Source organism: Roseateles sp., from assembly GCF_049240545.1.
Lineage (GTDB): Bacteria > Pseudomonadota > Gammaproteobacteria > Burkholderiales > Burkholderiaceae_C > Paucibacter_A.
The window spans coordinates 1-50,495 of the sequence record NZ_JBMLSK010000074.1; the positions used below are offsets into that span (position 1 = coordinate 1).

General features: G+C 62.8%; 46 protein-coding genes and 1 tRNA gene. 22 read left to right on the forward strand and 25 right to left on the reverse strand.

Translation table 11 applies throughout. The features are described 5' to 3' along the window. A partial coding sequence (locus ACOVRJ_RS04045) for a hypothetical protein (RefSeq protein WP_422042613.1) occupies positions 1-769 on the forward strand: 769 nt, incomplete at its 5' end. Between the two features lie 568 nt (positions 770-1,337). On the opposite strand, the gene ACOVRJ_RS04050 is transcribed toward ACOVRJ_RS04045, so the two are convergent. The 3 genes from ACOVRJ_RS04050 to ACOVRJ_RS04060 form a co-directional block, all read right to left on the reverse strand. Further along, positions 1,338-1,414, reverse strand: a tRNA-Val gene (locus ACOVRJ_RS04050). A 61-nt stretch (positions 1,415-1,475) separates the two neighbouring features. Then, positions 1,476-3,833 (reverse strand): RelA/SpoT family protein, encoded by a 2,358-nt coding sequence (locus tag ACOVRJ_RS04055; protein ID WP_422042614.1) that lies wholly within the window; start codon positions 3,831-3,833, stop codon positions 1,476-1,478. Then, positions 3,830-4,732, reverse strand: coding sequence for an alpha/beta fold hydrolase (locus ACOVRJ_RS04060; protein WP_422042615.1), 903 nt, complete (start codon positions 4,730-4,732; stop codon positions 3,830-3,832). Before ACOVRJ_RS04060 ends, ACOVRJ_RS04055 begins: the two co-directional genes overlap by 4 nt. Before the next feature lie 57 nt (positions 4,733-4,789). Between ACOVRJ_RS04060 and ACOVRJ_RS04065 the strand changes: the two genes are divergently transcribed. After that, entirely contained in the window at positions 4,790-5,560 is a 771-nt protein-coding gene (locus tag ACOVRJ_RS04065) for a 3-hydroxybutyrate dehydrogenase (protein WP_422042616.1), read from the forward strand. A 41-nt stretch (positions 5,561-5,601) separates the two neighbouring features. Here ACOVRJ_RS04065 and ACOVRJ_RS04070 read toward each other — a convergent pair whose 3' ends face one another. Next, complete coding sequence (locus ACOVRJ_RS04070) at positions 5,602-6,306, reverse strand: SIMPL domain-containing protein (protein WP_422042617.1); 705 nt, start codon at positions 6,304-6,306, stop codon at positions 5,602-5,604. A gap of 204 nt (positions 6,307-6,510) precedes the next feature. Between ACOVRJ_RS04070 and ompR the strand changes: the two genes are divergently transcribed. Continuing rightward, positions 6,511-7,251: a two-component system response regulator OmpR gene (gene ompR / locus ACOVRJ_RS04075; protein ID WP_422042618.1), complete on the forward strand. Its 741-nt coding sequence runs from the start codon at positions 6,511-6,513 to the stop codon at positions 7,249-7,251. Between the two features lie 36 nt (positions 7,252-7,287). Next, positions 7,288-8,610: an ATP-binding protein gene (locus tag ACOVRJ_RS04080; protein WP_422042619.1), complete on the forward strand. Its 1,323-nt coding sequence runs from the start codon at positions 7,288-7,290 to the stop codon at positions 8,608-8,610. Between the two features lie 87 nt (positions 8,611-8,697). Here ACOVRJ_RS04080 and ispF read toward each other — a convergent pair whose 3' ends face one another. Beyond that, complete coding sequence (gene ispF / locus ACOVRJ_RS04085; RefSeq protein WP_422042620.1) at positions 8,698-9,216, reverse strand: 2-C-methyl-D-erythritol 2,4-cyclodiphosphate synthase; 519 nt, start codon at positions 9,214-9,216, stop codon at positions 8,698-8,700. Positions 9,217-9,373: 157 nt separating this feature from the next. On the opposite strand from ispF, the gene ACOVRJ_RS04090 reads away from it, so the two are divergent. Beyond that, positions 9,374-11,608 (forward strand): patatin-like phospholipase family protein, encoded by a 2,235-nt coding sequence (locus ACOVRJ_RS04090; protein WP_422042621.1) that lies wholly within the window; start codon positions 9,374-9,376, stop codon positions 11,606-11,608. 7 nt (positions 11,609-11,615) lie between these two features. Here ACOVRJ_RS04090 and ACOVRJ_RS04095 read toward each other — a convergent pair whose 3' ends face one another. Then, positions 11,616-12,356 (reverse strand): helix-turn-helix domain-containing protein, encoded by a 741-nt coding sequence (locus tag ACOVRJ_RS04095; RefSeq protein WP_422042622.1) that lies wholly within the window; start codon positions 12,354-12,356, stop codon positions 11,616-11,618. A 191-nt stretch (positions 12,357-12,547) separates the two neighbouring features. On the opposite strand from ACOVRJ_RS04095, the gene ACOVRJ_RS04100 reads away from it, so the two are divergent. After that, entirely contained in the window at positions 12,548-13,135 is a 588-nt protein-coding gene (locus ACOVRJ_RS04100) for an outer membrane protein (RefSeq protein ID WP_422042623.1), read from the forward strand. A 356-nt stretch (positions 13,136-13,491) separates the two neighbouring features. Here the strand turns inward: ACOVRJ_RS04100 and ispD are convergent, their stop codons facing one another. Beyond that, positions 13,492-14,211: a 2-C-methyl-D-erythritol 4-phosphate cytidylyltransferase gene (gene ispD, locus ACOVRJ_RS04105; protein WP_422042624.1), complete on the reverse strand. Its 720-nt coding sequence runs from the start codon at positions 14,209-14,211 to the stop codon at positions 13,492-13,494. Between the two features lie 36 nt (positions 14,212-14,247). Here ispD and ACOVRJ_RS04110 point away from each other — a divergent pair, with 36 nt between their 5' ends. Continuing rightward, positions 14,248-15,309: an RNA methyltransferase gene (locus ACOVRJ_RS04110; protein WP_422042625.1), complete on the forward strand. Its 1,062-nt coding sequence runs from the start codon at positions 14,248-14,250 to the stop codon at positions 15,307-15,309. A 53-nt stretch (positions 15,310-15,362) separates the two neighbouring features. On the opposite strand, the gene ACOVRJ_RS04115 is transcribed toward ACOVRJ_RS04110, so the two are convergent. Next, complete coding sequence (locus ACOVRJ_RS04115) at positions 15,363-15,662, reverse strand: hypothetical protein (RefSeq protein ID WP_422042626.1); 300 nt, start codon at positions 15,660-15,662, stop codon at positions 15,363-15,365. A gap of 250 nt (positions 15,663-15,912) precedes the next feature. On the opposite strand from ACOVRJ_RS04115, the gene mfd reads away from it, so the two are divergent. Together mfd and serB are read left to right on the forward strand one after the other, a co-directional pair. Beyond that, positions 15,913-19,389: a transcription-repair coupling factor gene (mfd, locus tag ACOVRJ_RS04120; RefSeq protein WP_422042627.1), complete on the forward strand. Its 3,477-nt coding sequence runs from the start codon at positions 15,913-15,915 to the stop codon at positions 19,387-19,389. Position 19,390: 1 nt separating this feature from the next. Then, on the forward strand, positions 19,391-20,083 hold the full coding sequence (gene serB / locus ACOVRJ_RS04125; protein WP_422042628.1) for a phosphoserine phosphatase SerB: 693 nt from the start codon (positions 19,391-19,393) through the stop codon (positions 20,081-20,083). Positions 20,084-20,110: 27 nt separating this feature from the next. On the opposite strand, the gene ACOVRJ_RS04130 is transcribed toward serB, so the two are convergent. The 5 genes from ACOVRJ_RS04130 to ACOVRJ_RS04150 all read right to left on the reverse strand — a co-directional run bounded on the left by ACOVRJ_RS04130 (position 20,111) and on the right by ACOVRJ_RS04150 (position 23,125). Further along, positions 20,111-20,329 (reverse strand): hypothetical protein, encoded by a 219-nt coding sequence (locus ACOVRJ_RS04130; RefSeq protein ID WP_422042629.1) that lies wholly within the window; start codon positions 20,327-20,329, stop codon positions 20,111-20,113. Positions 20,330-20,371: 42 nt separating this feature from the next. After that, positions 20,372-20,833, reverse strand: coding sequence for a substrate-binding periplasmic protein (locus ACOVRJ_RS04135; RefSeq protein WP_422042630.1), 462 nt, complete (start codon positions 20,831-20,833; stop codon positions 20,372-20,374). A gap of 214 nt (positions 20,834-21,047) precedes the next feature. Beyond that, a complete protein-coding gene (gene rraA / locus ACOVRJ_RS04140; protein WP_422042631.1) occupies positions 21,048-21,554 on the reverse strand; it encodes a ribonuclease E activity regulator RraA in 507 nt (168 codons plus the stop codon). Between the two features lie 7 nt (positions 21,555-21,561). Further along, positions 21,562-21,804: an RNA-binding S4 domain-containing protein gene (locus ACOVRJ_RS04145; RefSeq protein ID WP_422042632.1), complete on the reverse strand. Its 243-nt coding sequence runs from the start codon at positions 21,802-21,804 to the stop codon at positions 21,562-21,564. Between the two features lie 55 nt (positions 21,805-21,859). After that, positions 21,860-23,125, reverse strand: a complete 1,266-nt coding sequence (locus ACOVRJ_RS04150; RefSeq protein ID WP_422042633.1) for an MFS transporter — start codon at positions 23,123-23,125, stop codon at positions 21,860-21,862. 69 nt (positions 23,126-23,194) lie between these two features. Between ACOVRJ_RS04150 and ACOVRJ_RS04155 the strand changes: the two genes are divergently transcribed. The 3 genes from ACOVRJ_RS04155 (at position 23,195) to ACOVRJ_RS04165 (ending at position 25,587) form a co-directional block, all read left to right on the forward strand. Further along, complete coding sequence (locus ACOVRJ_RS04155) at positions 23,195-24,079, forward strand: AraC family transcriptional regulator (protein WP_422042634.1); 885 nt, start codon at positions 23,195-23,197, stop codon at positions 24,077-24,079. Between the two features lie 63 nt (positions 24,080-24,142). After that, positions 24,143-25,240, forward strand: coding sequence for a quinolinate synthase NadA (nadA, locus tag ACOVRJ_RS04160; protein WP_422042635.1), 1,098 nt, complete (start codon positions 24,143-24,145; stop codon positions 25,238-25,240). Positions 25,241-25,338: 98 nt separating this feature from the next. Beyond that, complete coding sequence (locus tag ACOVRJ_RS04165) at positions 25,339-25,587, forward strand: late competence development ComFB family protein (RefSeq protein ID WP_422042636.1); 249 nt, start codon at positions 25,339-25,341, stop codon at positions 25,585-25,587. A gap of 96 nt (positions 25,588-25,683) precedes the next feature. Here the strand turns inward: ACOVRJ_RS04165 and nadB are convergent, their stop codons facing one another. Then, positions 25,684-27,333, reverse strand: coding sequence for an L-aspartate oxidase (gene nadB, locus ACOVRJ_RS04170; RefSeq protein WP_422042637.1), 1,650 nt, complete (start codon positions 27,331-27,333; stop codon positions 25,684-25,686). 215 nt (positions 27,334-27,548) lie between these two features. On the opposite strand from nadB, the gene ACOVRJ_RS04175 reads away from it, so the two are divergent. Then, positions 27,549-28,583: a DUF2804 domain-containing protein gene (locus tag ACOVRJ_RS04175; protein ID WP_422042638.1), complete on the forward strand. Its 1,035-nt coding sequence runs from the start codon at positions 27,549-27,551 to the stop codon at positions 28,581-28,583. 46 nt (positions 28,584-28,629) lie between these two features. Here ACOVRJ_RS04175 and clpB read toward each other — a convergent pair whose 3' ends face one another. After that, a complete protein-coding gene (gene clpB, locus ACOVRJ_RS04180; RefSeq protein ID WP_422042639.1) occupies positions 28,630-31,236 on the reverse strand; it encodes an ATP-dependent chaperone ClpB in 2,607 nt (868 codons plus the stop codon). 326 nt (positions 31,237-31,562) lie between these two features. Here clpB and ACOVRJ_RS04185 point away from each other — a divergent pair, with 326 nt between their 5' ends. Together ACOVRJ_RS04185 and ACOVRJ_RS04190 are read left to right on the forward strand one after the other, a co-directional pair. Beyond that, positions 31,563-34,151, forward strand: coding sequence for a collagenase (locus ACOVRJ_RS04185; RefSeq protein ID WP_422042640.1), 2,589 nt, complete (start codon positions 31,563-31,565; stop codon positions 34,149-34,151). Between the two features lie 84 nt (positions 34,152-34,235). Then, positions 34,236-34,910: a hypothetical protein gene (locus ACOVRJ_RS04190; RefSeq protein WP_422042641.1), complete on the forward strand. Its 675-nt coding sequence runs from the start codon at positions 34,236-34,238 to the stop codon at positions 34,908-34,910. Positions 34,911-34,915: 5 nt separating this feature from the next. Here ACOVRJ_RS04190 and crcB read toward each other — a convergent pair whose 3' ends face one another. Together crcB and ACOVRJ_RS04200 are read right to left on the reverse strand one after the other, a co-directional pair. After that, a complete protein-coding gene (gene crcB, locus ACOVRJ_RS04195; protein ID WP_422042642.1) occupies positions 34,916-35,308 on the reverse strand; it encodes a fluoride efflux transporter CrcB in 393 nt (130 codons plus the stop codon). Next, complete coding sequence (locus ACOVRJ_RS04200; protein ID WP_422042643.1) at positions 35,305-35,814, reverse strand: molybdenum cofactor biosynthesis protein MoaE; 510 nt, start codon at positions 35,812-35,814, stop codon at positions 35,305-35,307. The genes crcB and ACOVRJ_RS04200 overlap by 4 nt, the downstream gene beginning before the upstream one ends. Positions 35,815-35,970: 156 nt before the next feature. Between ACOVRJ_RS04200 and ACOVRJ_RS04205 the strand changes: the two genes are divergently transcribed. Genes ACOVRJ_RS04205 through ACOVRJ_RS04215 form a run of 3 tightly spaced genes read left to right on the forward strand, consistent with a single transcriptional unit; the run spans position 35,971 to position 38,941 of the window. Next, the gene (locus tag ACOVRJ_RS04205; RefSeq protein WP_422042644.1) at positions 35,971-37,032 is read left to right on the forward strand and encodes an SPFH domain-containing protein; all 1,062 of its coding nucleotides are present in this window, start codon (positions 35,971-35,973) and stop codon (positions 37,030-37,032) included. A gap of 15 nt (positions 37,033-37,047) precedes the next feature. Next, complete coding sequence (locus ACOVRJ_RS04210) at positions 37,048-38,670, forward strand: DUF4178 domain-containing protein (protein WP_422042645.1); 1,623 nt, start codon at positions 37,048-37,050, stop codon at positions 38,668-38,670. Between the two features lie 46 nt (positions 38,671-38,716). After that, on the forward strand, positions 38,717-38,941 hold the full coding sequence (locus ACOVRJ_RS04215; protein WP_422042646.1) for a DUF350 domain-containing protein: 225 nt from the start codon (positions 38,717-38,719) through the stop codon (positions 38,939-38,941). Between the two features lie 11 nt (positions 38,942-38,952). Here ACOVRJ_RS04215 and ACOVRJ_RS04220 read toward each other — a convergent pair whose 3' ends face one another. Further along, the gene (locus tag ACOVRJ_RS04220) at positions 38,953-39,459 is read right to left on the reverse strand and encodes a YkgJ family cysteine cluster protein (protein ID WP_422042647.1); all 507 of its coding nucleotides are present in this window, start codon (positions 39,457-39,459) and stop codon (positions 38,953-38,955) included. Here ACOVRJ_RS04220 and ACOVRJ_RS04225 point away from each other — a divergent pair. The 3 genes from ACOVRJ_RS04225 to ACOVRJ_RS04235 all read left to right on the forward strand — a co-directional run bounded on the left by ACOVRJ_RS04225 (position 39,448) and on the right by ACOVRJ_RS04235 (position 43,276). Next, the gene (locus ACOVRJ_RS04225; protein WP_422042648.1) at positions 39,448-41,031 is read left to right on the forward strand and encodes a polyamine aminopropyltransferase; all 1,584 of its coding nucleotides are present in this window, start codon (positions 39,448-39,450) and stop codon (positions 41,029-41,031) included. The genes ACOVRJ_RS04220 and ACOVRJ_RS04225 overlap by 12 nt on opposite strands. After that, positions 41,032-42,639: a flavin monoamine oxidase family protein gene (locus ACOVRJ_RS04230; protein WP_422042649.1), complete on the forward strand. Its 1,608-nt coding sequence runs from the start codon at positions 41,032-41,034 to the stop codon at positions 42,637-42,639. A gap of 106 nt (positions 42,640-42,745) precedes the next feature. Then, positions 42,746-43,276, forward strand: coding sequence for a porin family protein (locus ACOVRJ_RS04235; RefSeq protein WP_422042650.1), 531 nt, complete (start codon positions 42,746-42,748; stop codon positions 43,274-43,276). Between the two features lie 94 nt (positions 43,277-43,370). On the opposite strand, the gene ACOVRJ_RS04240 is transcribed toward ACOVRJ_RS04235, so the two are convergent. After that, on the reverse strand, positions 43,371-44,453 hold the full coding sequence (locus tag ACOVRJ_RS04240; RefSeq protein WP_422042651.1) for a questin oxidase family protein: 1,083 nt from the start codon (positions 44,451-44,453) through the stop codon (positions 43,371-43,373). Between the two features lie 79 nt (positions 44,454-44,532). Between ACOVRJ_RS04240 and soxR the strand changes: the two genes are divergently transcribed. Beyond that, complete coding sequence (soxR, locus tag ACOVRJ_RS04245; RefSeq protein ID WP_422042652.1) at positions 44,533-45,099, forward strand: redox-sensitive transcriptional activator SoxR; 567 nt, start codon at positions 44,533-44,535, stop codon at positions 45,097-45,099. Here the strand turns inward: soxR and ACOVRJ_RS04250 are convergent. The 6 genes from ACOVRJ_RS04250 to ACOVRJ_RS04275 form a co-directional block, all read right to left on the reverse strand. Beyond that, a complete protein-coding gene (locus ACOVRJ_RS04250) occupies positions 45,041-45,430 on the reverse strand; it encodes an S-adenosylmethionine decarboxylase family protein (RefSeq protein WP_422042653.1) in 390 nt (129 codons plus the stop codon). The two genes, soxR and ACOVRJ_RS04250, sit on opposite strands and share 59 nt — an antisense overlap. Positions 45,431-45,436: 6 nt before the next feature. Beyond that, on the reverse strand, positions 45,437-45,688 hold the full coding sequence (gene moaD / locus ACOVRJ_RS04255; RefSeq protein ID WP_422042658.1) for a molybdopterin converting factor subunit 1: 252 nt from the start codon (positions 45,686-45,688) through the stop codon (positions 45,437-45,439). A gap of 14 nt (positions 45,689-45,702) precedes the next feature. Continuing rightward, positions 45,703-46,950: a gephyrin-like molybdotransferase Glp gene (glp, locus tag ACOVRJ_RS04260; RefSeq protein ID WP_422042654.1), complete on the reverse strand. Its 1,248-nt coding sequence runs from the start codon at positions 46,948-46,950 to the stop codon at positions 45,703-45,705. Then, positions 46,943-48,349 carry a threonine synthase gene (thrC, locus tag ACOVRJ_RS04265; RefSeq protein ID WP_422042655.1) on the reverse strand — a complete coding sequence of 469 codons (1,407 nt, stop codon included), beginning with the start codon at positions 48,347-48,349 and terminating at the stop codon, positions 46,943-46,945. Before thrC ends, glp begins: the two co-directional genes overlap by 8 nt. Then, the gene (locus ACOVRJ_RS04270; RefSeq protein WP_422042656.1) at positions 48,346-49,656 is read right to left on the reverse strand and encodes a homoserine dehydrogenase; all 1,311 of its coding nucleotides are present in this window, start codon (positions 49,654-49,656) and stop codon (positions 48,346-48,348) included. Before ACOVRJ_RS04270 ends, thrC begins: the two co-directional genes overlap by 4 nt. 57 nt (positions 49,657-49,713) lie before the next feature. Beyond that, on the reverse strand, positions 49,714-50,495 hold a 782-nt coding region (locus tag ACOVRJ_RS04275; protein ID WP_422042657.1), incomplete at its 5' end, for an aminotransferase class I/II-fold pyridoxal phosphate-dependent enzyme.

Sequence of the window (50,495 nt, forward strand, 5' to 3'; positions counted from 1 at the left end):
CAATCGGCAATCAAACAACCTATCGCTGTGTCCGAAAAAACTTGACCAGCACACAGCAATCGCGGCCAAGAAGGCACTTGCAGACCCAGATGAAGATTCCGACTGGTCGAATGTGCTCGCAGCGAAGTTCGGCATTCAGGCTTCCACGCTTCGCTCGCTAGAAGCAAACCTCCAGTTACCGCCGAGTGACACTTCGGTAAACGGTTGGACTCGATGGCTCTTCGACTGGCTGAAGTCGGAACCAAGGGCCTTCATTGAGATGACTCGTCAGGAAGGTCTTGAAACCTTGTTCGGCAGCGAGTTTACTGCGCTGACGACACCGGAGGAGCGAGGGGAATTTGCCATTCCGAGACTTCTACCGCTCCTCGAAGCATGGATGGCAGGGAAGCCGTTCACGGCCATGGAGAAAATCTTTAATGCCTCCCTGAAGAAGCTAAATAAGTGCGAGAACAGCCGGGACTTCGTCCTGCGAGTTCTCCCAGACATCGCGTACATCGCATCACTTCCCGAATTGGTCCGCCGTGCGAGCGAAGCCATCGACGAATCTTGGCTGACCCTTGAACGCCTAAGTGGATGTGTTCGAGACGGCCTGGACACGCTAGAGAAGCTTGCACTCTACCAAGTCATCGGCCGGTCTGGTGCTCGCATCGCATCACACGAAACTTGGGGTGCGTGCGAGTTCTGGACCGAAGCGGCACAGCCGAACGAGGACTGGAAGGCATTGCGAAACCGCGTCAAGGAAGGCTGGATATCTTGGAGCGCGCCATAAACCCTGGGTAACGGAAAAATCTAAGTCTCCAGTTGCGGTAGAGCGCAGCAAGTAGGGCCAGTGGCTACCCCCGTTCAAAGTTCCCAACCCTGAAAATTTTCCAGTGTCCACCTGGCCCAAACCTGGCAAAAACAAAGGTGCACGAAGTCACCCCGTCAGTGAGCTAGTGACATAGTGGGCCGCCCCTGCCTCGCAGGCCATGAGAGGCAGGGCGAGGGACATACCGGGCAGCATGGGTCCGTGACGATGCCACCGAGCCTGACGTCAGTCGCTGCCCATGGCGGGACCGGTGAATCCAAGCGAAGGCAATCTCACGCCTGCACACTGGATCAATGCTTGACAGTTGATCCACTGGTGATCCAACATGCCCCCGCTGCGGAGCTACACACACCCAGCATTCACCCACTGTTGGACAGTGTGGCGGACAGTGCCTGAGCCTCAGGCGCCACCGTGGGAAGATACAAAGAAGTTGACGTAAATCGTTGCCCGCAAAGCAAAAAGCCCGACAGATCTGCGATCTACCGGGCTTCTTATTTCAACGTTACTTGAAGGTAACGCCTACCTAATTTGGTAGGCGCGATTGGACTCGAACCAACGACCCCCACCATGTCAAGGTGGTGCTCTAACCAGCTGAGCTACGCGCCTCAAGAGCTTCGCAGTATAGCACGCATTTTTTGGCGGTGTCTACACTTTGATGAAAACTTCATTATTTTCTTCTGGCGCTGCGCACGCCATTGATCTGGGAAAGCAGTCGAAGCACCTGGGCGAGGCGCCCTGAATCGGCCACTTCCACCGTGAAGTTCATCCAGGCGGTATCGCTGCGCGCCGACTTGACGGACTGTGTGTTGACCGCAATCACGTTCATCTTTTCTTTGGCCAGCACTTCCAGTACATCGCGCAAAAGGCCTTGTCGGTCAGAACCTTCCACGACCACATCCACCGGATACAAGGCGGCACCTCGGGGCTGACCTTTGTCACCCACTCCGCCCGAAACAGCCCCCCCCCACTCCACGTCAATCACACGCTCAGCGGCGCGTTCGGCCATTTGGCGGAAGTTGACACAGTCCAGGCGATGGATGGCCACCCCTTTCCCCCGCGTCACGTAACCGCCAATTGCATCGGGTGGAGCTGGGCGGCAGCAGCGGGCCAGATTGGTCAGCAGTGAATCAACACCCACCACCAACACCCCGCCGCGCGGTGCACTGCTGCTGGCCCGTGTCTTACGCTGTGCCAGCAGTTCATCGTTGTCAGGCTCCGGTGTCGGTGGGCGCAGCAGCAACTCGATATTGCGCAAGGAGTACTCATCCTTGCCAACCACCTCAAACAACGCATCGGCATTCTTGAAGCCCAGCCGCCCCGCCAGGTCCTCCAGCTTGATTGCGGTTTTCCCCTCCCGCTGCAGCAACTTCTCAACCGATTCGCGTCCACGCGCAATCGTCTGCCGCTGGGCCAGTGCATTGAACCAAGCCCGGACCTTGGTGCGAGAGCGCGGACTTTGCAAGAACCCGAGCTCGGCATTCAACCAATCCAGCGAAGGCCCACCCTCTTTGATGGCACTGATTTCCACGGTCTGTCCGCTTTTCAGCGGCGTGTTCAAAGGCAGCATCACGCCATCAATCTTGGCGCCGCGGCAACGGTGCCCTAAATCGGTATGCACCGCATAAGCAAAATCAATGGGGGTCGCTCCCGCCGTCAACTCGACGATCGAGGCCTGAGGCGTGAAGACATAGATGCGCTCATCAAACATCGGCGTCGCGGGTTCCGCCGAGCCCCCACTTGCCGATGCGTCAGAGCTCTGCGCCTGCACATCGCCTTCGACAAAGTCGCGCTCCCAGGCCAGCAATTGCCGCAAAACCGCCTTGCGGGCTTGTGCGACTTGATCCTCGAACTCGCCTGCTGCACTCACGCCGGCGTAGCCCCGCGCACCCGCCTCTTTGTAGGCCCAATGCGCCGCAACCCCGTGCTCTGCGTGTTCATGCATGGCGGCAGTACGGATCTGCACCTCCATGGCACGACCATCCGAGCCCAAGACCACGGTATGCAAGGACTGATAGCCGTTAGGCTTGGGTCGGGCAATGTAGTCGTCAAACTCACCGTCGACGGGCGTGTATTTTTCATGCAAGCGGCTCAGCACCGCGTAGCAATCGGCAAGCGCCGGCACGATCACCCGCAAGGCGCGCAAATCAAACACCCGCTCCAAGGCCAGATGCTTGCCTCGCATCTTTTTGTGGATGCTGTACAAATGCTTGGGTCGCCCCTGCACCTGCGCCTCCAGATTCAGCGCCTTGAGATCCTCTTGCAAGGCCATGCGGGCGGCCTCGATGCTCTGCTCGCGCTCGACCCGGGTCTCATCCAGGGCTTTGGCAATGTCGCGGTAGACCTGAGGCTGCAAGAAGCGGAAAGACAGGTCCTCCAACTCCCACTTGATCTGCCAAATCCCGAGTCGATTCGCCAGCGGCGCGAACACCTGCTGCGATTCGGCAGCCAAGCTGACCGGACAGGGCTTCTTGGCTGCGGCAAAGTAGCGCAAGGTCTGCAAGCGCGAAGCCAGCCTCAACAGCACCACCCGCAAATCACGCGAAAACGCTAACAGCATCTTGCGCACGCGCTCGGTCTGTTCGCTACGGCGCCCCGCATCCAATTCCGCCTCACGGCCCGCTCGGGCCGCCCGTTGAATCTGCACCAAGCGCCGCGTATGCATGACCAAACTGGCGTAGGACTCACCGAACGCCTTGGTCACCACTTCCTCGGGCTTGTTCAGAAAGTCGCCGGCATAAACCAAATAGGCGGCCGCCTGCATGGCGGGCGCCGCCCCGATGCCAGCCAAGATGGCCGACACCCCATCGGCATGCAGCAAGGCATCTTCGCCCGTATCGAGGGGCTGGCCAGCCAACAAAGGCTCTGCAAAGGCGCGCGCACGCGCGATCGGGTCTTGCGGAGCCTGCGATGCGCTTGCCTCATGCGCCGTCCCCTCGGGCAAGCCGACAGGGCGCAAATCCACCTCCATCAAGGCCACGATGGGGGCCGCCTGCTCCCCTTGCAACACACTCAAACCCGTCTTCATACCGCTCCAAGAAATGCCCTCACCCGTTCAATCTGATCGGGCTGGACCAGTGTTGGCGCGTGACCAACGCCAGACAATTCTTGCACTTGTGCACAGGGACCGCGCTGCGCCATGGCCTGAGCGGTCTGCGACGTCAACAAATCGGACTCGGCTCCACGCAGCAGCAATGTCGGACAGCTCAAGGCGTCATAAACCTGCCACAGCGCGGCCGATGAGGCCTGGGCCAGTTCAGGGGTGACCAACTTGAATGCTTGCGCAATCTGCGGGTCATAGTGCAGACGCCATTGATCCGAGGCCGGATCATGTTTGAACATCGGTGCCGACAAGGCCGCCCATTGTTCGGCGCTGTGCGGGCCAAAACCTTTTGAGATGCTCAAGAGGTAGTCGCGCCCTTGCTCCAGGCTGTCAAACGCCATGTTCTGCCCCAGATAAGCGCCAATGCGTTGCAGGCTTGCAAACTCAATCTGAGGGCCGACATCGTTCAACACCAGGCGTCGCACCATCGGCGTGGCCGAGCCGCCCCGCAGCGCCGCCAGCCCCATGCCGATCAGCCCGCCCATGGACGTCCCCACCCAATCGACCCAGTCCACATCCAACCGGGCCAACAACGTCACCATATCCGCCACATAGGTCGGAATCTGGTACGCCGCCGGACTGGCGAGCCAATCTGATTCACCGCGCCCCGCCACATCAGGACAGATCACCCGGTACTGCGAGGACAGCACGCGCGCGAGCTCGTCAAAGTCGCGCCCTTGTCGGGTCAGGCCGTGCACACAGACCACCACGGGCGCCGCCTGGCCGGGCGGCAAAGGCGCCGTGCAGCCCCACTCCCAGTAGGCCATGCGGTGCAATCCAGCCGGGCCGAGGCAATTGACGTACTTGAGTTGTGCTTCGCTCATGATCTTGTTGCGCTTCCTTCTATAGTCCATCCTAGCAACCCCGAAAGGACTTCCGTGATGTTGAAAGGCAAAACTGCCCTCGTAACCGGTTCCACCAGCGGCATCGGCCTGGGCGTCGCCCTGCGGCTGGCAGCACAGGGCGCCAATATCGTGCTGAATGGCTTTGGCGACGTTGCCGGGCCCCGCGCCCAAGTCGAAGCCCTCGGTGTACGGGTCGGCTACCACGGCGCCGACATGAGCAAGCCGGCCGAAATCGAAGCCATGATGGCCTATATCGAGTCCGAATTCGGCGCCTGCGACATCTTGGTCAACAACGCGGGTATCCAGCATGTGGCCGCGGTCGAGGACTTCCCACCCGAGCGCTGGGACGCCATCTTGGCCATCAATCTGAGTTCGGCCTTTCACACCACCCGCCTGGCATTGCCCGGCATGAAGCAACGGGGCTGGGGGCGGATTCTGAACATCGCCTCGGTTCACGGCCTGGTCGCCTCAGCGCAAAAGTCGGCCTATGTTGCGGCCAAGCATGGGCTGGTCGGCTTCACCAAGAGCGTGGCCCTGGAAATCGCAAGCAGTAGCGTCACCGCCAACGCCATTTGCCCTGGCTGGGTGCTGACGCCCTTGGTCCAAAAGCAGGTGGATGCACGGGCTGCCGCAGACGGCGTGGATGGGGAAGAAGCCAAGCGCCGACTGCTGGCCGAAAAACAGCCATCGCTGCGCTTCACCACGCCTGAACAGTTGGGAGAGTTGGCAGTCTTTCTCTGCTCGGAGGCGGCCAGCAATGTGTGCGGCCAGGCCTGGAGTCTGGATGGCGGCTGGACGGCCCAGTGATCCAGGCCGGCCGCTCAGATGCCTGAGCGGCCCTTTCGTGCTTAACGTGCCGTCATCACCACCGTGCCGTTGACCGTCACGCTGACCGAGGCCTTGCCGGCCTCCACCGGCAAAGCCTCATCGGCCGCGGCCGCCATGGTCTTGAAGCGCATCGGCGGCGCTGCCATCGGCATCATGCCGGGCTCGGAGCTGCTGACATTGACCTCGCCAATGGCATAGCCCCCGTAGCCAAACTGCTTGATGTAGTCGGCAGCGCGGGCCTTGAAGCGTGCAATGGCTTGCACCACCGCTTCCGACTCGGCCTGCTCGCGCTGCTCCTTCGACAAGCTGTAGGCCACTCGGCCGATGCTCATGCTGCCGATGCGGGCGCTGAGTTGCGCAATCGCAGCGGCATCACGCCCCTCCACCACCAACTCGGCCGTGCCTTGCCAGCCATTGATCCCACCCTTGGCGGCGTAACGCGGGTAGAGGGAAAAGTTTCCGGTCTGAACCTCGACCTGACCCGGTTTGGCGATCTTGCGCGCCTCCAGCAGGGCGGCATCCAGGGCCTGCTTCAAGCCGGTCTGCACCACGGCGGCATCGCTGCCCTCCTTGGTCGTCGAGAAGGTGATGCTCAGCACATCTCGGGCCACATCCACGCTGGCGGTAGCGCTCAGGTTGAGCCGATCTCGCGGCGCCGGGTCGGCGGCCCAAGTCAAACCGCTGATCATCACCAGACCGAGTCCAGCAAGCATTTTCTTCTTCATAAGTCTCCTCTCAGTGAAAACCCTTAGCTTAACCCAGACCCGTGACCTGACTGCGGCCGAGGCTTGAGTCCAATTGTTAATGAGCTGTAACCGTCTGGCTACAGCGTGGGAATCCTGCCAAAACACGCTGACAATGTGTCTGTTACAAATTCCTGGGTGCCCGGATTCCGATCCAGCCGCCCAACTCCAAGAGAAGCAACTGCCATGTCCAGCACCAACCAGAGCCCGACCCGGCCCACCCGCATCCTGGTTGTCGATGACGACGCCCGCATCCGCGACCTGCTGCGCCGCTACCTGAGCCAAGAAGGCTTTGAAGTCCTGCTGGCCGAAGATGGCCGCGCCCTGAACAAGCAGTTGACGCGCGAAACCGTCGACCTGATCGTGCTGGACCTGATGCTGCCCGGCGAAGACGGCCTGACCATCTGCCGCCGCCTGCGCGCCGCCAATGACACCACGCCCATCATCATGCTGACCGCCAAGGTCGAAGATGTGGACCGCATCGTCGGCCTGGAAGTCGGCGCCGATGACTACCTGAGCAAACCCTTCAACCCGCGTGAACTGTTGGCCCGCATCAACGCCGTGATGCGCCGCCGCCCGGCTATCGAGGCACCCGGCGCGCCCTCCAAAGAGCCGATGACGGTGAGCTTCGGCCCCTTCGAGTTCGACCTGGCTTTGCGCCGCCTGTCGCGCGATGGCGAAACCCTGCCCTTGACCACCGGCGAGTTCTCCATGCTCAAGGCCCTGGTGCGCCACCCACGCCAGCCACTCAGCCGCGATAAGCTGGCGCAGTTGGCCCGTGGCCGCGACTTCGAGCCCTTTGACCGCAGCCTGGACGTGCAAATCTCGCGCCTGCGCAAGCTGCTGGAAACCGACCCCGCGCAACCGCGCTACATCCAGACCGTCTGGGGTGTGGGTTACGTTTTTGTGCCGGATGAAAAGGGTTGAGCCTGCTTGAGTGATCTGAGCTGACACACCGAGGCCATGCCGCGCCCCCAACTCGCCCTCAATCTGTTCTGGCGCACATTCGCCCTGCTGGCCTTGCTGCTGCTGGGCGGTGTGCTGGCCTGGCAGCAAACCTTCAAGGTGCTGGAGGCCGAACCACGTGCGCTGGAAGCCGCCCAGCAGCTCGCCGGCCTGGTCAACTTGAGTCGGGTCGCCCTGGCCGACACCGACAGCATCAACCGCGTGGCCGTGCTCAGCAGCCTGGCGCGCAGCGAGGCGGTGCAGGTGCGCCTGGCGGAGGCCCATGACCGCTGGCAGCCCTACGACATGAACGCCTTCGCCAAGCAATTGGCCGCCGAGTTGCGCAGCAAGCTGGGGCCGTCGACGCTGGTGGCGCGCAGCGTCAACGGCGAGTCCGGCCTGTGGGTGCGCTTCAGCATTGGCGAGGAGGCCTATTGGCTGCAGACCAGCCCCAGGCCGCTGAGTATTTCCAGCTCCAGCAATGTTTTATGGCTGCTGATCGCCTTGGTGGCCACCGTCTTGGGTTCGGCCGCGATCACGCGGCTGATCAACCAACCCTTGCGTGAATTGAGCATTGCAGCGCAGCGCATCCGTGAAGGCGAGTATGAGTCGCGCCTGGACGAAAGCACCCACACCAGCGAGATTCGCGACGTCAATATGGGCTTCAACCGCATGGCCCGGGAATTGGCCAAGATGGAAGAAGACCGCACCGTGATGCTGGCCGGCATCTCGCATGACTTGCGAACCCCGCTGGCGCGGCTGCGCCTAGAAGCCGAAATGAGCGTGCCGGACGAGCAGGCGCGCCAGTTCATGGCGCAAGACATCGACCAACTCGACGCCATCATTCACAAGTTCATGGACTACGCCCGGCCGTCCGAGCTGCAGCTGCAACCCGTGAACCTCAGCCTCTTGGTCGATCGCGAAGCGCAAGGTTTCCGCAATCCGCAGCAAATCAGCATTGCGATTGATCTGCCGTCGGAGCTGAAGGTTTGGGCCGACGAAACGGAATTGGGCCGGGTGCTGCTGAATCTGTTTGAAAACGCACGCCGCTACGGCCACGCGCCCGACGAAGGTGCTCGAGTCACCGTCAGCTGCAGCCAAACCGGCCCTTGGGTGGCTTTGCAGGTGCGAGACTTCGGGCCTGGTGTGCCGGCCGACAAGCTGGCCCGCCTGACCACGCCCTTCTTCCGAGGTGACGCCGCTCGCACCGCCGCTACCGGCGCCGGCCTGGGCCTGGCGATTGTTGAAAAGTCAGTGCAACGCCTGGGCGGTCAGCTGGAAATCGGCAACGCCGAAGGCGGCGGCTTGTTCGCCGTCATTCGGCTGCAAAAAGCCTCCTGACCCAGCGCCCCCACTGCCGCCCTTTTCTTGCCGCAGCCCTTCGACAGCAAGGGCCTCAATCTGGAGCGAAGCGTCCGGGGCAAACACTCAGGCAGGCGCGGTCTCAGGCAGTCGTGTCAGCAAGCACACCGCGTGGGCCTCCATCGCCAGGCCCTCACCCACTGGCCCCATCTTCTCGGCGGTCTTGGCTTTGACATTGACTTGTCCGATGTCGATGCCCAGCACCTCGGCCAGCCGGGCCCGCATGGCCGGGATATGCGGCGCCATCTTGGGTGCCTGCGCCTTGATGGTGGAGTCGATATTGATGAGTTGCCAACCTTCGGCCTGCACCCGGCGGTAGGCTTCGGCCAGCAAGACCATCGAGTCGGCACCCTTGAATTCGGCGGCGGTGTCGGGAAAAAGCTTGCCAATATCGCCCAGCGCTGCGGCGCCCAAGAGGGCATCGGTGATGGCGTGGGCCAAGGCATCGGCATCCGAATGGCCGAGCAGGCCATGGGAGTGCGGAATCGTGACGCCGCCCAAAATCAAGGGCCGGCCGGTGACCAGGACATGCGTGTCCCAGCCTTCACCAATGCGTAAGGGAGGAAGTGAAAAAGTAGCGGTCATGGGTGAGCGAAGTGTGCAAATCAACAGGGAGGCTGGCCTCAGTTTTCGACGCCAGCTTAGCGCATTCATCAAGCTGCGCTATGGTGTCGGCCGTAACTGCTGGCTCTTGCTGCTGAGACTCTCGGTCCGGCCAGAACCGCCACCTCGACACGCCTCCATGACTCCACTGTTTCCTGCCCTGTTGCTAATCCTGGGCCTGGGCCTGAACGGCACCCGGGCCTGTGCCCAATCGTCCGAAGACGCTGCGACCCCCAAAGACCCGGCGCGACCCAAGGTCGGCCTGGTCCTGTCGGGCGGCGGTGTGCGCGGGCTGGCCCATATCGGTGTTTTGCGCGTGCTGCAAGACCTACGGGTGCCGGTCGATTTGGTCGTGGGCACCAGCATGGGCGCGGTGGTTGGCGGGGCTTATGCTTCGGGCCGCAAGATCGAAGAGTTGGAAGACTTCGTGCGGCGCACCGACTGGCCCGCCATCATGGCCGATCGCCCGCCACGCCAGAACTTGAGCTTCCGGCGCCGCGAGGAGGATCAAGGCATCCCCTCCCGCATTGAACTCGGTCTGCACCGCAAGACCGGCATGAGCCTGCCCCCTGCCGCCGCGGGCAACAGCTCGCTGGAGTTCGCGCTTGAGCGCTTGGTGCCACCCTTGCAGGCCGAGTCCCCCATCAGCCAGATGAACCTGCCCTTCCGGGCCGTGGCCACCGATCTGCTCAGCGGCGAGATGCTGGAGATGGTGGACACGCCCTTGTTCTTGGCCATGCGCGCCTCGATGGCCATCCCCGGCGTCTTCACCCCGGTGCGCATCAATGGCCGCGCGGTGGTCGATGGCGGCCTGGTGCGCAATCTGGGCATCGATATCGCCCGCAAGATGGGCGCCGAAGTGATCATTGCGGTGAATGTGGGTTCACCGCTGCTGGAGGAGCGCGAAATCACCAGCGCCGTTGGCGTCGCCAACCAGATGCTGCAGATCCTGACCAATCAAAACGTCGCGCAGTCGCTGAAGGGCTTGCGGCCCAACGATGTGTTGATCGACCCGGACCTGGGCGATATCGCCTTCATGGATTTTTCGCGTTATGAGGAGTCGATCAGCTCCGGGCAGCGCGGGGCCATGGCCGCCCACGAACGTTTGCGGGCCTTATCGGTGTCACCCGAAGCCTATGCGGAACAGGAGTTGCGCCGGCTCCAGCAGCCGCGTCAACCGGCCAAGCAATTGCCCTTGGCCAGCCTGACCCTGCGCGGTACCAAGCACACTGATGCCGAGGCCTTGAAGGCCGAGGTCGACCTGCCCCTCGGCAAACCCACCGGACTGGCCGAGATCCAGAAGGCGGCCGCCAACTTGTATGGTCGCGGTGATTTCGAACGCATCGACACCCAGATCAGCGACGAGAACGGTCGCCGTCAAGTAACGCTGAATCTGACCGAGGCCGATTGGGCCAGCAGCCGCCTGCGGGTCGGCCTTGAGCTTTACAGCGACTTCGACGAAGCGAATCGCTTTTCACTCTCCGTCATGCATGTCTGGACCTGGCTGAACCGCTGGGGTGCAGAGTTACGCACTACTGGCACCATCGGCGCCAAACGCAATTTGGGGATGGAGTTTTTCCAACCGCTGGGGCCAGGCTCGCCCTGGTTCGCCACTGCGGAGGCTCGTTACGGCTCTGAAAACGCAGACATTTTCAACGAGAAAGGATTGCGGCAAGCACGGATCCATACCAATATGGCCGGCGCATCCTTCGCCTTGGGGCGGCAATTGGGCAACTGGGGCGATGTCCGCTGGAATTTCGGACGCGCCCGGGTCAGAGCCGTTCAGGCGATTCCAGAGGATCCTGCAGAGCGCGGGCAAGCGTGGGTCAATCAGCAGTCTCTCAGATTCCGCGCCGACACGCTGGATTCGGTGGCGTTTCCCAGCCGAGGTTTTCTGATCGACGCCAACTTCATCAGGCAAAGACCCGACGGGGTCACTGTGCCGAATGACTATTTCTCTTTGCAGGGTTTGAGCGCATTCCGGCTTGGCCAATGGGCCGGCCATGTGTACGGGGAAGCCGCCAGCACCAAGCTCGACGGCAATGTCGGGGAATTGGGTGGCTTCTTGCGCCTATCGGGCTCACCGCGGGGCTCGCTCAACGGCAGCAACGTGGGCATGGGCCGCGGGGTGTGGGCTCGAAATAGCGGCCAGTTGCCGCTCGGGCGGGGGACCGCAAGCGGGGCGGGCTTCGCGCTCGACGCCGGCGCGATTCTGAAGTCGAATGAAAAGGCGCTGCTGACCTTGCCCGACGGCAAACTGGCCGGCAGCCTTTTCCTCGCCATCGATACCCGCTTTGGCCCCTTCTACCTGGCCGCTGGCAGCACCTATCGCGGACAGTCCTCGCTTTACCTGTTCCTGGGTCCGATCTGGTAATGCCGGCTCACATCTTGTTGCGCCGCATGGCGGTGAACTGAGCAAACTCCCAGGAACGCAAACCCAGCAACAAGGTGAAGCCATCACGCTCCGCCGGCAGCAGGCGCTGGTCATCCTGGTGCAAACGCGCCAACTCGGCGGCCAATTGACGGATCTTTTGCACCAACTCCTGGGCGCTGGGATTGGAGAGTCGCCCATGGACGCACAACAGGGTTTCGCCCGCTCCATCGAAGCGCCCGCCGAAGTAGTCATCCACCACATACTTGCGGAAGAACTGCTGCACCGGGCCATCCGCCAGCCAACGGAAGGCAATGGACACCCGCATGCGGTAGCGGTTCATCGCCTTCAGCTCGATCAACTCCAAGCGGTCTAACTTCACCAGATAGCGGATGCACTCGGTCTCTGAAATGTCATAGACCTCGATGATCTGCTCCAAAGACCAATGCCCCAAGCAACAGATGGCCACCAGCAAGAGCTTGGGGTCCTGCACCAGCGACTTCTCCTGGTCCAAGGTCAAGGTGTCCGCATGCGGGGTGGCATCGGCCGACTGGCGCAGCACGTCCTCCATCGCCACGCCCACGGATTTGCAAATCTGCTCCAGGCGAGTGAGGCTCATATCCCCCTGCGAAAACACCCGTTTGATGCTGGACTCGCTCATGTCCAAGCGCTGCGCCAACTGCTTGTAGGTGACACCGGCCGCTCGCATCTCGCTGCGCAGCACTTGAATGATGACTTCCGGACTGCTCATACCTCTCCTGAAACATCGTGATTTGGTAGCGCATCGTAGTACCAAACAGGGCTAAAAACGCGACAAAGTTCAAGATCCTGGCAAGTCCAGCTGATCAAGGGAACACTGCAAACCGTCGCCACTGAAGCACCAGCCCGAGAGGCTCTCCAGCGGCGAGAAGTCAACGCAGCAAACCCATAGGAGTAGTTCAAATGACCCAGTTCCAAACTCTGAGCCGCACGATGGCCGCCGTTTTCGCCCTGTCTGCCGCAGCCGGCAGCGCCAACGCCGCCCCGCAGCCTGAAAGCTATGTCGGCGCCAACATCGGCTTGTACAACAAGTACGACATCAAGTGCAGCACCGGACAAAAATGCGACCAAACGGCCAGCCTCGGCGGCAAGGTTTACGGCGGGATGAACTTCGAGAACTTCGGCGTCGAAGTGATGGCTTTCGGCGTGGGCAAGGGTGAAGGCACACTGCGCCGTGCCGGCAAGGACGCCCAAGGCACGGTGAAGATCGGCGGCCTCGGCGTGGTCGGCACCCTGCCCTTGCAGATGGGTGATTTCACGCTGCGCGGCAAGCTCGGCGGCGCCTACACCCGCGGCGCGGCCAGCTACGCAGCCGGCGGCAGCGAAAGCAAGAACAGCTTTGGCCTGCTGGGCGGCGCCGGCCTCAGCTACGCCATCAGCAAGACCATGAGCGTCAATGCCGATTACGACCACATCAGCGCCAAGTACAACAAGGCAGGCGACAAGGCCAGTGTCAATATGTTCTCTGTGGGTCTGAGCTACAAGTTCTAAATCCCAGCACCAGGGGGCTCGCACCCGGCCTCAACGCTGGGCGCGAGCCTGGGCCCATCCACGGCGCGCCACCCTGGCCAAACAGGCCCAAGGCCCCAAGGCTTTTGAGCAACTTGCCCGCGGCCGAGCGGGCGCCGCCATCACCCCAGGAGGAGCGTCTCTTGCATGCCCTCATCTTCAGCTTGACCTTGGCCGCAAGCGCTTGCGGCTTCGTCGACGAGCGCCCACCCAGCCAGTCCAACGTCAACAGAATAGAAACCAGGCCAAGCGCCGATGCTAGCCTGTGCTCCAGGCTAGGCGATAGGCTACGGAAACTATTGCTCAGGCTTTGAGGCCCAGGTCACTGGTGGGGCGCATCAAGGCCCAGGACGGCTCTGCAGCAAACGCTCAGCCAAGGCAAAGTCAGCCGGCCATGTGACCTTGAAGTTCTCCATCGAACTTTCCACCAGCAATGGCCGGTGCCCCAAGGCCTCGACGGCGCTCGCTTCGTCGGTGATGGAGTCATCCAGTTGCGCCAGCGCCGGCATCAACAAACCAAGGCGAAACATCTGCGGCGTTTGGGCCGCCCACTTCTCGGCACGTGCAATCGTCGCAGCCACACGGCCTTGCTGCGAGGCCTTCAGCGTGTCTGCCAGCGGCAGGGCCAGCAAACCGCCCACCTCATCGGATGCACAGGCCGCCATCAAGCGTTCAACCCACTCCGGGCGCAACAGGCAACGCGCTGCGTCGTGCACCAAAACCCAGTCGTGCGGCTGGGCGCCCAAGGCCTGCAATTCACGCAAGCCATTGGCTACGGTCTCGGCGCGGCTGGCGCCACCACAGCGCGCCACCCAAGCGCCCTGGCCCGTAAAACCCGGCACGGCGGCCTCAAACTGCTCATCATCTGGCGACAAAACCACCAAGGTGCCGCTCAAACCCTTGACCTGGGTGAGCGCTTGCAAGGTATGTCCCATCATCGCCTGGCCTGCCAGCTTCACATACTGTTTGGGCCCCTCGGCGCCCGAACGTGCGCCAACGCCAGCGGCCGGCACCAAGGCAAAACAGCGCGGCTGCTGTCCGATTGTGTAGTTCGTCATCGAGGCATTTTAGGGTCGACCTAAAATCGCACCTCCATGCAAATCGAAGCCATTCGTCAACGCCTGCGCGCGCTCGGCGCCAAAACTCCCCATGAACAGCGACTGCTGCGCGACTGGGTCCGGGCGCGCCCCCATACCCAAGGGCGACGCAAGCCGGATGACTTCCTGCCCTTGGCCTTGCGCAGCGCCCTGCATGACCTAGATGCGGAACTACAAGGCCTCGCCCGCTTGATCTCCAGCCATCCCGGAGAGGATGGTTCGGCACGCTTGTTGGTTGGCCTGAACGACGGGCAAACCGTGGAGTCGGTACTCTTGCCCCGTGGCGGCTTGTGCGTGTCCAGCCAAGTCGGCTGCGCGGTCGGCTGCCAGTTTTGCATGACCGGGCAAAGCGGCCTGATCCGCCAGGTCAGCAGCGGCGAAATCGTGGCTCAAGTCGCCTTGGCGCGCTCGCAACGCGAGGTCAAGAAAGTCGTGTTCATGGGCATGGGTGAGCCCGCCCACAATCTGGACAATGTGCTGGAGGCCATCGATCTGCTCGGCAGCGAAGGCAATATCGGCCACAAGAACTTGGTGTTCTCAACCGTCGGTGACCCGCGGGTGTTTGAGCGGCTGCCGCTCGAGAGGGTCAAGCCGGCGCTGGCACTCTCTCTGCACACCAGCAAGGCCGAGCTGCGCGAGCGTTTGTTGCCGCGTGCGCCGCGCATCAGCCCGGATGAACTGGTCGAGTTGGGCGAGCAGTACGCACGGCAGAGCGCCTACCCCATTCAGTACCAGTGGACCTTGCTGGAAGGCGTGAATGACTCAGAGGACGAACTGGACGGCATCGTGCGCCTGCTCAAGGGCAAGTACGCCATCCTGAACATGATTCCCTACAACAGCATCCCCGGCCTGGAGTTCAAACGCCCCAGCTGGGAGCGCGCCGCTGAGATCGCCCGAACGCTGCACCAGCGCGGCATCTTGACCAAACTGCGAGATTCAGCGGGACAGGATGTTGATGGTGGCTGTGGGCAGTTACGGGCGCGCAGTTTGGCCAACACGGAACAAACCATTCAAGTGCTGCGCCGCCCTGCAACTCAGCCTCGGGCCCACAATGCTTGACAAGAAAAAAGGGGCCGCGCCCCTTTTCTTTGATGGCCTCCGGGCTCAGCCCCTTACTTGGGACCGCCCATATTGGCGGGCGGATTGTTGCGAATCGCGTCCTGATACGCATCCTTGTCGACCGACTTGACCGACACGCTTCCGGGGTCTTTGCGAGCAATCATCGAACCGGTTCTGATCGTCCGCTCTTCCCTCTCGATACCGGCCGATGCGGCATCTCCGGATGAGCTGGCACAAGCACTGCCCAGAATTGTCGCAAGGATGAGCGCGGCCGACATTGCAAGTCGCGAACCGGACTCAGGCAAACCCTTCAGCCCGGCATAAGCGCCGCAAGCTGCCACTGATTTCTTCATGATCCCTACCCTTTGTTGAACCTAACAAGATTGATCAACGGCAGCCCTTCACGCACCAACTCGCTGGGTTGCTCAGTTATTCTGACTCGGCCATTCTAGACAGTCCCGGTGCTGACGCAGGAGAAGCTTGGTCTCCGACTGTGGCTGTTGGCGCTGAGCCTTGGGATTAGCGAGGACTCCGCGGGACGCACAGGCCCGCTTGCCTACAATCGCCTCAGCTCCACCCCGGGGCTGTTTCCATTTGTGCGCCATGCCGTCCTCCCTGAATCTGCCCCCGATCAATCCCGGTAAGAAGTTCACCCTGGCCCGACCGACCGGCTCGGCCGATGCGCTGCTGCTGGCCCGCTATGCCGTGCAACAAATGGCGGCTGGGCGCATCACCGCCATCATCACCGCCGAGCCGGGCGACACCCAGCGCTTGGAAGACGAGCTGAAGTTCTTTGCGCCGGAATTGCGCGTGGGCGTCTTCCCCGATTGGGAGACCCTGCCCTACGACACTTTCAGCCCGCACCAGGACCTGATCTCCGAGCGCTTGGCCACTCTGTGGCAACTGCTGCAAAGCCGCGGCAAGCCGGCCGACCAGCGCGAGCTGGATGTGGTGCTGCTGCCCGCCTCGACCGCCCTGACTCGCTTGGCGCCCCCGAGCTTCTTGGCCGCGACCACCTTCAACTTCAAGCAAAAGCAGCGCCTCGATGAAGCCGGCCTGAAGTCACAGCTGACGCTGGCCGGCTACAACCATGTCTCGCAAGTGGTGTCGCCGGGCGAGTACGCGGTGCGCGGTGGGCTGATCGACCTCTTCCCCATGGGCTCCTTGGTGCCCTACCGGGTCGACTTGTTCGGCGACGAGGTCGACTCGATCCGCACCTTTGACCCGGACAGCCAGCGCAGCCTCTACCCGGTGCCCGAGGTGCGTCTGCTGCCGGGCCGCGAGTTCCCGATGGACGAGGCGGCACGCAAGGCTTTTCGCTCACGCTGGCGCGAAAAGATGGACGGCGACCCGACCCGCTCGCGCATCTACAAAGACATCGACCAAGGTATTGCCACCGGCGGCATCGAGTACTACTTGCCGATCTTCTTCGAGCAAACCGCCAGCATCTTCGAGTTCCTCGGTGAGCATTGCGCGCTGGCTCTGCATGGCGAGGTGGACGAAGCGCTGACGCGCTTTTGGACCGACACCCTCGAACGCCACCGCTTCTTGCAGCACGACCCCGAACGCCCCATCCTGGCGCCGGAAGAGATCTACCTGAAGGCGGAAGAGTTCTTCGCGCTGACGCACAGCCATGCTGTGCTGGCGGTGCGCGGCCAAGAGCCCAGCGACTTTGCCCGCCCGCTGCCCGATGTCAGCGTGGAGCGCGGTGCCCAAGAACCGCTGGCGCGGCTGGCCGCCCACCTGCATGCCACGCCGCACCGCGTGCTCTTGCTGGCCGAAAGCGAAGGCCGGCGCGAGAGCTTGCTGGAGCTGCTGCGCGACAACAAGATCGACCCGCCCTCGGTCGGCAGTCTGGCGGAGTTCGAAGCCAGCCCAGAGAAGTTCGCCATCGCGGCCGCGCCGCTGGCAGCCGGCTTCTTCTGGCATGAGCCCGATGAAGGTCGGCTGATCCAGTTCTTCACCGAAACCGAGCTCTTCGCCACCACGCCCACCACACGCCGGCGCCGCAAGCAAGAGCAGGTCAGCGACGTCAATGCGCTGATCAAGGATTTGTCCGAGCTCAAGGTCGGCGACCCGGTGGTGCACAACAACCACGGCATCGGCCGCTACCAGGGCCTGATCAATATCGACATCGGTGACGGCGCCTCCGAGTTCTTGCACCTGATCTATGCCGATGAGGCCACGCTTTATGTGCCGGTGGCGCAGCTGCACCTGATCAGCCGCTACACCGGTGTTTCAGCGGAAGAAGCGCCGCTGCACCGGCTGGGCTCCGGCCAGTGGGAAAAAGCCAAACGCAAAGCCGCTGAGCAGGTGCGCGACACCGCGGCCGAACTGCTCAATCTCTACGCCCGCCGCGCTGCCCGCGAGGGCCACGCCTTCCGCTACTCGGGCCATGACTACGAAGCCTTTGCGGCCAGCTTTGGCTTTGAAGAAACGCCCGATCAGCGCGCCGCTATTCATGCGGTGATCCAGGACATGATCAGCCCCAAACCGATGGATCGACTGGTCTGCGGCGATGTGGGCTTTGGCAAGACCGAGGTGGCTTTGCGTGCGGCCTTTGTGGCGGTGATGGGCGGTAAGCAGGTCGCCATCCTGGCGCCCACCACGCTCTTGGCCGAGCAGCATTACCAAAACATTGCCGATCGTTTCGGCAAGTGGCCGGTGCGAGTGGCGGAGATGAGCCGCTTCCGCTCCACCAAGGAGATCAAGGCCGCCATGGCCGGTCTGGCCGACGGCACCATCGACATCGTCATCGGCACCCACAAGCTGCTCAGCCCGGATGTGAAGTTCGCGCGCTTAGGGCTCTTGGTGATCGACGAAGAACACCGCTTTGGCGTGCGCCACAAAGAGGCGATGAAGGCGATGCGCGCCGAGGTCGATGTGCTGACGCTGACCGCCACGCCCATCCCGCGCACCTTAGGCATGGCGCTGGAAGGCCTGCGCGACTTGAGCGTGATCGCCACCGCCCCGCAGCGCCGCCTGGCCATCAAGACCTTTGTGCGCAGCGAAACCAGCGGCACGATTCGCGAGGCGGTGCTGCGTGAGCTGAAACGCGGCGGGCAGGTCTACTTCCTGCACAACGAGGTCGAGACCATCGAGAACCGGCGCCAGAAGCTCGAAGAGCTGCTGCCCGAAGCTCGCATCATCATCGCCCACGGCCAGATGCCCGAGCGCGAGCTGGAGCGGGTGATGCGCGAGTTCGTCGGCGGCAAACACAATGTCTTGCTGTGCTCGACCATCATCGAGACCGGCATCGACGTGCCGAGCGCCAACACCATCATCATTGCCCGCGCCGACAAATTCGGCCTGGCCCAGCTGCACCAGCTGCGCGGCCGCGTCGGCCGCTCGCACCATCAGGCCTATGCTTATTTGATGGTGCCTGATATCGAGGGCCTGACCAAGCAAGCCACCCAGCGCCTGGACGCGATTCAAGCCATGGAAGAGCTGGGCTCAGGCTTCTATTTGGCCATGCACGATCTGGAGATTCGCGGTGCCGGCCAGATGCTGGGCGAGAACCAGAGCGGCAATATGATGGAAATCGGCTTCCAGCTCTACAACGAGATGTTGGCCGAAGCGGTGCGTTCGCTGAAGGCCGGCAAAGAGCCCGATCTGCTCAGCCCGCTGGGCGCCACCACCGAGATCAATCTGCACGCCCCCGCCCTGCTGCCCGACGCCTACTGCGGCGATGTGCACCAGCGCCTGTCGCTCTACAAACGCTTGGCCACGGCCGAAAAGAGCGAGCAGATCGATAAGCTGCTGGAAGAAGTCACCGACCGCTTCGGCAAGCTGCCGGCGCAGGGTCAGACCCTCTTCGACACCCATCGCCTGCGCGTGCTGGCCAAGCCTTATGGCGTGGCCAAGATCGACGCGGCGCCGATGGTGATGAACATCAATTTCCGACCCAATCCGCCCATCGACGCGATGCGGGTCATTGAGCTGGTGCAAAAGAACAAGAGCATCAAGCTGGTGGGCAATGACAAATTGCGCATCGACAAAGCGCTGTCCGACCCCAAGGACCGCGCGCATGCCATCCGAGAAGTGCTGCGCCTTCTCGGCACCCCCATCAAACAAGATTGATATGAGCGCACTCGTCACCCAGGGCTTCACGCCTCCTTTGCGTCTGGCCGACTTCAAACTCGCCGCCTTCGATATGGACTCGACGCTGATCAGCATCGAGTGCATCGATGAAATCGCCGATGCCGCCGGCCGCAAGGCCGAGGTGGCCGCCATCACCGAAGCCGCGATGCGCGGCGAGATCACCGATTTCAAAGACAGCCTGCGGCGCCGCTTGGCGCTGCTCAAGGGCGTGCCGGTCACGGCCTTGGAAGCGGTATTGAAAGAGCGCCTGCAGTTCAACCCGGGCGCGCGCGAACTCTGCGCGGCGCTGAAGGCCGCGGGCCTGAAGCTGGTCTTGGTTTCGGGCGGCTTCACGTTTTTCACGCGTTATGTCGCGGCCGAATTGGGCATGGACTGGGTGCGCAGCAATGAGCTGGAGATTGAAGGCGGCGCCCTGACCGGCGGCTTGGTCATGCAGCCTTGGGGCGACATCTGCGACGGCGAAGAAAAGCGCCGCATGCTGCTGCAATGCGCCGCTGAGATCGGCGCCCTGCCCGCGCAATGCATCGCCGTGGGTGATGGCGCCAACGACCTACCCATGATGGGCGCGGCCGGCTTGTCCGTGGCTTATCACGCCAAGCCCAAGGTGCGCGAACAGGCCATGGTGGCCATCAACGAGGGCGGTCTGCAGCGTTTGCTGGAAGTGCTGGTCTGAACAAGCTTCCAACCGCTTGGGCTGGATTCACTCGTGAAAGCGCTGATACAGCTGCTGCCACTGCGGGCTGGCACGCAAGCGCTCCAAGGCGCGCTGCCAGCGCTGCACCTCGGCCTCAGGCGTGTCTAGAGAAAACGCGATATAGCCTGGGCTTAAACCAGCCTCCACCGGGGTGCGCCGAAAGTCCGAGGCATCCAGCCCCGTGGCCTGCAGCAGGCCCCGGAAGTTCTCATCTGAAGAGGCCATCAGAGCCGCCCGCTTGGCCTTGAGCATGCGCAAACAGGCTTCCTATGACACGCCGCGCTCAAAGCGGGTGAAGCCTTGACGGCTCAAGAGCTCTTCGTAGGCCGTGCCGTTAGCCACACAGACCGGCAAGGACTTGGCCTCTTCCAGCTTGCGCAAGGGGCGGTCGGTGCTGCTGGACTCGAAAAACCAGTCGCTATCAATCAGCAAGGGCCCCACCCACTTGAACTGCGCCTCCCGCGCCGGCGTGCGCACCACATTGAACAGCGCGCGACGCGGCCCGTCTTGCACCAGCTTCATGCCTCGTGCAAAAGGGACGACCGAGATGGCGTCCGCATAGCCCAGATCGGCCAGCAGGGTGCGCACCACCTCGACATGAAAGGCCCGCTTGCCGCCATGCGGCTTGCCTTGCAGGGTTTGGCCCCGCACCTGCACCTGATCGCCCACGTTATGGGTGTAGAACTGCTGGGTCTGCGCGAGGCTCGGGCCGGGCAGCAGGCTGAGCATGCCAAGCCACAAAGCGGCTGCCCATGCCCGGCGCGATCGACTCCACCTCATCCCCATATCCGCCCAAAACTGCTCTGATGACAACTCAGCTTAGCCCAGGCTGGCGACGCTCACGGAAGCTCCAGCCCGCGCAAGCGGCGCAGAAGCCGCAGCATTTCACGCGGGGCATGGTTTCAATGGGATTCAGGCCCTGCAAGTCACGACGGAGCGTGGGTCACCGAGCATGCAGCGGCTGATCGCAAAGCACCACGCCATCGGCGTCGGCATACAGCCAGTCGCCAGGTCGGATGTGAACGCCTTGAATCTGCACGGCCACCTCGGCCTGACCTTGGCCCTTGCGGTCGGTCGGCATGGGCACATGGCCCAGGGCCAAGATGCCCACTTGCGCCTGGGCCAGCTCAGCCAAATCGCGCACGCAGCCGTGAATCAGCAAACCGGCCCAACCGTGATGCGCGGCGGCCATGGCCAACTGGCCACCCAAAAGCGCGCGCCGCAAAGAACCGGCGCCATCAACCACCAGCACCCTACCCTCGCCGGATGACTCCACCGCGGCCTTGACCAGGCTGTTGTCTTCAAAACACTTAACGGTGCGCACCGGGCCGGCAAAGCGGCTCAAGCCGCCATAACTTTTCAGCCCAGCGGGCAGCCAACGCAAACGGCCCGATTCATCACTCTTGTGGGCATCGCAAAAATCACAAGTTGAGAATTCGAGCGCGCTCATGCGGGGCTTACTCCTGTAAGGCTGGGATTGAAGGGTCGGCCAAAACCGTGATGCGCACCCCATGCAGCGCCACCACCTGACCAGCGCGGATCTTGGCGGTCTTGCGCAGCTCGTCCTGGCCATTGACTTGCACATTGCCCTCGCTGATGAGGACACGGGCGCGGCCGCCGCTTTCCACCAGACCGGTTGCTTTGAGCAATTTGTCCAGCTCGATGTACTCGCCGCGCAGTTCGAAATCTAATGTTTGCATGGACTCAATTGTCCCAGAGTCAGCTCGCAGCGCTGCTACGGCTAGAGAGCGCGCCTCATTTCTTTTTAAAGCGTCCCACCAAGCTGGCGGCAGCAATCGCCAAGAGCAAGGCCAGTGCCGCACCGTAGAAGACGCCGGCCGGCTGGTGACGATCCATCAGGGCGCCGAAGATCGGCGCGGCCAGCGCAAAGCCCAAGTCGAGCCCGGAGTAGACGGTGCCATAGACACGGCCGGTGGCGCCCGGAGGCGCGGCGCGCTTGATCAACATATCGCGAGACGGCCCCGCCAGCCCGGTGCCGAGACCCGCCAAAGCCACCACTGCGGCAGCCGCGAATGGCGCCACCCAGCCGCTGGCGGCCAAGGTGAGCAAGGCAGCGGCTGCGAGCAGGCCGATGGTGATATTGCGTTCCAGATGGGTGGAGCGCGCCACCCAGAAGCCGCCCAACACCATGCCTGCTGCGCCGCTCAACATATAGCCGGTCACCACAAAAGCGCTCAGACTCAGCGGCAGGCCGTAGAGGCTGTTCAGCGCCGGACTGGCAAAGCTCTGGATCGCGGTCAGGGCCGCGGTGCTGAAGAAAAAGAAGGAGAAGCACAGCCACACCGAGGGCAGGCGCAAGAAGGCCAAGGGGTGCTCTTCTTGCAGAGCGGCAGCGCCCGGCTTCTCGTGCGTCCAAGCGCCCTGGCTGTCATCAATCGCGTCGCGGCGCCAATACAGCAGCGCCATCACCGACAAGGCCACCATGGCCGTGCCCACATAGGCATAGCGCCAGTGACCGAAGAGGCCAGAGAGCCCGATCAAAAACACCGGCGCCAAGGCCCAGCCCAGATTGCCGGTGATGCCATGCACCGAGAAGGCGTGGCCCAAGCGTGCCGAGGACACCCGTTTGTTGAGAATGGTGAAGTCCACCGGATGAAACGGCGAATTGCCCAGACCCGCCAGCGCCGCCGCCAGCATCAAGCCCGCGAAACCAGTGGCCAGGCCAGCCGCCACCGAGGCCAAGACAAAGCAGGACAAGGCGGCAAACAAGACCGGCCGCGCGCCGCGCTTGTCGACCAAGAAGCCGGCCATGGCCTGGCCAATGCCGGAGATGACAAAGAAGGTGGTGACCAAGAGCCCCAGCTGCGAATAGCTCAGGCCGAAGTCGCGGATGAAGGCCGGGAACAGCGGCGGCAAGAGCAGGTGAAAGAAGTGCGAAGTGCCATGGGCCAGACCGATCAGGCTGATGGTGCGGACATCGCTTTTGCGTTGTTGGCGGGCTTGTTCGGCCGCCGAGGCATCTGGAGCCAAGGCCTGGGGATGAAGGGATGCTATCGTCATGTCCTCAATGTAGGCCGGCCCGACTCGGCAGAGTTACGATAGTTCGCCAAACACTGTCGAATTTCAGCCATGCCCAGCCCCAAGCGAAGTCCAAGCCAACGACCCAGCGCACGACCAAGCACACGGGGCCGTACCAGCCTGCCGCCGCTGGACCCGCAGCGCTATGCGCCCAGCGCCGAGCGCCCGGTGCGGGCCAAGGCGAGGCTGATGGAGAACTGGATGGAGATCCACGCCCACCATCACGACTGGGGCCAGCTGGTCTTCTCCATCAGCGGCGTGGTGAGGGTGAACACGCCGGATGCCACTTTTTTGCTGCCACCCTCGCGGGCGCTGTGGATTCCGCCCTTGCGCGAACATGCGGTCACCGCGGTGGAGCGGGCCGATTTGCGTACGCTCTATTTGCATCAGGCGCCCGGGGCCGACGCGCAAGCGGGCAGCAGCATTCGCCCGGACTGGCAGGAACCGCGCGTCTTGGAGGTTACGCCCTTGCTGCGCGAATTGGTCTTGCAAATGGCCCGGCTGAACGAGCCTTCAGAGACAGTAGCCACCGCACCCGAGCCCCGCGAGCACTGGATTGCCAGCCTGATCCTGGACGAGTTGCAACGCGCCAAGCGCCTGCGCCTGGGTGTGGACCTGCCGCAAGACAAACGCTTGCGACGCCTGTGCGAGGCGATTTTGCAGGCGCCGCAGCGCCACGCCGCTTTGGCCGATTGGGCGGCCGAAGCTGGCGCCAGCGAGCGCACCATCTCGCGCCTGTTTCGCGAGCAGCTGGGCAGCAGCTATGCGCAGTGGCGCTCGCAAGTGCTGCTGGCCAAGGCCTTGACGCTGGCCGCGCGGCAGCTGCCCATGGGCCTGATCGCGGCAGAGTTGGGCTATGCCAGCGCCAGCGCCTTCACCGCCATGGTGACTCGCACGGTGGGCATGCCGCCCAGCCGTTTCTTCGCCGAAGCTTGAGGCGAGCGCTGCGCACAAACCGGGCCCAAGCAAGGCCTTGCCCCGCCACTCTAAAATCCGCCCATGGAACAAGTTCTTTTCGACTACACCCGCCAGAGTGACGAGGGGCAAAGCTGCACCGCCCAAGCCTGGGCCAAGACCCCGGCACCTTTGACGACGTCGCAGCGCCAAGCGCTGAAAGCGCGCGCCGCCGAGCTGCTGAAGGACCATAAGGCGGTGCTGGTGGCGCATTACTACGTCGACGGTGATCTGCAGGACCTGGCCCTGGAGACCGGCGGCTGCGTGTCCGACTCGCTGGAAATGGCGCGCTTCGGGCGTGACCACGAAGCCTCCACCCTGGTGGTGGCGGGCGTGCGTTTCATGGGCGAAAGCGCCAAGATTCTGAGCCCCGAAAAGCGCGTCTTGATGCCTGATCTGGACGCCACCTGCTCGCTGGACCTGGGTTGCCCGGCCGATCAGTTCGCGGCTTTTTGCGACGCCCACCCGGACCGCACCGTGGTGGTCTATGCCAATACCAGCGCTGCGGTGAAGGCCCGCGCCGACTGGATGGTGACCAGCTCCTGCGCGCTGGAGATCGTCTCGGAGCTGAAAGCTCGCGGCGAAAAAATCCTCTGGGCACCGGACCGCCATCTGGGCCGCTACATCCAAGAGCAGACCGGCGCCGACATGCTGATGTGGCAGGGCGACTGCATCGTCCACAACGAATTCAAGGGCCTGGAGCTGGACCTGCTGCGCAAGGAACACCCGAACGCGATGATTCTGGTGCACCCCGAATCACCCCAAAGCGTGGTGGCGCAAGCCGACGTGGTGGGCTCCACCTCGGCGCTGATCAAGGCCGTGGTCGAGGGCTCGGCGCAGGAATACATCGTCGCCACCGACAACGGCATCCTGCACCGCATGCGCCAGTTGGCGCCCGGCAAGACCCTGATCGAAGCCCCCACCGCCGGCAACAGCGCCACCTGCAAGAGCTGCGCGCACTGCCCCTGGATGGCCATGAACGGCCTGCAGAACCTGGTCGACTGCCTGGAGCAAGGCCTGGGCGAGGTGCAGGTGGAAGAAGGCGTGCGCCTCAAGGCCCTGGGCTGCATTCAGCGCATGCTGGACTTCACAGCAGCGCTCAAAAAGAAAGCGGCCTTGGTGCCCGGCATCGGCGCGGCCTGAGTGGCTCACAAATAGCCCGGCAGAGTCGGGCTATTCCGCTGCCCTGAAGCGCCCGAAAGCGTTTATCGTTTGGGGATATCACGGAAAGGCTGCTCGCCATGAACCAAGACTTCAGTTCGATCTACAACCACCATGAGCGTGAGGTGCTGGGCGCCGTCATGGCCAAGGCCTCGGAGTACCCCGCCATCGAAGCCGATGGCGACCTGCTCTGCGATGTGGCCTGCGTCGCCCTGAACCGCTTGCCGCCGCGCTACATCCGCCACGCGGTGGATTTTTTGTTCTACCTGACCGAACACGAGCGCCACGAGATCGACTCAGCCATCGACGAGGCCGTCACCTACGCCTAAACCTTGGCCGACGCCCGGCGGGCGTTGCGCGCGCAAGGCTGTGACTGACCAGCCTGAAGCACACCCCGCGCCGGCCGGCGCTGCAGCATCAGCCGGTCAAAGCTTGCGCAAGCCCCGCTCGGCCATCAGAACCGTCGGGAAGCTGACCGGCAGGGTCAGCGGATAGTCGCGGCTGTAATGCAGGCCACGGCTCTCATGCCGTAGCAAGGCTGAGCGCACGATCAACTCGGCGCAGTCGACCAGATTGCGCAACTCCAGCAAGTCACGGCTGACGCGGAAATTGGCGTAGTAATCGTCAATCTCACCGCGCAGCAAGGCAATGCGATGCAGGGCGCGCTCCAGGCGCTTGGTGGTGCGGACGATGCCCACATAGTTCCACATCAAGAGCCGCAGCTCATCCCAGTTATGCGCGATGACCACTTGCTCGTCGGCATCTTCCACCTGGCTTTCGTCCCAGCCCGGCAAAGGCGCCGGCCCGGCCTCGGGCAGGCTCAGGATGTGATCTGCACAGGTCTGCCCCAGCACCACGCATTCCAGTAGTGAGTTGCTGGCCAAGCGGTTGGCGCCGTGCAGGCCGGTGTAGGCGGTCTCGCCCACCGCATAAACGCCCGGCAGATCGCTGCGGCCCGAGAGGTCGGTGACCACGCCGCCACAAGTGAAATGCACCGCCGGCACGACCGGGATCATTTGCTTGGCGATATCAATGCCCAGGCTCAGGCAGCGCGCGTAGATGGTCGGGAAATGCTCTTTCAAAAAGGCTTCACCCAGATGGGTGGCATCGAGCCAGACATGGTCCAGGCCATGCTTTTTCATCTCGAAGTCGATCGCGCGGGCGACGATGTCGCGGGGCGCCAGCTCCAGGCGCTCATCGTGCGCGGCCATGAAGCGTGTACCGTCGGCCAGCTTCAAATGCCCGCCCTCACCGCGCAGAGCCTCGGTGATCAAGAAGCTGCGTTCCTGCGGGTGGTAGAGGCAGGTCGGGTGGAACTGGATGAACTCCATATTCGCCACCCGGCAGCCGGCTCGCCAGGCCATCGCGATGCCGTCGCCGGTGGAGGTGTCGGGGTTGGTGGTGTAGCGGTAGACCTTGCCGGCGCCACCGGTCGCCATGACCACCGCACGCGCGGCTAAGGCCTCGACGCGTTGGCTGTCAATGTCGAGCGCATAGATGCCGTAGCAGCGAGGCTCTTCCTCGCGCTGCACATGGCGTGAGGTGATCAGGTCCAGGGCCATCCAACGCTGGCGCAGCGTGATGTTGGGATGGGCCCGGGCCGCCGCCAGCAATTGGTCATGAATGGCCTTGCCGGTGGCATCGGCCGCATGGGCAATGCGGCGCACCGCGTGGCCACCCTCGCGGGTCAGGTGCAGGCCCAGCGGGCCGTCGTCATCCGGCGTGAAGGGCACGCCTTGCTTGACCAACCACTCCACGGCCGCCGCGCTGCGTTCGGCAATGAAGCGGGCCGTCACCTCATCGACCAGGCCGGCGCCGGCATCGCGGGTGTCGCGCACATGCGAGTCGATGCTGTCATCGCTGCCCAGCACGCCCACAATGCCGCCCTGAGCCCAGGCCGTCGCGCCCTCGCTCAACTCCCGTTTGGCCAGCACCACCACCGGCACGCTGTCGGCCAGATGCAGGGCCACCGTCAAGCCGGCCAAGCCGGCCCCGACGATCACAACAGGCGCGGCAGGAGGCGCAGCGTGGCCAGCGTGAGCATCAGCAGCAGCGGCGGAAACGGCAGCATTCATTCGGTGCTTGTCTGCGCCCCTGGGGCACAGCCTTGTCTTGAGGTGAAGGGGCGATTCTAAGGACTGCAACCCCAGTCGCCGGGAGCAAGGCTCATTTGTATGACACTGACTTTGCGAGCCAGTTTTCGGCCGGCTCGCGTTTTCCTCAAGGCAGCGCCCTGCCTGCTTGCTGCATCATCGCGTTTCAACTCTTCAACACTGACCCTTCACCGTCGATGCCCGCTAACGCCCTCAGCCCCATGCTCGGCACTTTGCCTAGCCCACCGCCTCAGGTCGTCCAAGCGGACGGCTCACCCGCCAGCGGCCGCTATGCCGGTTGCATTGAGCGCATCGACTGGCGCGGGCTGGCGGCGGCACAGCAGCGATCAGCACTCTGGCGGCGCCTGCACCACAAGCGCTGGCAGTATGTCGGCATCAGCCATGAAGCCTTTTTCATCGGTCTGGCCATCGTGGATGTGGGCTGGACCTGCACCGCTTTTGCTTACTTCTTCGATCGACGCAGCCGGCAGTTGCTGGTCGATTGGAGTCAGGACGGCCTGCCCGGCCTGCAATGCCGGGTGTCGGACGCGCCGGTCTTGGGTGCGCAGGCGCACTTCAAGGGATTCGGCGCCAAGCTCGATCTCAAGCATGTTGCCCCGCAGCTGATGGCCCTGAATGTGCAGATCCCAGGCCTGCAACTGCAAGCCAAGATCGACTTGGCCCAGGCCGCGCGCCTGCTGCTGGCCATCGGCCCCATCGAGCAAGGCGGAGGCCTGGCCCACGCCACCCAGAAAAGCTCGGCCTTGGCCTTGAGCGGGCGGCTGCACGTCAAAGGGCAGAGTTATGCGCTGGACGGCGCCACCGCCTGCCTGGACGCCTCCAACGGCCTGCTCTCACGCCACACCGATTGGCGCTGGGCCAGCGCACACCGGGCCGACGTGGGTTTCAATCTGCAGAGCGGCTATTTCGGCGCGAACGAGAACGCGCTCTGGCTGGACGGGCAGTTGATCCCGCTGGGCGCGGCTCATTTCGAGTTTGACACTCAGCAGCCGCTCAGCCCTTGGCGGGTCTGGACCGCCGATGGCCTACTGGACCTGCAATTCACCCCCGAAGGTGCACGCCAGCAAGACCGCAACTTGCTGATCGCCGCCAGCCACTATGTGCAGCCGATTGGCTGCTTCAAGGGTTGGGTCAAGCTCAGCGCCCATGCCCCGGCACGGAAGGTCGAACAGTTGCTCGGCGTCACCGAGGATCACCAATCCACCTGGTGAGCCAAGAAGAAAGGGCCGGCCGGACTGTTCCAGCAGGCCCGGCACTTCAGTGCACCACCCGCCCGAAGCTGAACTCGCCGTCCAGCACATCGACCGGAATCACATCCTTCGGGCCAAAGCGGCCCTGCAGGATCAGCTTGGAGAGCGGGTTCTCAATGCGCTGCTGGATGGCACGCTTGAGCGGCCGTGCGCCATAAACTGGGTCAAAACCCACCTTGGCCAACTCGGCCAGGGCGGCCTCGCTGACTTCGAGCTTCATCTCCAACTTTTCCAGACGGGTTTCCAGAATCTGCAACTGAATCTTGGCGATCGAGGCGATGTGTTGCGCCGACAAGGCATGGAAGACCACCGTCTCATCGATACGGTTCAAGAACTCAGGGCGGAAGTGCGCCTTGACCTCGCCCCAGACGGCCTCCTTGATGACCTCCGACGACTCACCCACCAGACCCATGATCTGCTGAGATCCCAGGTTACTGGTCATGACGATCACGGTGTTCTTGAAGTCCACCGTGCGGCCCTGGCCATCGGTCAGGCGACCATCATCCAAGACCTGCAGCAGCACATTGAAGACATCCGGATGCGCCTTCTCGACCTCATCGAGCAACAGCACGCTATAGGGCTTGCGACGCACCGCCTCGGTCAGATAGCCGCCCTCGTCATAGCCCACATAGCCGGGAGGCGCGCCAATCAGGCGAGACACCGAGTGCTTCTCCATGAACTCGCTCATGTCCATGCGGATCAGGTGCTCTTCGCTGTCAAACAAGAAGCCGGCCAAGGCCTTGCACAGCTCGGTCTTGCCCACGCCGGTGGGGCCCAGGAAGAGGAAGCTGCCCAAGGGGCGGTTCGGGTCCGACAAACCGGCGCGTGAGCGGCGGATCGCATCCGCCACCGCGGTGATGGCCTCGTCTTGGCCGACCACACGCTGGTGCAGCTTGTCTTCCATCTGCAAGAGCTTGTCGCGCTCGCCCTGCATGAGCTTGGAGACCGGAATGCCGGTGGCGCGGGCCACCACTTCCGCGATTTCCTCGGCACCGACCATGGTGCGCAAAAGGCTGGGCTTGTAGCCGGCCTGACCGGCCTTGCCCGCCTTGCCGGCTTCCTTGGCCTGCGCTTCTTTCAGTGACTTCTCCAAGCCCGGCAGCTGGCCGTATTGCAGCTCGGCCACCTTGTTGAAGTCGCCCTTGCGGGTCAGCTCTTCAATCTGCTGCTTGAGCCGGTCAATCTCTTCCTTGACCTGAGCGCTGCCCTGGGCCTGCGCCTTTTCGGCGGTCCAGATTTCTTCCAGATCGTTGTACTCGCGTTGCAGCTTGAGCAGTTCTTCCTCGATCAAGTCAAAGCGTTTGATCGAGCCTTCGTCCTTCTCACGGCGCACCGCCTCGCGTTCGATTTTCAGCTGGATCATGCGGCGATCAAGCTTGTCCATCACCTCAGGCTTGGAGTCGATCTCGATCTTGATCTTGGCCGCGGCCTCGTCGATCAGGTCGATGGCCTTGTCGGGCAGGAAGCGGTCGGTGATGTAGCGGTGGCTCAGCTCGGCCGCGGCCACGATGGCCGGGTCGGTGATCTCCACGCCGTGGTGCACCTCGTACTTCTCCTGCAGGCCGCGCAGGATGGCGATGGTGGCCTCCACCGTGGGCTCGTCCACCAGCACCTTCTGGAAGCGGCGCTCCAGGGCGGCGTCCTTTTCCACATACTTGCGGTATTCGTCCAGCGTGGTCGCGCCGATGCAGTGCAGCTCGCCGCGCGCCAAAGCGGGTTTCAGCATATTGCCGGCGTCAATGGCGCCCTCGGCCTTGCCGGCGCCGACCATCGTATGGATTTCGTCGATGAAGAGGATGGTCTGACCTTCGTCCTGCGCCACTTCCTTAAGCACCGACTTCAGACGTTCCTCGAAATCTCCACGGTATTTGGCGCCGGCCAGCAGCAAGGCCATGTCCAGCACCAGCACGCGTTTGTTCTTCAGCGAATCGGGCACCTCGCCGTTGACGATGCGCTGGGCCAGGCCTTCCACGATGGCCGTCTTGCCCACGCCGGGCTCGCCGATCAGCACCGGGTTGTTCTTGGAGCGGCGCTGCAGCACCTGGATGGCGCGGCGGATCTCGTCATCGCGGCCGATCACAGGGTCCAGCTTGCCATCGCGGGCGCGCTCGGTCAGATCCAGCGTGTATTTCTTCAGGGCTTCACGGTTGCCCTCGGATTCTTGACTGTCCACTTTTTGTCCTCCGCGTACGGCTTCGATGGCGGCCTCCAGGGCCTTGCGGCTCAGGCCGTGACCATGGGCAATGCCGGCCAGGTCAGACTTGGCGTCACACAGCGCCAGCAAGAACATCTCGCTGGCGATGAAGTGGTCGCCCCGCTTGGAGGCCTCCTTCTCGGCCGCTTGCAGCAGCGAGACCAGGTCTCGTCCGGCGCCAACCTGCTGGCCTTCGCCTTGCACCTGGGGCAAGCCGGCCACGATGCTGTCCAAGGCGGTCTTGAGCGCAGGCGTTTTAACGCCGGCTCGCTCCATCAAGGCCTTGGGGCCGTCTTCTTGCGCCAACATGGCCAGCAGCAGATGCGCGGGCTCGATATAGGGGTTGTCGCGGGTGATGGCCATGCTCTGCGCTTCGGCCAGCGCTTCTTGGAAACGGGTGGTGAATTTATCGGGTCGCATAAGAGGCTAGCTCCGCAAAGAGTGGTGGCATTGCGCAGAACATGAGCACGTCCGGCCCGATTTCAAGATCAGCGGCCGTCTGACTTTGCATTCAAGACCCTAAGAACGGCGAAAGCTTGATCCAACTCAAGTAGCACCCACATTTCGCTACTTGGCACTGCCGAGGTTCAGCGTTGAGATCGTTCTAAGTTCCGGCGCCCCTGAAAAACCCCATCAGTAGTTTCCATATTTCATAAATATATTTCTGTTATTCAAACAGAAAACAATCTCTAATGCGCAGCCATGGCGGGGCTTGTCGCTTGCGCCGAGCACAGGAGATTGGATCGATGTCTTCGTACCTTGTCGCGGCCCTTGGCCGCAGCTTTCATCCCAGCGCGAACGCCGAGCCGCGGCGTCAACGCGGTCGAGCGCTGAATTCGCTGCTCGCAGCCTTGCTTATGACGCTTGGCAGCCAAGCCTTGGCCGGGCCCCAGGCGAGTCATGCCGCATCGCCTTCGCTGTCGCGCGCCGACTTGCAGCGCCAGGCCTTGTTGCCCAATGACCCGGGCAATGCGCGCCAGGGTGAGCATGCCGCCAAACTTGGCCTGCACCCGGCACAGCTGCCACCGCGACGCACCGACGACAAGATTCAGTACAAGCAGCGACTGGGCGACGCCCCCATCGACTTGGTCCTCAGCGATCGACCCGCCTGGGCGCGCCAAGCACTGCAAGTGCAAAGCAGCCATCGCAAGACCGACAGTGCTTTGCAGGGTCGACAGTCGACCACAGCGGGCGCGGCCTGCAGCGGCCAGGACTTTGTGGGCAAGAGCGGCGCGGCCTTGATCAGCTTCATCGACGCTGCGGACCTGCGCAACTGCATGTACCAGCTCTACTACGGCAGCGCGGCGGACTACCGCACCGTGTTCTCCGACGCCAACATCATCAATGTCTCCAAGGCGCTGAAGGCCCGCGCCGCCCAGTACCCCGGCAATGACAGCAACAAGGCGATGAACCTGCTGTCCTATCTGCGCACCGCTGGGTATTGGAGCTATATGTCTACCTACGGCGACGCCGCCAATGGCATTCCCGCCGGCAGCCGCAGCATGATGAATGCGGCCTTGTCGGCCCTGATGCAGCTGAGCGCGTCCCCGCGCTTCATGGACCCAACCGAGGACAACGCCTACTTCGTCAGCGAGTTCTTCAAGACGGTGTCTTCCGGCTTCGCCAAGTCCTACGCGCCGGTGGCCAAACGCTGGCTGAACCAGGTGCAACCCGCCACAACCCAAATCGGCTACTGGACCAATGACGCCATCTTGGGTGCGATGAACGTGCTGTACTACGGCGAGTACCAGGCCGACTACCGGGCAACGCAGGGCAGCGACATCAGCTACGCCCAGACCTTGAGCGACTTCTTGAGTCGCAATGCCTCGCTGGCGGGCGGCAATCAAAGCTACCACCTGGCCAATGCCATGGGGGAGATGATTCGCTTCGTGCAATACCCCGCGCTGCGGGATCGGGTGCGTTCCTTGGGCCTGGCTCAGATCGCTAACTTCCCGGTCACTCAGGACAAGACCATTGAGGTCTGGATGCGCGCGGCCGCCATGGTGGACCAGTACGACGCCGAGCAATGCAGTGCCTACGGCACCTGCAATGGCTACGAGACCATAGCGCAGCTGAAGCTGCCGATTCGCTATGCCTGCGGCACCGACTACACGATTCGCGCCCAGGCGATGACGCCAAGCCAGCTCGAAGCCACCTGCGCCAGCATCAGCGCCCAAGCCGGCTATTTCCACACCTTGATGGGCACTCAGGCCGAGCAGCCGGTGCCAGACGATCTCAACAGCAGCCTGGAGGTGGTGGTTTTCGACAACTACGACCAGTACAACCGCTTCTCCGGCTATCTGTTCGGCAACAACACCAACAACGGCGGTATGTATCTGGAGGGCGACCCGGCCGTGCCGGGCAATCAGGCGCGCTTCTTGGCCTACCGTGCCGACTGGCTGGCTGACTTTGAGATCTGGAACCTGAATCACGAGTTCACCCATTACCTGGACGGCCGCTACAACCTGCGCGGTGCGTTCTGGGACTACCCGCTTGAATTGGGCGTTGGCGGCATCGCGAACTCCGCCGTCTGGTGGATCGAAGGCCTGGCCGAGTACGTGGCCTACAGCTACCGCCGCGCCTACTATGCCGACGCCACCTCGCGCGCCCAGACCGCCCCCGAAGCCCTGAGTACGGTGCTGAAGAACACCTACAGCAGCGGCCAGACCCGCGTTTACAACTGGGGCTATCTGGCGGTTCGCTATCTGCTGGAACGCCAGCCCGAAAAAGACCGTAGCTTCTTGCCCCTGATGCGCGCTGGTGACTACGCAGGCTATAGCCAGCAACTCAGCGCCATCGGCAACAGCCTGGACGGCGACTTCTCACAATGGCTGAGCGAATGCGTAGGCGGCGGCCAGATTGACTCGCCGCGCTGCCAGAGCCTGCGCAGCGGTACCTTGCCTTTGCAGACACCCGCCGCACTGGGGGAATGCAAGTTGGGTGCCGCCAGCCGGTTGGCCAACGGCTGCGCCAAGACCCTGGTTCCCGGTGGGACGATGCAGTTCTACATCTCCGCCAGCAGCTGGCCACAAACAATCTTCACGCTCAGTGAAGTCAGCGGCAGTGCCGACATCTACGCCCGCGCCTCCGGCTGGGCCAGCCCCAGCAGCTTTGATGTGATGGCCAGCAGCAAAGGCGAGAAGGTCAGCGTCCAGCTGCCCACCAGCCCAGGCGGCTGGAGCTATGTGACCGTGGTGCCCCGCAGTGGCTTTGCGGGCGCAACGCTGCGAGGCATGTTCAGCGAACTGCCCTTCCTGGCGGACGGCGCCCGCCCGAGCCGCCAGAGCGAAACCGCTGCCGCTGAAGTGGCACTCAGCGAGAGTGCTGCGCCCTAACCGCTAGGTCGGCCCCGCGCACACCGAAACCTGCGCGGGGCCGGCACTCATCCCCTCTCAACCCCGCATGAAAGCCACATCATCATGAAAATTCTTCCCTTGATCACCGCCCTGGCCACCACGGTCTTGAACAGCCTGGCCGCTCAAGCCGAAGTGCTGGTCTTCAGCTCACAGAGCGCCTTTCAGGCAGCCAGCAGTCAGCTGGGCCAGGACAGCTTTCAAGACCTCGGCATCGACGAAGCCCTGGATGGGCCCTTGCTGCGCAGCGCCGGCAGCCACGCCTACCGCGTCAGCGCCTTGGACGGTTTGGAGAATCAGTTCTACCCCACGGCCGGCGAGAACGGCGCAGTCCGACTGGGCAGCAATCGCGTCGGCGCCCATCTGCTGTTCGACAACTTCGCAGGTTCGTTGCGCGCCATTGGCGGCAGCTTCTTGGCCACCACCTACACCGGCGAAGCCTGGTCCGACGCGCGCTTGACCCTCACACTCACCGATGCCCAGGGCAGCACAACGCGAGAGTTGGATCTGAGCGGTGCGTCAAGCATCGGCTTCTTGGGCTTTGTCAGCAGCAGTGCGCTGCTCAGCCTCGATATCGCGGTGGCCAGCAGCAGCATGTCGGTGTTCCCCACCGTCGAGAACTTTCAACTGGGCATGGCGGCCGCGGTCCCCGAGCCCAGCAGTGGTGCCCTCTTGCTGGGCGGCTTGCTCCTGCTGCCATGGCTGAAGATGCGCAGCTCAGCCCAGCAGACGCAACGCTGACCCGCTCAGTCGAGCCAGAACTGCATCAGCCGCAGCCCGGCTGCGGCTGATGCCAAAGCGCCCAGCACATGCAGGGCCGCATGCCCCAGGGCCAAGGCGTACTGGCTGCGCTGCATCAGCGTCAATGACTCGGCGGAGAAGGCCGAAAAAGTCGTCAGACCGCCCAAAAAGCCGGTGACCAGCAAGAGCCGCAGCAGTTCATCGGGAAAGCGGCCGAACCACTCGAGCGACATGCCAATCAACAAGCCGCCAATCACATTGACCGTCAGCGTGCCCAGCGGAAAACCGCCATAGCTGCCGTTCAGCCACAGCCCTGCGCCCCAACGGGCCAGCGCACCCAAGGCCGCGCCCCCCGCCACGGCCGAGGCTTGGAACCAAATCGTGTTGGCGGCACTCATGAGGCCGCATCAGCCGAGGCGGCAGCAAGCCCATGCGCCGCATTGCTGGAGGCCACGCCCCAACGGGCCAGCGCAGCATCATCGGTCTCACGGGCATCCACCCAGTGCGCACCGTCGGGCGTGGTTTCCTTTTTCCAGAACGGGGCCTGGGTTTTCAAGTAATCCATCAGGAACTCGCAGGCCTGAAAGGCCTGACCCCGGTGCGCCGAGGCCACCAAGACCAAGACAATCTGTTCGCAAGCCTGCAAAAGCCCGACGCGGTGGATGATGCGCGCGGCGCGGATGTCAAAGCGAGCAAACGCAGCGTCCACCATGGCCTCAATGGCGGCCTCGGTCATGCCGGGGTAATGCTCCAACTCCATGGCACTGATGCTTTGGCCGTGGCTGGCGTCGCGGACCGTGCCCACAAATGCCACCACCGCGCCCACGCCGCCGTCGCCGGCGCGCAAGGCAGCGGACTCGTTGGCGAGGTTGAAGTCCTGGGTCTGGATGCTGACTCTGGGCATGGCGTTCTTCATGGCGCTGGATTGTGGCACCGGGCGTGAATATGACCCAGTCGGCTCATCCCATTCACTGGAACTCGGCGTCGATACTCGCCCCTACGGTCGCGCTGAGTAAAGTTACGTAACATGCGGTCCAACAAATTGCGAGGAGACGCAGCCATGGGTCTGATGGATTTCATCAAGAAACAGTTCATAGACATCATCCAGTGGACCGAAGACGGCCAAGGCACCCTGGCCTGGCGCTTCCCCATGGCGGAGATGGAAATCCAAAACGGCGCCTCGCTGACGGTGCGCGAATCGCAGATGGCGGTTTTCGTCAACGAGGGCACGGTGGCCGATGTCTTCGGCCCCGGCACCTACAAGCTGACGACACAAACCCTACCGGTGCTGACCTATCTGAAGAACTGGGACAAGCTCTTCGAGTCACCCTTCAAGAGCGATGTCTACTTCTTCAGCACCCGGCAACAAGTCGACCAGCGCTGGGGCACCCAGCAGCCGGTCACCATCCGCGACAAGGACTTTGGCGCGATCCGGCTGCGCGCTTTCGGCAATTTTGCTTACCGCATTGCCGAGCCCAAGCTCTTCCACACCGAGATTTCTGGCACCCGCGAGCGCTACAGCGTCGAAGACTTGGACGGCCAGTTGCGCGGACTGATGCTGCAACACATCAGCGATGCGGTGGCGCAAAGCGGTGTCCCCTTCCTGGATCTGGCGGCCAACCAAATTGAGTTTGCTCAGCAGTTGCAAGCCGCCACCGCGGCTGAGTTCAGCAAGATCGGCCTCAAGCTCGAAGCGGTGACGCTGCAAAACGTGTCGCTGCCGGATGAGCTGCAAAAAGTGCTCGACCAGAAGATCGGCATGGGCATGATCGGCCAGAACATGGGCCAGTTCATGCAGTACCAGACCGCGCAGGCCATCCCAAAGCTGGCGGAAGGCGTGGGCCAAGGGGGCGGTGGCGGCGTCGCCGGCGACGCCATGGGCTTGGGCGCTGGCTTGGCCATGGGTCAGGTGCTGGCGCAACAGCTGCAGGGTGCCATGGCGGGTTCGGCCGCATCGACTCCGCTTGTGGCGCCAACCCTGCCCACCTCCGCGACTGCCGCGCCAAGCGCCGAGGACATCATGGCCCTGCTGGAAAAGCTCGGCGACCTGCGGACCAAGGGCATCCTCACCGACGACGAGTTCGCCAGCAAAAAAGCCGAACTGCTGAAGAAGCTGGGCTAAGCGGCCTTTTCCCCTTTGACCGAGCAAGCCTCCACACAGCGCCGCTGGAGCGCCGCCTGCCCCAACTGCGGCGCGCCGGTCGAGTTCGCCTCGGCCGCCTCCGCCAGCGCGGTCTGCTCTTTCTGCCGCAGCACCTTGCTGCGCGAGGGTTCGGCGCTGCGCAAGATTGGGGTGAGTGCGGAACTGCTGGACGATTACTCGCCCCTTCAATTGGGCGCCAGCGGCAAGTTTGCGGGCGAACCCTTCACCGTGGTCGGTCGCTTGCAGCTGGGCGCTTCAGCTTCAGACGGCAGCAGCACCTGGAACGAATGGCACGCGCTGTTTGATTCGGGTCGCAGCGCCTGGCTGGCCGAGGACAACGGACAGTTTGTCATCAGCTTTGAGGCCCCCTTGCCTCAAGCCGCGCCGCCCGCCCATGCCTTGGTGCTGGGCGACGCCTTGCTCTTGAACGGCCAGCGCTGGCAAATCAGCGGGCTGAACCCCTGCCGGGTGCTGGCGGCCCAAGGCGAGCTGCCACATGCGCCGCAGCTGCAAACCGAGTTCTTGATTGCCGAACTCAGAAACTCGCAGGACGAGGTTGGCACCTTGGACTACAGCGATGGCGACTCGCCGTCCTGGTCTTTGGGGCGCCCTGTCCGCTTCGCGGACTTGGCGATGCGCGGTTTGCGCGAGACCCAAGACCAGGCTCTGGCATCGCGCAGCTTGGCTTGTCCAAACTGCGGCGCCGCCTTGGCGCCGCGCCTGGGCAACTCGCTCAGCATCGTCTGCGGGCAATGCCGCGCCGTCGTGGATCTGGCCAAACAAGATGGCGAAGATTTGGCGAATTTCGAGCAAGCAACAGGGGCTGCCGCAGGCCATGAGCCGCAGATTCCGCTGGGCCGCAGCGGATGCTTGGCCATCGCGCCCGGCCAAGCGCCGTTGAGCTGGCAGGTGGTGGGCTATCAAGAGCGTTGTGATCTTCCCGCTCCAGGCAGCGACGACGAACAAAGCTTCTGGCGCGAGTACCTTCTGTTCAACCAGGTCGAGGGCTTCGCCTTTCTGGTCGACACCGACGAGGGCTGGAGTCTGGTGCGCACGCTGACCGGCACGCCCCAAGGCTCGGGCAGCAGCGTGCAGTGGCAAGGCAAGAACTTCAAGCGGCGCTGGAGCTACGAGGCCAAGGTGACCCATGTGCTGGGCGAGTTTTACTGGCAAGTGCAACGTGAGCAACACGCTCAGGTGACCGATTACGAAGGCGCATTGGGCAATCCCGGCGCCGTGCTGAGCCGGGAGCAGACCGAGCAGGAGATCACCTGGAGCCTGGGACGCAAGCTCGACGCCAGTGAGGTGGCCAAAGCCTTCCGGCTGCCCGCCGATCAAATGACCGCTTTGACGAGGGACGCCAGCGCCTTGAGTCTGAACGGCAACAGCCCGACGATCCTGCGTAATCTGATCTTGAGCCTGTTCGTCCTTTTCTTGTTGCTGCTTTTGATCAAGTCCTGTGGCGAAGATGATTGCCAGGCCTACAAGGACAACTACGGTGAGAGCAGCGCCGAGTACGCACAATGCAAGCGCAGTGGCGGGCCACGCATCCACTCCGGCGGTGGCTTTGGCGGCTCCTACGGGGGATCAGGCAGCGGTGGCGGTGGTCACAAATAGGACCTGGTTTTCGTCGGGCGAAGACATCAACACAAAGGAGAGTGCGATGCATGGATTTGAGTGGTTAAGGCCCGCCGTGGTGCTGGGTTCCATCCTCTACGCGGTCATTGGGGTCTTGGTGTTCTGGATCAGCTTCGTCATCATCGACAAGCTGACGCCCTACAAACTCTGGGAGCAAATCGTCGAAGAGAAAAACATGGCGCTGGCCATCGTGGTGGGGGCGATGTGCATTTCCATCGGGCAGATCGTCGCAGCCGCCATCCACGGCTGACTCTTGAAGGCTCAAGTGCGCTCAGGCAATGGCGGCAGCCCATGGGCGTGTCGCGCGCGTTGGCACTTTTCATCGCCGACCTGCACCTCGCGACATGCATTGGGCCGCTGCACATAGACCGCGCAGCTGACGGCCTGGCCGACCTCACCTTGCAAGGCCTGACAACGGGGCTGCGTTTGATTCGTACCCGCCATGCAAGCGAAATGCGAACCCAGGTGCTCGGTCAAGCTGTCAGGCAGATCCGGCGCCTCGGCCCAGTAAAACGAGACCCTGAAGCAAGCGCAACAAGCGCCACATTGCTGACAAGGGTTCGATATCGAAACGGATTCCTGACTCATCCAATGCACGGGTTTGAAAGTACGGCAAGCCATATTCTCACAAAGCTTGTAAGGCCAGCTCTGGCCCTGGCTCCTCAATCGGAGCTGCTTGCTTGAGCCCGGCTCATGTCGGGCCAATGGCAAAGAAAGCCGATTGTCCCCTTCAGCGCCCCCGATACTCCCACCTCCATGAGCACCCATTCCAGCGACGTTGAAGCCGTCTCCGCAGCAAGCCCAAAGATTTCCTTGCACGAGCTCTTGCTGCTCGTCAGCGTTTTTGTGGTGGCCGCGTGCGGCTTGGTTTACGAGCTGACCGCTGGCGCTCTGGCCAGCTATCTGCTGGGCGACTCGGTCCTGCAGTTCTCCACCATCATCGGCACCTATCTGTTTGCGATGGGCGTGGGCTCCTGGCTGAGCCGCTACGTGAAGCGCCAACTGGTGGCGCAGTTCCTGAAGATTGAATTGCTGGTGGGCTTGATCGGCGGGCTGATGCCGGCCGCGCTCTTCTTGGCCCACAGTCTTTTGCCGCCCGGCGAGCTGGCGGCGTTTCGAGTGCTGCTGTACGGTCTGGTGCTGCTGGTGGGCGCCTTGGTGGGGCTGGAGATACCGCTGGTCATGCGGATTCTCAAAAAGCAGTTCAGCCAACGCTATGCGCTCGGCGATCTGGTCTCGCAGGTCCTGACCTTTGACTATCTCGGTGCCTTGGTGGTGGCCCTGGCGTTCCCGCTGCTCTTGGTGCCTCACCTGGGGCTGATTCGAACCGGCCTGTTCTTCGGCCTGCTCAACGCCTTGGTGGCCGTCTGGGCCCTGTTCTTGTTCCGGTCTCAGTTGCGTGCCTGGCACAGCCATGCCTGGGCCTGCGCTGCCACGATTGGCGTCTTGCTGCTGGGCCTGTTGGGGGCCGACTCCTTGACCAGCTGGGCGGAAGAACGCTTTTACGGCGAACACATCTTGCTGCGCGAGAGTTCAGACTACCAACGGGTGGTGCTCACCCAAGGCAATGCCGGCGTGCGCCTGTTTCTGAACGGCAATCTGCAGTTTCACTCCAAGGATGAATATCGATATCACGAGGCCTTGGTACACCCGGCCATGGCCGGCCATGGCGCGCCCAAGAAGGTCTTGGTGCTGGGTGGCGGCGATGGCATGGCGGTGCGCGAGGTGCTCAAGTACCCCAGCGTCGAATCCGTCACCCTGGTGGAGCTGGACCCACACATGACGCGGCTATTCAGCAGCATGCCGCTGCTGCGCCAGCTCAATGCCGACGCCCTGCTCAGCCCCAAGCTCAAGATCGTCAACGCCGACGCTTTCGGCTGGCTGGAGCAACAGACCGACACTTTCTTTGACGTGATCGTGATTGACTTCCCCGACCCCAGCAACTTCGCCCTGGGCAAGCTCTACACCACCAGCTTCTATCAAATGGTGGACCAACACCTCGCGGCCGGTGGCTTCGCTGTTGTACAAACCACTTCGCCCTTGATCGCGCGACGCAGTTTCTGGACGGTGGTGAGCACGCTGGAAGCTGCGGGGCTGAGCACCACGCCTTATCACGCCCATGTGCCCAGCTTTGGCGAATGGGGCTTTGTCTTGGCGGGCCGCAGGCCTTGGGGCCTGCCTACGGCCCTTCCGGCGGGCCTGAAGTTCTTGGACTTGGGCGGCCTGCCGGCGCTGATGAACTTCCCCCCCGATATGGCGCGCCTGCCCACCGGCGTGAACCGACTCTCCAACCAACAACTGGTGCATGAGTTCGAGACCGAATGGGGCAAGGTGCACTGAATGAGGCGGCGCGATGTTTTGCAAGCCGGCGCCGGCAGCGCCCTGCTCGCCGCCTGCGCGCCGCGCTCAAGCGCCTTTGAGCTCAGGGGCGGTTGGGTCGGGGCCAAGGTGGAGCGCGGCCATCGCTTGCGGCAATCACAGCCGGAGCTGAGCTCGCTGCAAGGCGGCCCGATTCGTCGCACCCGAACGCTGATCATCGGTGGCGGTGTGGCGGGCTTGGCTTGCGCGCGCGGCTTGGTGCAAGCCGGAATCGATGATGTCGCAATTCTGGAGTTGGAAGACGAGGCCGGCGGCAACAGCCGAGGCCACCAGATGGGCGGCATGGCCTGCCCTCTGGGCGCTCATTACCTGCCCTTGCCCGGACCGGAGGCACCCGCAATCAGCCAGTTGCTTGAAGAATTAGGCCTGTCGCGCCAGCACCTGGGCCGCACCGTCTTCGATGAGCGCAATCTCTGCCACAGCCCGCAGGAGCGCCTGCTGTTTCGAGGCCAGTGGCTGGAGGGCTTGCTGCCTCCTGCTGAAAAGGCCGAGGCGAAGACGCAATACCAGCGCTTTGCTCGCGCCGTCGCCGAGGCCAAGCAGCACTTGGGCTTTGCCATCCCCAGCCGCAGCCAGCGCTGGCAGGCCGGCCACGCCGAACTGGACGCGCAGACCTTTGCCAATTGGCTGGACGGCCAGGGCCTGGTCGATGCCGGCCTGCGTTGGTATCTCGACTATTGCTGTCGCGACGACTTTGGTGCCGACGCGGCCACCGTTTCGGCCTGGGCCGGCATTCATTACTTCGCCAGCCGACATGGCTTTCACCCACCCGACAGCGATGAAAGCGCCGGGCGCGAAGCCGTGCTGACCTGGCCCGAAGGCAATGCCTGGCTGACGCGCCGCATGGCGCAAGCGCTGGGCGAACGCATCCATTGCTCACGCACGGTGCTGCGTGTCGAGTCCGCTCAGCATGAAATGCAGGCCCTGGTGTGGAACGAAAGCACACAGAGCCCGGAGCAATGGGTCGCCCAAGAGTTGGTGATGGCCACGCCGCTCTTCATCGCCAAGCGCCTGCTGGGCGATGCCGCACCCATGGCCTTGCGCGTTGCCGCCGATCAAATGCGTTATGCGCCTTGGTTGGTGGCGAATCTGCAGCTCAAGGGCCCGCTGCTGCAGCGCGTGGGCGCGCCTCCGGCCTGGGACAATGTGATCTTCGGCCGAGAGAGTCTGGGCTATGTGGATGCCATGCACCAAAGCCTGCGGCCGCAGCCCGGCCCCACCGTCTTGACCGCCTATTGGGCCCTGCCCCAAGCCCGCCGAACGGAGCTCTATCAACAACCCTGGTCCTTCTGGTTCTGGCAGTTGCTGCAGCAATGGAGCGACGCCCACCCTGAGTTGCCGCAGCAACTCGAACAAGCGGACTTGATGCGCTGGGGCCATGCAATGAGCATTCCGGTGCCGGGCCAACGGAGCTCCTCGGCCTTGGCCAGCTTGTGTGAAGCACAGGGAAGGATTCACTTCGCCCACAGCGACCTGGCGGGCTACTCGGTTTTTGAAGAGGCCTACAGCGCTGGCCACCGGGTTGCGAGGCGGCTCAGAGCCAAGCTTCATGGGTCCGCTCGGCGCTGAATCGGGCTGTCTTTTTTTTGCAGCGACGCAGCAATCTCCGTAAAAACCCTTTGGTAGTATGCGCGCGCCCTCAAAGGGAGGGGTTCATTTAATTGCAGTACAAACTATGAGAAAAAACTTGACTGTGGTCGGATTGGCCATGATGGCCGCCGCTGCATCGGCCGCTGAACAAGGGATCTATGTCGGTGGAGGCATCGGGTCCACAAGATTCGAATCCAACGGCGAGTCGGAAAGCAAAACCAGCTTCGGCGCCACTTTGGGCTACACGCTCAACGAAAACGTCGCTTTTGAACTGCAAGTTCGCCGCCTTGGCGAGTGGAAGATCGAGGGCTCGACCGTGACGGCCAATGCCGTTCAGGCCTCGATTCTGGGCATCTTGCCGATTGCCAACGGCTTCTCCGTCTATGGCCGCTTGGGTTATGGTCGCAATTCGCTGGACGTCAGCTACGCCAAGACCAACGTCTCGGTGAGCAACAATGAGTTGCTGGTCGGCGCCGGCGCCGCCTACCACTTCACCAAGAACCTGAGCGCGCGCGCTGAGTACAACTACCTTGGCGAGAACGCAATAAGTTCGGGCACTGATGATATGAAAGTGAAGATCGGCCAGTTCAATCTGGGCATGAACTACGCTTTCTGATCCTTTCGAGCTTGATGAAGTCGAAGGGCCCCTTCTCGTTGGGGCCCTTTTTTCATGGCTTTGACGTCTCTTGGTTCGCCATATCTAACAGGTCTCAAGCCAAAACCAAAGCTGCCGCACGCAAGTAGCGCACATCACCATAGACACGCATCTCCTCACGGCAGGCATGAACCAGCTTGATGGCGTGATCGTCGCTTGAGGCGCGAGCAGCGCTCATCAAGTCGGGCCAGTTCAGTTCTTCGTCTGGTAAAGATGTTTTGATCGATGGCCGAATCTGTACCCGACCGGCCAGATAGGCTGCCACAAAGGCCTGGGCCAGCAGGCGCTGCGCACCGGGATCTTGCTGCAGCGCTGCAGGCAGCCAAGGCATCAAGACCCGCAAGGCACGCAAGCCGGTGATCATGTGCAGCACGGTGAAGTTGGCACTCATCAGGTAGTAGCCCAAGGCCAGACTCGCCAGATCGGCCACCAATGCATGCAAATCGACCCGAAGCGGCAAGCGCGGGGCCAAGTCCCGATAGAGGGGCTGGGCACTCGCCTCCATCATGCGCAAAAAGATCAGCGGCGCTTCGCTGCGCCAGCCCCGGCTGCCCTCTTGCAATTGTTGGGACCAGTCTGAAAGACTCAGCAAAGGCTCAGGCTGAGCCGGCGCCGCAGCGTCAGGCAAGCGCTGCCAACGACTGGCCCAATAGGCCAGAGCCGAAGCTAACTCGGCCCGCTGCGCGGCGCTTGACAAGTCGCCACCCTCCACCGCATGGGCCACTCGAATGGCCCCGTGAAAAGCCACCGCCGTGAGGCCAGACAACAAGGTCGGAAGTTCCTGATGCAGCACCTCATCAGCGCCCTGCATCGCCAGCTGCCGCTCGAAGCTGGCCCGCAGGTCTGCGAAACATTCGGGTTGACCGAGTGCCAGACGCCAATCCTCTAGCGCCCGCCCTTGGGCCGGCGCCAAACGCCCTTTGAAGCGCTGGATGTATATCTCAAAGAAAACGTGCATCTGCGTTTCATCCGCGCCCATGCTATGCAAAGCCTGCAAGGCCATGGGCAGATGGCTGCTCAGCTGATCGTCGTATTCCGGGGGATAGGCCAAACTGCGCTGCAGCCAAGCTTGTAAATCGCTGCTTGAAAGCGTGGCTGGAGCCTGAACGGCAAGGGAAGCAGGAATTGAAACGCTCATGATGAAGTGGGTTTGAGTGACGCAAGGCCTCTATACTGAAAGTTCAAGTGAACTTGAAGTCAAGTGAGGAATGCATCTCATGAACAAGTCCAACTCCACGCCTCAGACGCAAGAGCGACTCCCGATCGGCGAGTTGGTGCGTCGCAGCGGTGTTGCGGCCAGCACCTTGCGCTTCTACGAGGACGCAGGCCTTCTATTGAGTCTGCGCAGCGACAGCGGGCGCCGCCACTATGCGCGCAGTGATTTACGCCGGCTGGCCTTCATTCGAGCCGCGCAAACCGTGGGCTTGAGCCTGGACGATATTCGCGCCGCATTGGCTGAGCTGCCAGAGTCTCGAACGCCTACTGCAGCAGACTGGGAGCGTTTGTCAAAGTCATGGCGCCCCCTGCTCGACCAACGCATCGCGGAGCTTGTTCAGTTGCGCGATACCTTGAGCTCATGCATTGGTTGCGGCTGTCTGTCCTTGAGAAAATGCAAGCTCTACAACCCCGGCGACCGGGCTGGCCAAAAAGGCGCCGGGGCCCGCTATCTCTTGGGCGACCGCGTGCAGGATGTGCTGGCGGAACTCAGCCCTCTTGATTCGGCCCCTAGCTCAAGCCGCGCTGCAAAGCCTGGCGCTGCACCTGCTCGGGCGAAAAAGCGCTGATCATGCGCTGCATCAGCGCTTCAGCGCGCGCGCTGTTGTCGGCGCCCAGATTGCAGACATAGACATCCAAGGTCACACCACCCAACTCGGGCCAGGTGTGCACCGCCAAATGCGACTCGGCCAGCAAGACCACGCCGGTGATGCCGGATTGATCCTGTCCAGCCGCTTGTTCTTGCAAGGGCGCGAAACGATGAAACAACTCGGCCACGGCCCCCAGACCCGCCGCCAAGACAGCGTCCAAGCACAGATCTTTCAGCGCAGCCGGGTTCAACATCAGGGGCAAGTCGGCGCGGACGCCGCGCAGATCCGCCGTCAGGTGCAAGCCTTGCACGCTGCGTCAGCCGCCGGTCACAGGCGGGAAGAAAGCCACTTCGGCGCCTTCGCTCAACACGGCGTCCTCTCTGCAGAGCAGCTGATTCAGCGCGCTGCGCACCGCGCGGCCCCGTGCCAACAATTCCGCATGGTCGGCGGAGCGGCTCTGCAAAATCTCGCGCAATTGACCCACCGTGGTGCCGGCAGGCAGTTCCACCACTTCAGCGGCACCCAATCGCTCACGCAAGGAGGCGAAGAAGCGCAAGTTCACCTTGATCAGCGCGGGCGAGTTCATTGCAGCAACTCCGACAACGGCAGATAACGCACCATCTGGCCGGGCTCAATGGCTTGGCCAGCGGGGTTGTCGAGCAGGCCGTCGGCCCAAACGGTGGAGGTCAAAACCCCGGAGCTTTGGTTGGGAAAAAGTTCCAACCCTCCGGCCTCGTTCAAGCGAACACGCAAGAACTCGCGGCGACGATCCGGCTTGGGCCAGGCGAAATCAGCCCGCAGCATGAAGCCACGCGGCGCCAAGCGCGTTGCACCCTGAAGGCGCAAGATCACTGGCCGCACCAACAAGGCGAAGGTCACAAAGCTGGACACCGGATTGCCCGGCAGGCCGATGAACCATGCCCCACCGTCCGACGAATTGACCCGACCGAAAGCCAAGGGCTTGCCGGGCTTGATGGCGATCTGCCACAGGTCCAACTGCCCTTCAGCCAACACTGCAGGTCGCAAATGATCCTCTTCGCCAACCGAGACGCCGCCCGAGGTGATGATCAAGTCAGCGCGTGCAGCCGCTTCGCGCAAGGCGGCACGGGTGGCATCCAATCGATCAGGCACGATGCCCAGATCGACCACCTCGCAGCCCAGGCCTTGCAGCATCGCGCGCAAGGTAAAACGGTTCGAGTTGTAGATGGCGCCGGGCTTGAGAGGCTCGCCCGGCATCACCAACTCATCGCCGGTCGAAAACAGCGCCACGCGGGGGCGCCGCGCCACTTGCAACTGAGCGGCACCGACGGTAGCGGCCAGGCCCAGCGCGGCGGCATCGAGGCGCGCACCTGCCGCCAAGACGGCGCTGCCTTGCTGCACGTCTTCGCCGCGGCGACGAATCCATTGACCGGCTTGTACTGCGGCATTGACACGCACGCTGCCCAAGCCCTCGCCGGGCAATGGCTCACATTGTTCTTGCATCACCACCGCATCGGCGCCGACGGGAATCTGCGCGCCAGTGAAGATGCGGGCCGCTGTGCCGGATTGGTGAACAGCACCAACCACCCCGGCCGGCACCCGCTGCGCCACCGGCAGCACGCTGCCGACTTGCGCCACATCGGAGGCGCACAAGGCATAGCCATCCATGCTGGTGTTGTCGGCCGGCGGCACATCGAGCTGCGAGACCACATCAGCCGCCAAGACTCGACCCAGGCAGTCCGTCGTGGGCAAGGTCTCGGACTGCGCCAATGGCGCGACGGCACTCAAGAGGCGCTGCAAAGCCTCATCGAGGCTCTGCATCGGCGCGCGTGGCTGAGACGGTTCAGACATGGGCTGCAAGAAAAGACTTCACTGCCTGCGTGTCCACCGGCAGCACCGTGACTCGTTTGGGCAGGGCTTCAATGTTCTCAAGACCCGCAGGACGCGGTGGCGTGAGCTGCAAAGCCTCTTCAATCGTCGCTGCGAACTTGGCCGGCAGCGCGGTTTCCAAGACCAGCATGGTGACGCCAGTCTCGCGCTTCTCCTGCGCCACTTTCAGACCATCGGCGGTGTGGGTGTCCACGATGACGCCGTAGCGCTGGTAGGTGCTGCGGATGGTGCTCAGACGATCCGCATGGCTGCTGCGACCGGACTGAAAGCCATAACTGGCAATCGCTGCGTGCTCGGCCGCGCTGATCTCGAAACGACCTTGGCTGTTGATGGCGTCGGCAAACAAAGCCTTTACCCGCGAGCCATCTCGACCCAAGAGATCGAATACAAAGCGCTCGAAATTGCTGGCCTTGGAGATGTCCATCGAGGGGCTGGAGGTCTCGTGCGTGTCGGCGCTGCCGCGTGGGCGGTAGACGCCGGTGCGGAAGAACTCGTCCAGCACATCGTTCTCATTGGTAGCCACCACCAGCTTGGCAATCGGCAGGCCCATCATGCGAGCCACATGGCCGGCGCAGACATTGCCGAAATTGCCCGAGGGCACGGTGAAGCTGACCTGCTCCGCATTCGACTTCGTGGCCTGGAAGTAGCCGGCGAAGTAGTAGACCACCTGGGCCAGCAGGCGCGCCCAGTTGATGGAGTTGACGGTGCCGATGCGGTAGTTGCGCTTGAAGTCCAGATCGTTGGAAACGGCCTTGACGATGTCCTGGCAGTCGTCGAACACGCCCTCCACCGCCAGGTTGTGGATGTTGGCGTCCTGCAGGCTGAACATCTGCGCCTGCTGGAAGGGGCTCATGCGGCCGTGCGGGCTGAGCATGAAGACATTCACGCCGGCCTTGCCGCGCATCGCATATTCGGCCGCGCTGCCGGTGTCGCCGGAGGTCGCGCCCAGGATGTTGAGCGTCTCGCCGCGCCGAGCCAGTTCGTACTCGAACAACTGGCCGAGCAATTGCATGGCCATGTCCTTGAAGGCCAGCGTCGGGCCATTGGACAAGGCCTGCAGCGCCAGTCCGGGCTCCAGCGTCTTAAGGGGCGTGATCTCGGGCGTGCCGAACACCGCCTCGGTGTAGGTGCGGCGGGTGATGGCGCGCAGGTCTTTGGCCGGGATGTCGTCGATATAGAGCGACAAAATCTCGAAGGCCAGGTCGGCATAGGCCAGGCCGCGCCAGCGCGTCAGCGTGGCCGCGTCGATCTTCGGATAACTGACCGGCAAGTAGAGGCCGCCATCGGGAGCCAGGCCCTCCAGCAGAATTTCGCAAAAGCGACGCTCGGTCTTATCGCCGCGAGTGCTCAGATACCTCATGCCAACTCTTCCTTGCGCAGGCGCACGATAGGCGCCAAGACGGTCGGCAAGCCTTGCATGCGGGCGAGGGCGCGGTTCATGCGGCCTTCCAACGTCTCATGGGTCAGGATGATCAGGTCGGTCTGACGCTCACCCTCAGCGGACTCACGCTGCAGCACCGCGTCGATCGAAATGTCGCTTTCGGCCAGGATGGCGGTGATGCTGGACAAGACGCCCGCTTCATCGGCCACGCGCAGGCGCAGGTAGAAGCTGGTCTGCACTTCTTCCATGGCCAAGACCGGTGTATCGCTCATGGCATCGGGCTGGAAGGCCAGATGTGGCACGCGATGATCCGGGTCGGCGGTGTGCAGGCGGGTGATGTCGACCAAGTCGGCGATGACGGCCGAGGCGGTCGGCTCGGCGCCCGCGCCCTTGCCGTAATACAAGGTCGTGCCGACGGCATCGCCCTGCACCACCACCGCATTCATCGCACCTTCCACATTGGCGATCAGGCGCGACATCGGCACCAGCGTCGGATGCACGCGCAACTCGATGCCGTTCTCACGGCGACGCGTCAAGCCCAAGAGCTTGATGCGATAGCCGAGTTGCTCGGCGTACTTGATATCGGCCGCTTGCAGTTGTGTGATGCCTTCGACATGGGCCTTGTCAAACTGCACCGGGCTGCCGAAAGCAATGGCGCTCATCAGGCTGACCTTGTGCGCGGCGTCCACGCCTTCGATGTCAAAGGTGGGGTCGGCTTCGGCATAGCCCAGGCGCTGGGCTTCCTTCAACACCAGCTCAAAATCCAAGCCCTTGGAGCGCATCTCCGAGAGGATGAAGTTGGTGGTGCCGTTGATGATGCCCGCAATCCATTCGATGCGGTTGGCGGTCAGGCCTTCGCGCAAGGCCTTGATGATGGGGATACCGCCGGCCACGGCCGCTTCAAAAGCCACCATCACGCCCTTCTCGCGCGCAGCCGCAAAAATCTCGGTGCCATGGACGGCCAACAAGGCCTTGTTGGCGGTGACCACATGCTTGCCGGCAGCAATCGCCTCCAGCACCAAGGCTTTGGCAATGCCGTAGCCGCCGATCAACTCCACCACGATGTCGATCTCGGGGTTTGCAATGATGGCTCGGGCGTCGCTCACCACCTGCACCGAGTCGCCGACGATGCTGCGGGCGCGCTCGACATCAAGATCGGCCACCATGCTGATCTCAATCCCCCGACCGGCGCGGCCACGAATTTCTTCTTGATTGCGCCGCAGCACATTGAAAGTGCCGCTGCCTACGGTGCCAATGCCCAACAGGCCGACTTTGATCGCTTTCATGGGGGTTCTCTCTGATCTTCGCTAAATTTGAGGGGAGCTTGCAGCAGCGGCCAGCACTCAGCGGGCGGCGCGCTTGCGGTAATGCGTGAGGAATCGCTCGATCCGGCCCACGGCTTCCGTCAGGTCGTCCGAGTTGGGCAGAAACACGAGTCGGAAATGATCGGGGGCTATCCAGTTGAAGCCCGTCCCTTGCACGATCAGCACCTTTTCCTCGGCCAGCAGTTCATAGGCGAACTGCTGGTCATCCTCGATCGGGTAGATCTTCGGGTCCAGGCGGGGGAACATATAGAGTGCCGCTTTCGGCTTGACCACGCTAACGCCAGGAATCTGCGTCAGCAAGTCATAGGCCAGATCGCGCTGGCGGCAGAGGCGCCCGGTCGGCGCGACCAGATCCTTGATGCTTTGGTAGCCGCCCAAGGCGGTTTGAATAGCGAGTTGGCCCGGCGTGTTGGCGCACAAGCGCATCGAAGCCAGCATATTCAGGCCGGTGATGTAATCTTTGGCGTGGCGCTTTTCGCCCGAGACGATCATCCAGCCGGCGCGGTAGCCACACGAGCGGTAGTTCTTGGACAAGCCATTGAAGGTCAGACACAGCACATCGTCGGCCAAGGAGGCGATGCTGGTGTGGGTGTTGCCGTCAAACAGAGTCTTGTCGTAGATCTCATCGGCCATGATGATCAGCTGATGCTGACGCGCCACTTCGACGATTTGCTGCAGCACGCTGTCGGGGTAGAGCGCGCCGGTCGGGTTGTTCGGGTTGATGACCACGATGGCCCGGGTGTTGGGCGTGATCTTGCGCTTGATGTCCTCGATATCGGGCATCCAGTCGCTTTGCTCGT

Coding starts and splice junctions, on each gene's coding strand:
- ACOVRJ_RS04055 (WP_422042614.1), bottom strand. CDS start 3,833: ATGAAGACGGGTTTGAGTGTGTTGCAAGGGGAGCAGGCGGCCCCCATC.
- ACOVRJ_RS04060 (WP_422042615.1), bottom strand. CDS start 4,732: ATGAGCGAAGCACAACTCAAGTACGTCAATTGCCTCGGCCCGGCTGGA.
- ACOVRJ_RS04065 (WP_422042616.1), top strand. CDS start 4,790: ATGTTGAAAGGCAAAACTGCCCTCGTAACCGGTTCCACCAGCGGCATC.
- ACOVRJ_RS04070 (WP_422042617.1), bottom strand. CDS start 6,306: ATGAAGAAGAAAATGCTTGCTGGACTCGGTCTGGTGATGATCAGCGGT.
- ompR (WP_422042618.1), top strand. CDS start 6,511: ATGTCCAGCACCAACCAGAGCCCGACCCGGCCCACCCGCATCCTGGTT.
- ACOVRJ_RS04080 (WP_422042619.1), top strand. CDS start 7,288: ATGCCGCGCCCCCAACTCGCCCTCAATCTGTTCTGGCGCACATTCGCC.
- ispF (WP_422042620.1), bottom strand. CDS start 9,216: ATGACCGCTACTTTTTCACTTCCTCCCTTACGCATTGGTGAAGGCTGG.
- ACOVRJ_RS04090 (WP_422042621.1), top strand. CDS start 9,374: ATGACTCCACTGTTTCCTGCCCTGTTGCTAATCCTGGGCCTGGGCCTG.
- ACOVRJ_RS04095 (WP_422042622.1), bottom strand. CDS start 12,356: ATGAGCAGTCCGGAAGTCATCATTCAAGTGCTGCGCAGCGAGATGCGA.
- ACOVRJ_RS04100 (WP_422042623.1), top strand. CDS start 12,548: ATGACCCAGTTCCAAACTCTGAGCCGCACGATGGCCGCCGTTTTCGCC.
- ispD (WP_422042624.1), bottom strand. CDS start 14,211: ATGACGAACTACACAATCGGACAGCAGCCGCGCTGTTTTGCCTTGGTG.
- ACOVRJ_RS04110 (WP_422042625.1), top strand. CDS start 14,248: ATGCAAATCGAAGCCATTCGTCAACGCCTGCGCGCGCTCGGCGCCAAA.
- ACOVRJ_RS04115 (WP_422042626.1), bottom strand. CDS start 15,662: ATGAAGAAATCAGTGGCAGCTTGCGGCGCTTATGCCGGGCTGAAGGGT.
- mfd (WP_422042627.1), top strand. CDS start 15,913: ATGCCGTCCTCCCTGAATCTGCCCCCGATCAATCCCGGTAAGAAGTTC.
- serB (WP_422042628.1), top strand. CDS start 19,391: ATGAGCGCACTCGTCACCCAGGGCTTCACGCCTCCTTTGCGTCTGGCC.
- ACOVRJ_RS04130 (WP_422042629.1), bottom strand. CDS start 20,329: ATGGCCTCTTCAGATGAGAACTTCCGGGGCCTGCTGCAGGCCACGGGG.
- ACOVRJ_RS04135 (WP_422042630.1), bottom strand. CDS start 20,833: ATGCTCAGCCTGCTGCCCGGCCCGAGCCTCGCGCAGACCCAGCAGTTC.
- rraA (WP_422042631.1), bottom strand. CDS start 21,554: ATGAGCGCGCTCGAATTCTCAACTTGTGATTTTTGCGATGCCCACAAG.
- ACOVRJ_RS04145 (WP_422042632.1), bottom strand. CDS start 21,804: ATGCAAACATTAGATTTCGAACTGCGCGGCGAGTACATCGAGCTGGAC.
- ACOVRJ_RS04150 (WP_422042633.1), bottom strand. CDS start 23,125: ATGACGATAGCATCCCTTCATCCCCAGGCCTTGGCTCCAGATGCCTCG.
- ACOVRJ_RS04155 (WP_422042634.1), top strand. CDS start 23,195: ATGCCCAGCCCCAAGCGAAGTCCAAGCCAACGACCCAGCGCACGACCA.
- nadA (WP_422042635.1), top strand. CDS start 24,143: ATGGAACAAGTTCTTTTCGACTACACCCGCCAGAGTGACGAGGGGCAA.
- ACOVRJ_RS04165 (WP_422042636.1), top strand. CDS start 25,339: ATGAACCAAGACTTCAGTTCGATCTACAACCACCATGAGCGTGAGGTG.
- nadB (WP_422042637.1), bottom strand. CDS start 27,333: ATGAATGCTGCCGTTTCCGCCGCTGCTGCTGATGCTCACGCTGGCCAC.
- ACOVRJ_RS04175 (WP_422042638.1), top strand. CDS start 27,549: ATGCCCGCTAACGCCCTCAGCCCCATGCTCGGCACTTTGCCTAGCCCA.
- clpB (WP_422042639.1), bottom strand. CDS start 31,236: ATGCGACCCGATAAATTCACCACCCGTTTCCAAGAAGCGCTGGCCGAA.
- ACOVRJ_RS04185 (WP_422042640.1), top strand. CDS start 31,563: ATGTCTTCGTACCTTGTCGCGGCCCTTGGCCGCAGCTTTCATCCCAGC.
- ACOVRJ_RS04190 (WP_422042641.1), top strand. CDS start 34,236: ATGAAAATTCTTCCCTTGATCACCGCCCTGGCCACCACGGTCTTGAAC.
- crcB (WP_422042642.1), bottom strand. CDS start 35,308: ATGAGTGCCGCCAACACGATTTGGTTCCAAGCCTCGGCCGTGGCGGGG.
- ACOVRJ_RS04200 (WP_422042643.1), bottom strand. CDS start 35,814: ATGCCCAGAGTCAGCATCCAGACCCAGGACTTCAACCTCGCCAACGAG.
- ACOVRJ_RS04205 (WP_422042644.1), top strand. CDS start 35,971: ATGGGTCTGATGGATTTCATCAAGAAACAGTTCATAGACATCATCCAG.
- ACOVRJ_RS04215 (WP_422042646.1), top strand. CDS start 38,717: ATGCATGGATTTGAGTGGTTAAGGCCCGCCGTGGTGCTGGGTTCCATC.
- ACOVRJ_RS04225 (WP_422042648.1), top strand. CDS start 39,448: ATGAGCACCCATTCCAGCGACGTTGAAGCCGTCTCCGCAGCAAGCCCA.
- ACOVRJ_RS04220 (WP_422042647.1), bottom strand. CDS start 39,459: ATGGGTGCTCATGGAGGTGGGAGTATCGGGGGCGCTGAAGGGGACAAT.
- ACOVRJ_RS04230 (WP_422042649.1), top strand. CDS start 41,032: ATGAGGCGGCGCGATGTTTTGCAAGCCGGCGCCGGCAGCGCCCTGCTC.
- ACOVRJ_RS04235 (WP_422042650.1), top strand. CDS start 42,746: ATGAGAAAAAACTTGACTGTGGTCGGATTGGCCATGATGGCCGCCGCT.
- ACOVRJ_RS04240 (WP_422042651.1), bottom strand. CDS start 44,453: ATGAGCGTTTCAATTCCTGCTTCCCTTGCCGTTCAGGCTCCAGCCACG.
- soxR (WP_422042652.1), top strand. CDS start 44,533: ATGAACAAGTCCAACTCCACGCCTCAGACGCAAGAGCGACTCCCGATC.
- glp (WP_422042654.1), bottom strand. CDS start 46,950: ATGTCTGAACCGTCTCAGCCACGCGCGCCGATGCAGAGCCTCGATGAG.
- thrC (WP_422042655.1), bottom strand. CDS start 48,349: ATGAGGTATCTGAGCACTCGCGGCGATAAGACCGAGCGTCGCTTTTGC.
- ACOVRJ_RS04270 (WP_422042656.1), bottom strand. CDS start 49,656: ATGAAAGCGATCAAAGTCGGCCTGTTGGGCATTGGCACCGTAGGCAGC.